This is a genomic window from Pseudomonas grimontii (assembly GCF_007858185.1).
GTDB lineage: Bacteria > Pseudomonadota > Gammaproteobacteria > Pseudomonadales > Pseudomonadaceae > Aquipseudomonas > Aquipseudomonas grimontii.
Map to the genome: position 1 here is coordinate 1 of NZ_VFES01000027.1, position 56,558 is coordinate 56,558.

Here is a 56,558-nt window from a genome sequence, read left to right on the forward strand (position 1 = left end):
CTCGTTAGCGGGAGGCGAATTCTACAGCGTTACACGCTGCTGTCAACACCTCTTTTTCTGCGCTTTCGACCGAGAAGATCGAATCGTTAATAGCGTCAAACAACACGACCCCATCAACTTCTTCTGGACTTCGATGAACTGAAGCAAATCGCTGTCTAATTCTGCATAACTCTTTGTTTACCAAGGAGTTTTACGTTTCGACTGCGCCGGAAGTGGGGCGAATTATAGACTTCCAGAATCTGCCGTCAACCATTAATTTGGTTTTCCTATCAATCCAGTGAAGCTGATTAAAAAACCACCAAAAGATACCCCTCTATATAGAAGAAATCTCCTAGATAACTCCCGCCTCTTTTAAAGCTTTCACATTCGCCGAGCCCAACCCCAACACATCCTGCAGTACCTGGGCCGTATGCTGCCCCAATAAAGGGGGTGCCGTACGGTACTCCACAGGCGTCTTGGATAACCTAATCGGACTGGCAACCAGCGGCACCCTACCTGCCAACGCATGCGGCAGGGATATCGCCAGCCCCCGCGCCCTCACCTGAGGGTCGGCAAACACCTGGGCCAGGTCATTGATCGGCCCACAAGGCACACCAACCAGCTCCAGTTGCGACACCCACTCAGCCGTCGTCTTGAAGACTGTAGCTTGGCGAATCAATGGAATCAGCTCAGTGCGGTTGGCAACCCGTACCTTATTAGTAGAGAACCGCGGATCATCCGCCCACTGCGGCTGTCCAGCCACTTCGGCAAACTTACGAAATTGCCCGTCATTACCCACCGTCAGGATGAAATCACCATCGGCCGTAGGGAAATCCTGATAAGGCACGATATTCGGATGAGCATTACCCAGTCGCTTTGGCGCCGCTCCCGTCGTCAGGTAGTTCATCGCCTGGTTAGCCAGACAGGCCACCTGCACATCAAGCAACGCCATATCGATATGCTGCCCACCCCCATCATGATCCCGATGCGCCAGCGCAGCCAGGATCGCCACCGTCGAGTAGAGCCCAGTGAGAATGTCAGTCAACGCAACCCCCACCTTCACCGGCCCGGCCCCCTCATCACCTTCCGGCCGGCCGGTAAGACTCATCAGCCCACCCAACCCCTGGATCATGAAGTCATACCCCGCGCGAGCGGCATACGGCCCCGTCTGACCGAAGCCAGTGATCGAGCAATAGATCAACTCCGGATTCACCTTCTTGAGCGACTCGTAGTCCAGCCCATACGCCGCCAGGCCGCCCACCTTGAAGTTCTCGATCAAGATGTCGGACTTAGCCGCCAGATCTCGCACCAGCTGCTGCCCCTCCGGGCGCGTAAAGTCGATAGTCACCGACTCTTTGTTGCGATTAGCCGACAAGTAGTACGCCGCCTCACTCGTGTTCTCGCCATCAGCGTCCTTAAGGAAGGGCGGCCCCCAGGCGCGCGTGTCGTCACCGCTACCAGGTCGCTCAACCTTGATCACCTCAGCCCCGAGGTCCGCAAGGATCTGCCCGGACCAGGGGCCCGCCAATACCCGTGACAAATCCAATACCCGCAGATGCGAAAGCGCGCCCATGCCGTTCTCCTATTAATAGAACGCCTGAAGACCGGTTTGCGCGCGCCCCAGAATCAAGGCGTGCACGTCGTGGGTACCTTCATAGGTGTTAACCACCTCCAGGTTTACCAAATGACGCGCCACTCCGAACTCATCAGAGATGCCATTGCCGCCCAACATGTCCCGCGCCATACGCGCAATGTCCAAAGACTTACCGCACGAGTTGCGCTTCATGATCGATGTGATCTCAACCGCGGCCGTTCCCTCATCTTTCATACGCCCCAGACGCAGGCAGCCTTGCAGCGCAAGCGTGATCTCTGTCTGCATATCGGCCAGCTTCTTCTGGATCAATTGAGTTGCCGCCAATGGACGGCCGAACTGATGGCGATCCAGGGTGTACTGGCGTGCGGTGTGCCAACAGAACTCGGCAGCCCCCAAAGCCCCCCAGGAGATGCCATAACGCGCCGAGTTAAGGCAGGTGAAAGGGCCCTTCAAGCCGCGCACATCCGGAAAAATGTTCTCTTCCGGCACAAACACGTTATCCATCACGATCTCACCGGTGATTGAGGCGCGCAGGCCGACCTTGCCGTGAATCGCCGGCGCACTCAGGCCTTTCCAGCCTTTCTCCAGGACAAACCCACGAATATCGCCAGCGTCGTCCTTGCCCCACACCACAAACACGTCCGCAATCGGGCTATTGGTTATCCACATTTTTGCGCCCGTCAGGCTGTAGCCGCCATCCACTTTGCGTGCACGAGTGATCATCGCGCCAGGATCGGAGCCGTGGTTAGGCTCGGTCAAACCAAAACAACCAATCCATTCGCCCGAGGCCAATTTCGGCAAGTACTTCTGCTTTTGCGCTTCGGTGCCGAACTCGTTGATAGGCACCATCACCAGTGACGACTGCACACTCATCATCGAGCGATAACCGGAGTCGACGCGCTCAACCTCACGCGCAATCAGCCCGTAGCTGACGTAGTTCAAGCCACTGCCCCCGTACTGCTCAGGAATCATCGCCCCCAGCAAACCGGCCTCACCCATTTCACGGAAAATCGCCGGATCGGTCTTTTCATGGCGAAAGGCTTCGAGCACACGCGGCGCCAGTTTGCCCCGGGCGAATTGCTCAGCGCTATCACGCACCATGCGCTCTTCTTCGGTGAGCTGTTGATCCAGCAGCAGTGGATCGATCCAGTTGAAGCTTGCCTTGCCAGCCATGAATGAGTCCTCGCAAAGAAAAATCAGAAGTCGTGGATGGAGCCTAGGCCGGGCAGGCGGGGAGAGCAAACGAGGTTTCTGCATAGGCTTGTGCTAATTTCTCACTTCGTAACCCCAAGAAACGCCGCAGCTGCAATTTTTATGTGAGGACAAGGTACATGCGCAGAAAAATCCCCAGCACCACCGCCCTTGTCAGTTTTGAAGCGGCAGCCCGCCACGAGAGCTTTACCAAGGCGGCGCATGAGCTTTCCATCACCCAAGGCGCCATTTGCCGACAGATCGCCAGCCTGGAGGAGTTTTTAAGTGTCGAGCTGTTTCGGCGCTCACGACGCGGGGTAAAGCTGACGGAGGCGGGGCTTTCGTACAGCCGTCGCATCGCCACGCAGTTGGACGCCGTGGAGCGTGACACCCTGTCAGTGATGGGCCAACAGGGCGCAAATACCATTGAACTGGCCGTAGTACCCACTTTTGGTACGCAATGGTTGATCCCTCGCCTCAAGGACTTTCAACGACAACATCCGGAGGTGACGGTAAACCTGACTAACCGCACGCGCCCCTTTCTGTTTGCCGATACAGAATTCGACGCGGCAATCTACTTCGGCGACGCAGATTGGTCAGGCACCGAATCCCACAGGCTCATGGGAGAAAATCCTGTCCCCGTGTGCAGCCCGCGACTATTGGGCGAACTTGAGCGATTCACCCCCCACGAGATAGCGGAACTGCCATTGCTGCAGCAGACCACCCGCCCTTACGCCTGGCGCCAATGGTTCAACGCCCAACAACTAAACGTTCCCCGCGACATGACAGGCCCGCGTTACGAGCTATTCTCGATGTTGTCTCAGGCAGCCATGCACGACATGGGTATTGCACTGATCCCGCCGTTCCTTATCCAGCGAGAACTGGACGAGCATCGATTGGTGATCGCAAGCCCGCAAGCGCTGAGCAGCTCGAAGGCTTATTACCTGATGATTCCTGACAGAAAAGTCGAATCAGCCTCGCTGCATGCGTTCAGAGACTGGTTGATCGACCAATCACAGCGCTACAGCCCCAGCATTTAAAGGACAATCTTCATATGCTGACTTTGTAGTCAGTTAAACTCTGATCCTACAGATATACGTATATGTCGCATTTAAACAGACTGTACCTGTCAACCTCAAACAAGGCTTAAGGCCATGTTTATCGTGGCTTGTAGCGACGCTCATCGGCCAATGCCCGACTATTCACGCCAACGATGGCAAAACACACAAGGATCAGCTGGAGCCCTTTAAATACCTGTATTTAAAGAGATTATTTCAAAGTGTTGCGACAATCAGTCACAGGGTGACTTGTAGTTAATTTTTCGTCACCCGTCATAATCCCTTGAAGGCCGTAAAGTTCGCCTGCAAAATGCCGCGCCCCGCTGTCATTTCAGCGGGATCGTGCTGATCGGCCGCCCCAGATGCGCCACTCACGGTGCACTGGCCTTTTTACAAAAAGATCAAAAGCAAAAAGATCATGCAGGAGATTTGACGTGCACATTGGTGTTCCTCTCGAAACCCAGACCGGTGAAACGCGGGTGGCTGCCACCCCGGAAACCATCAAGAAGCTGATCGGCCAGGGCCATAAGGTCACTGTTCAAAGCGGAGCCGGTATCAAAGCCAGCATCGTCGACAGTGCCTATGAAACGGCAGGCGCAACCATTGGCAGTGCCAGCGATGCGTTTGGCGCCGAGCTGATCCTAAAGGTGGTCGCCCCCAGCGACAGCGAGCTGGCGCTGATCAAAAGCGGCACCGTGTTGGTGGGCATGCTCAATCCGTTCAGCAACGAAACCATTGCCAAGCTGGCCGAGCAGGGCATCACTGCCTTCGCGCTGGAAGCGGCTCCACGTACCTCGCGCGCCCAGAGCCTCGACGTGCTGTCTTCCCAGGCCAACATCGCCGGCTATAAAGCCGTGCTGCTGGCCGCCCACCACTACCCGCGCTTCATGCCGATGCTGATGACTGCCGCAGGCACCGTCAAAGCCGCGCGCGTGCTGATCCTCGGCGCCGGTGTGGCAGGCCTTCAAGCCATCGCCACGGCGAAACGCCTGGGCGCAGTGATCGAAGCATCCGACGTGCGCCCTGCGGTAAAAGAGCAGATCGAATCCCTCGGCGCCAAATTCGTCGACGTGCCATACGAAACTGACGAAGAACGCGAATGCGCCGTCGGTGTAGGCGGTTACGCCCGCCCGATGCCGACCAGCTGGATGCAACGCCAGGCCCTGGCCGTGCATGAGCGCGCCAAGCAAGCCGATATTGTCATCACTACCGCCCTGATCCCCGGCCGTAAAGCGCCGACCTTGCTCAGCGCCGACACTGTCGCGCAGATGAAGCCCGGCTCGGTGGTCATTGACCTCGCCGCTGCCCAGGGTGGCAACTGCCCGCTGACCGTCGCCGATCAGGTGGTGGTTGAGAACGGCGTGATCATCTGCGGCCCGACCAACCTGGCCGGCGCGGTCGCCGCCGATGCATCGGCCTTGTATGCGCGCAACCTGCTGGACTTCCTGAAGCTGGTCTTCAACAAGGAAGGGCAGTTTGAAATCAACCTCGAAGACGACATCGTCGCCGCGTGCCTGATGTGCCGCGACGGCCAAGTCATCCGCAAAAACGCCTAAGCAGGGATTCAGACGATGGAAGAGCTTATCTCCCCCGGTATCTACAACCTGATCATCTTTGTGCTGGCGATTTATGTCGGTTACCACGTGGTCTGGAACGTAACCCCCGCACTGCACACGCCGCTGATGGCAGTGACCAACGCCATTTCGGCGATTGTGATTGTCGGCGCCATGCTCGCGGCAGCGCTGACCGTGACCCCGCTGGGCAAGACCATGGGCACCCTGGCTGTGGCCCTCGCAGCAGTGAACGTGTTCGGCGGCTTCCTGGTGACTCGCAGGATGCTGGAGATGTTCAAGAAGAAAGCCCCGAAAGTAAAAGAAGAGGCGCCGAAGTAATGAGCATGAATCTGGTGACGACGCTGTACCTGATCGCGTCGATCTGCTTTATCCAGGCCCTTAAAGGGCTGTCACACCCAACCACGTCGCGGCGCGGCAACCTGTTCGGCATGCTCGGCATGGCGCTGGCGGTACTCACTACCGTGGGCCTCATCTATAAGCTCGGCGCTGAGCTGGCCACTGCCGGCATCGGCTACGTGATCGTCGGCCTGCTGGTCGGCGGCACCGCCGGTTCGATCATGGCCAAGCGCGTCGAAATGACCAAGATGCCGGAGCTGGTGGCATTCATGCACAGCATGATCGGCCTGGCTGCGGTATTTATCGCGATTGCCGCCGTGGTCGAGCCGCAGTCCCTGGGCATCGTCAAACACCTGGGCGACGCAATCCCGGCGGGCAACCGCCTGGAGCTGTTTCTCGGCGCAGCCATCGGTGCGATTACCTTCTCCGGTTCGGTGATCGCGTTCGGCAAGCTGTCGGGCAAGTACAAGTTCCGCCTGTTCCAAGGCGCACCGGTACAGTTCGGCGGCCAGCACAAGCTGAACCTGGTGCTCGGCCTGCTCACACTGGGCCTGGGCCTGGCTTTCATGTTCACCGGCAACCTCAGCGCGTTCGCACTGATGCTTGCCTTGGCGTTCGTGCTGGGCGTGCTGATCATCATCCCGATTGGCGGCGCTGATATGCCGGTCGTCGTTTCGATGCTCAACAGCTACTCCGGCTGGGCCGCAGCGGGGATCGGCTTCTCGCTGAACAACTCGATGCTGATCATCGCCGGCTCCCTGGTGGGCTCCAGCGGCGCGATCCTGTCGTACATCATGTGCAAGGCGATGAACCGTTCCTTCTTTAATGTACTGCTCGGTGGTTTCGGCAATGCGCCGGATGCCGGTGCTGCAGCGGGTTCTAAAGAAGCACGCCCGGTGAAGTCCGGTTCGGCCGACGACGCCACCTTCCTGCTGACCAACGCCGACACCGTGATCATCGTTCCAGGCTACGGCCTGGCGGTGGCACGGGCACAGCATGCGCTGAAGGAACTGACCGAGAAGCTGACCCACCGTGGCGTGACCGTGAAATACGCGATCCACCCGGTGGCCGGCCGTATGCCTGGGCATATGAACGTCCTACTGGCGGAGGCGGAAGTGCCTTACGACCAGGTGTTCGAGATGGAGGACATCAACTCTGAGTTCGGCCAGGCCGATGTGGTGCTGGTGCTGGGCGCGAACGACGTGGTCAACCCGGCCGCGAAGAACGACCCCAATTCGCCGATTGCCGGCATGCCGATCCTGGAAGCGTTCAAGGCGAAGACCATCATTGTCAACAAGCGCTCGATGGCCAGTGGTTATGCCGGGCTGGATAACGAGCTGTTCTATCTCGACAAGACCATGATGGTCTTTGGTGATGCGAAGAAGGTCATCGAAGACATGGTCAAGGCCGTCGAGTAACACTGCTTCAGCGCAATACTCCAAACCCCGGCCTCCTGTAGGCTGGGGTTTTTTATTACCCCATGAAACCCGACCAAAGGCTCTAAATCGCTGCCCCGCATTCGACCATGGTAGCGGGCCGAAATTTTTTGAAATCACTACACTGCCCACCTTGCTTCCGTAGCCTGAGATAACAATTCATGTACCGTGATCGTATCCGCTTGCCTTCGTTGTTGAACAAGGTCATGAGCGCGGCAGACGCCGCCGCACTGATCGAGGACGGCATGACCGTCGGCATGAGCGGCTTCACCCGAGCCGGTGAAGCCAAGGCCGTCCCCCACGCCCTGGCCGAGCGCGCCAAGACGTCCCCGCTGAAAATCACCCTGATGACCGGTGCCAGCCTGGGTAACGACCTGGACAAGCAACTGACCGAAGCCGGCGTGCTGTCCCGACGCATGCCGTTCCAGGTCGATAGCACCTTGCGCAAGGCAATCAACGCCGGCGAAGTGATGTTTATCGATCAGCACCTGTCGGAAACCGTCGAGCAACTGCGCAACAACCAGCTCAAGCTGCCGGACATTGCCGTCATCGAGGCCGTTGCGATCACCGAACAAGGCCATATCGTGCCCACCACGTCCGTGGGTAACTCCGCCAGCTTCGCGATTTTCGCCAAGCAAGTGATCGTCGAGATCAACCTGGCGCACAACCCGAACCTGGAAGGGCTGCACGACATCTATATCCCGACGTATCGGCCAACCCGTACGCCGATCCCGCTGGTAAAGGTCGACGACCGCATCGGCAGCACCGCGATCCCGATCCCGCCGGAGAAGATCGTCGCCATCGTGATCACCAATCAGGCCGACTCAGCCTCCACCGTGACGCCACCCGACAGCGACACCCAGGGCATCGCCAACCACTTGATCAACTTCCTCAAGCAGGAAGTGGACGCCGGGCGCATGACCAACAAGCTGGGCCCGCTGCAGGCCGGTATCGGCAACATTGCCAACGCAGTGATGTGCGGCCTGATCGATTCGCCGTTCGAAGACCTGACCATGTATTCGGAAGTGTTGCAGGACTCGACGTTCGACCTGATCGACGCCGGCAAGCTGAGCTTCGCCTCGGGCAGCTCGATCACTTTGTCGGAGCGGCGCAATACCGACGTGTTCGGTAACCTGGAGCACTACAAAGACAAGCTGGTGCTGCGCCCGCAGGAAATCTCCAATCACCCTGAAGTGGTGCGGCGCCTGGGCATTATCGGCATCAACACCGCGCTGGAGTTCGACATCTACGGCAACGTCAACTCCACCCACATCTGCGGCACGCGGATGATGAACGGGATTGGCGGTTCCGGCGACTTCGCCCGCAACGCGCACCTGGCGATCTTCGTCACCAAGTCGATTGCCAAGGGCGGCGCGATTTCCAGCGTGGTGCCAATGGTCAGCCATGTGGACCACACCGAGCATGACGTCGACATCCTGGTCACCGAAATAGGCCTCGCCGACCTGCGTGGCCTGGCGCCACGGGAGCGGGCCCGCGTGATCATCGACAACTGTGTGCATCCGGCGTACCGCGATGCGCTGAACAGTTACTTCAACGCGGCCTGCGCTATCGGCGGGCACACCCCACACATCCTGCGCGAAGCACTGAGTTGGCACATTAACCTGGAAGAAACCGGGCATATGCTCAAGGCTTGATTGATACAGATCCGAGCTGATGCAAACACAGTTTCGTCAGCTCGATTGCACAACCCTGGCTTCTTGAAAAAACTGTACTGCTGTACCGGTCATTTCCTACCGAAAACTCCCATGCCAGCATCATAAAATGCCAATTTCGCACCGTTTCAGTGCGGACAGGTACAGTTGCCCCATTTACGTACAGTACAGCACCTATAAACAGTTAACTGGCCCCTCACAATACAGGTGAACTGTATCTAGAGAGTGTTGCGTCGGAAGAGGATCATTGGCATCAGTTAAACCACTACCTAATCCCGCCACAAGCGGAAGGATGTCATCATGGAACGTACACTCAGTTCCGAACTGTTCTTCGAAGAAAAAGCTGTAAACACCCAGGCTTCCCTGCCTTTGCGCGTTCTCGCCAACCTGATGTTGTGGCAGCGCCGCATCTCCAGCCGCCACCAACTGGCTCGTCTGGATTCGCGTCTGCTGGCTGACGCTGGTATCAGCGAAGCTCAACGCTACGAAGAGCTGAGCAAGCCGTTCTGGCGCTAATTGGCGCCCGCTGGCCCTGACCCACCGGGTCCACTGCCAGCACTGATTTGTCAAAACAAAGCCCGCCCCGGGAGACCGGAGGCGGGCTTTGTTGTTTCCAGGGCTGCCTTTTTTCCAGGACAAACAGAAGCCGTTGATCCAGACAGGTACAGTTTAAAAAATATAACAGTTAAGCAGTACAATTAAGTATTGGTGTATCTGTAACGGTCAAAGCAACTCGCCCACCATGGTGTTCCAGGACCTCATGAAAGGCGCTCACCATGGATACCCAACCTCCTTCTCTATGTAAACGGCTGTTACGCCGGACAGTTTCCACACTGGTCAAATGGATACGCCACGCCTACGAACGACGCCAACTGGCGCAGCTTGATCTTCGAGAACTCTCCGATGTCGGTATCAGCACGGGAGACCGAATGGCCGAGCTGTCCAAGCCGTTCTGGCGAGACTAGACAGTCAAGAAGCTTTCCGAACGGATAAACAGCGGCTTAATATCCAGCCATAACGTGGCGAACCGTTTAGAACAGACGTCTGATCCCCAATGGTTGCCCCGCTCCACCTTATTCGTTCATCTAGAGGAGTCACCCCATGTCCCGTATTCGCCTGCTCAGCGCTGCAACCCTGTTGGCCCTGGCCACCAACGCCAGCGCGACCAGCTTCATCGTGACCACCGACTCCATCGTCGGCGCACTGAAGGCAACTTCCGACGCCACCTCCGATGCCACTTCGTCCCTGCGGGATAACAAAGTCGTGCGCGCCGCCCGTGACGACGCAGCCAGCTTCGTCGCCAGCGAAGGTGCCATCCGCGGTGTGAAGCTGGAAAGCGCGCTGGCCCAGATCCGCCAACAAGCGCCACAACTGCATACTGCCACTGACGCACAGCTGGCCCAGGCCATCCTGGCCATTTGAGCGCGCTGACACAAAGGGAGCGCCCGTCGCTCCCTGATGCCGTCGCGCTGGCTCTCGCCCGGGCATTACGCTAGCCTTGGCGCTCGCTTTCAGTTGTCGAGTCCCATGGCTTTTTCATACCGCCTGCTAATAGTCCCTGTGTTGTTTTGCGCCAGTTGGTCGCCACTGGCTTCGGCCTTTGACCTGACCATCCAAAGCACCGTCGCGAGTGCGTACGCCACCAGCAAGGTGACTTCCGCGCCTTTCGACCGGAAAGTAGTCGTGGCCGCCCAGGATGATGCCGCTGCATTTATCGCCACTGACGGCCAATGGCGGGGCGCACGGCTGGAATCCGCACTGGAATATCTGCGCCGCACCCAACCAAAACTTAACGCCAGTGACCTTGAACTGGCGCAAGCAATTCTCGTCCAATAATCATCTTTGTATTTCGGAGTCATTCCATGCGTAGCCCGCTGATCGCCGCCACCCTTGGCCTGCTGTTGTTGGCCGACGTTGCCCAGGCGCATACCTTGGTGGCCACCAGTAACATCATTGTTCGCGCCTCTGGCCGCACCATTGATTTCACCTCGGACACCACCACCTCCATCCGCGACTCCAAAGTCGTGCGCGAAGCCCACGATGACGCGGCCAGTTTCGTCGCCACCAACGGCGAGATTCGTGGCGCACAGTTGGAAGCGGCCTTCGACACCTTGCGCACCCGCCTGCCGGAAGCGCGCGATGCCAGTGACCAGACCCTCGCCGAAGCTATTCTCGCTCTGTGAGGCGCCTTGTCGCCTGGCTCCTGGCCGGGACTGTGCTGCTGTGTGCCAGCGCAGCTCAGGCTAGCCTGCAACTGCGGCTCAAGCCAGAAGGCTTGAGCCCGGCCGAACAGCAGGCTAGCCAGGCATTGCTTGATGAAGCGATGCGCGCATTGCCACCGCGCTTTATCGAGCAGTTGGACCGGCGCATCGATGTCGGCTGGACCGACAAGATGCCCGAAAACGCTTACGGCCAGGCCTCCCTGGTGTCGGAACTGGACCTCAACCGCAACCTCCTGGCCAGCCTGACCGACGGCAGCGCCGCCACCCAGAAAACCAATCGCCCCCACGGCACCGTGCGCCGGGAAATGCTCGCCACCGTGCTGCATGAACTGACCCACATCTATGACCGTGCACGCCTCTGGTCCAAAGACGAACGCGCACTGATCCAGCGTTGCAGCCGCCAGAACAACATCACTGGCCTGATCGGCCTGCCCGATCAATGCCGTGGCCAGAATGACCGGCGCTTCACCCTCAGCGATGACCCGCGCCTGCTGGACCTGGCGGGCTGGCCGCAATATGTCGGCCGTCGCGGTGAACGCGAACAACACAACCGTCAGGTCGCGCGCAGCCCGGACATCTACGAAACCACCAGTCCGCTGGAATTCGTAGCCGTCAATATGGAGTATTTCCTCCTCGACCCAAGCTATGCCTGCCGGCGCCCCGCGCTGTTTCGCTATTACAAGGAACACTTCGGCTGGGCCCCGCCCGAACAAGACACTTGCGCCAAGACCTACGCGTTTCTCAACGCCGGCAATGATTTTGCCAAGACACCGTTGGGTCACGTCGACCCGGAGCGGGTCTACGAGATCGACTACCTGCTGGCCGAAGCCAACCAGAACCTGGTAAGCCGCTGGGGCCACAGTATGCTGCGCCTGGTGATCTGCGCGCCGGGCCGACCCCGTGGGCCGGACTGCCGGCTCGACCTGGACCAGCACCTCGTGCTGTCCTACCGGGCGTTCGTCGGTGACGTGCAGTTGTCCAGCTGGGATGGACTGGTGGGCAAGTACCCGTCACGGCTGTTCGTGTTGCCATTGGCTCAGGTGATCGACGAATACACCAAGACCGAACTACGCGGCCTGGCGTCCGTGCCCTTGAAACTGTCGCGCCAAGAGATCAACAACACCGTCGAGCACGCCGCTGAAATGCACTGGAGCTATGACGGCAACTATTACTTCCTGTCCAACAACTGCGCGGTCGAAAGCCTGAAGCTGCTGCGCAGCGGCAGCGCCAACCCGCAACTGACCGGCCTGGACAACATCACCCCCAACGGCCTGCTGGAAGTGCTGCAAGCCCGTGGCCTGGCGGATACCAGCGTACTCAACGACAAACGCGAGGCCATGCGCCTGGGGTATCACTTTGACTCCTTCCGCGAACGCTACCAGGCGATGTTCGACGTGCTGCGCAAACACTTGCCGATCAAACAGACCCAGGTTGAAGACTGGCTGTCTCTCAGTGCCGAACAGCGCCGCCAGTGGTTTGACCAGGCCGACCTGCGCACCAGCGCCGCACTGCTGCTGCTGGAGCAAGCGAGCTTTCGCAAACAGCTGATGCTGGCCCAGGACGAAGTCAAACAACGTTACCTCGGTGCACGCGAGCTGAAAAACGGCGGCATGGAGAAAGCCAACGCCACACTGCAGCAGATCCTCGCCAACAGTGGCTTCCTCAGCCGCCCGGCGGAATTGCTCGGCAGCGGCGGCTACGGTCTGCCGCAACCTTCGGAAGCCAAGCGCCTGGAATCGGAAAGCGCCGAGCGCCAGAAGCAGTTGCAATCGCTCACCGGCGAGCTGGATAAAGAGGTGAGGGCACTGCTGGAACCGTCCCGCGCGGCTGAGATTGCGGCGTGCGAAGCCAACCTGAAGCAGGTCGGTGAACACCTGCGCAAACTGCACAAAGCAGCGGGCGGCCTTGAGCTGCCCTGACGTACCCGGGATAAACACATTTGAAATGTGTACGTCTGAAGACCGTGCATCTTCCCACCACCAACTGTTTTGCCAACGAAAGCTGGCTGAAAGCTTACGCGTCTAGGATCGCCTCCAACTGCCGGCAACAGACCGGCTGTACACAACAACAATGGTGATCCCCGATGTCCGTCCGTACCCGCCTGTTCGTCCCAACTCCACCCGTACGCCTCGTGCCTTTCGTTCTGCGCTGACCCACCCCGGTTCGCCATTCCCTAGCCGCGCTACGCCTGGAGTATTCCTATGCTGACTTTCCTTGGCTTTGCCATGGTCATCACGTTCATGTTCCTGATCATGACCAAGCGCCTGTCCGCGCTGATCGCCCTGATCATCGTGCCTATCCTTTTCGCGCTGTTCGGCGGTTTCGCACCGAAGATCGGCCCGATGATGCTCGAAGGCATCACCAAGCTCGCGCCCACCGGCGTGATGCTGATGTTCGCCATCCTCTACTTTGCCCTGATGATCGACTCCGGCCTGTTCGACCCGGCCGTGCGCAAGATCCTCAAGATGGTCAAGGGCGATCCGCTGAAGGTATCGGTCGGCACCGCCGTGCTGGCCCTGGTGGTGTCCCTCGACGGTGACGGCGCCACCACTTACATGATCTGCGTGGCCGCCATGCTGCCGCTGTACCAGCGCATCGGCATGAGCCCGCGAATCATGGCCGGCCTGATCATCCTCGCTGGTGGCGTGATGAACATGACGCCCTGGGGTGGCCCGACCGCCCGCGCCGCCAGTGCGCTGCACGTGGACCCCTCGGATATTTTCGTACCGATGATCCCGGCGATGGCCGCCGGTGTGGTCGCGATCCTGGTGATTGCCTACATGTACGGCAAGCGCGAACGTGCGCGCCTGGGTGAACTGCACCTGCAAGTCGACGAGATCGACCACAGCGAAATCAGCGTGTCGCAATACCCGGATGCCCGCCGTCCGAAGCTGATCTGGTTCAACGGCGCCCTGACCCTGGCCCTGATGTGCACGCTGATCGCCGGCTTGTTGCCGCTGCCGGTGCTGTTCATGGTGGCATTCAGTATTGCCATGATCGTCAACTACCCGTGCCTGCAACAGCAGAAAGACCGCGTCGCCGCCCACGCCGGCAGCGTATTGGCCGTGGTGGGGTTGATCTTCGCCGCAGGGATCTTCACCGGCATCCTGTCGGGCACCGGCATGGTCGATGCCATGTCCAAGAGCCTGCTGGCCGTCATTCCGGAAGCCATGGGCCCTTACCTGGCGGTGATCACCGCGCTGGTGAGCATGCCGTTCACCTTCTTCATGTCCAACGATGCGTTCTACTACGGCGTACTGCCAGTACTGGCTGAAGCCGCCAGCCACTACGGCATCACCGCCGTGGAAATGGCCCGCGCGTCCATCGTTGGTCAGCCCGTGCACTTGCTCAGCCCGCTGGTACCGTCGACCTACCTGCTGGTGGCCCTGGCCGGTATCGAATTTGGCGATCACCAGCGCTTCACCCTGAAGTGGGCAGTGCTGGTGTGCCTGTGCATAATGTTCGCCGCATTGCTGATGGGGATTTTTCCTCTATTCAGCACTCTATAATCGTACAACCCACTGCGCCGGCCTATCTGCCGGCGCGGTTTAACACTTGCTCAAAGGAATACACATGGAATGGCTGACCAATCCGGAAATCTGGATTGCCTTCTTCACCCTGACGGCCCTCGAGATCGTCCTGGGCATCGATAACATCATCATGATTTCGATCCTGGTCAGCCGCATGCCCAAGCATATGCAGGCACGCACCCGGATCTTCGGCCTGGCCCTGGCCATGGTCACGCGCATCCTGTTGCTGTTGTCGATCACCTGGGTCATGCGCCTGACCGACGATCTGTTCGTGGTCTTCGGCCAAGGCATTTCCGGCCGCGACCTGATCCTGTTCTTCGGTGGCCTGTTCCTGCTGTGGAAAAGCTCCCAGGAGATGTACCACGCTCTGGAAGGCGAAGACGAAACCCACGACGAACCCAAGGGCGCCGGTGGCAAGTTCATCTACACCATCATCCAGATCGCGATCATCGACATCGTGTTCTCCCTGGACTCGGTGATCACCGCCGTGGGCATGGTCTCCCATGTACCCGTCATGGTTGCCGCGATCATCGTTGCGGTACTGGTGATGATGCTGGCTGCCGGCACCATCAGCGACTTCATCGACAAGCACCCGTCGTTGAAGATGCTGGCGCTGTCGTTCCTGCTGGTGGTGGGTACCGTGCTGATCGCCGAATCCTTCGATGTGCACGTGCCAAAAGGCTACGTCTACTTCGCCATGGCGTTCTCGCTGGCGGTGGAAGCGGTCAACATCAAGATGCGTACCGCCATCGCGAAAAAGAAGAAACAGCAGGACCCTGTGAAACTGCGCAAGGATATTCCGGGTCAATAAACCCGAGCCAGACAAAAAAGGGGCTTTTATAAGCCCCTTTTTTTCATCCGCAAAAAGTTGATTTCATGACAGTTTTGTTTCAATCCCCACTTTAGCTATGCGATGCTGGCGCCGAGCCCATTCGCCAACTACAGCTTAACTACAAGACGTAGAACGGCACGCGGCAACTTTCCTTCGCTCCTGTTGGAGCGCACCCACACGGGGGGCCGAGCATGCTGACCTTGCTCAATCTGCTTTCCGCCGTGACCCTGCTTATCTGGGGCACGCACATCGTCCGTACCGGCATCCTGCGGGTCTACGGTTCCAACCTGCGTCAGGTCATCGGGCAGAACATGTCCAAACGCTGGCTGGCATTTGTCGCCGGAATCCTGGTGACCGCCATGGTGCAGAGCAGCAACGCCACGGCGATGCTGGTGACGTCCTTTGTCGGCCAGGGCCTGATGGGGCTGATGCCCGCCCTGGCGACCATGCTCGGCGCCGACGTCGGTACCGCGCTGATGGCGCGGGTGCTGACGTTCGACCTGTCCTGGCTGTCGCCGTTGCTGATCTTTCTTGGGGTGATCTTCTTCCTGTCGCGCAAACAGACGCGGGCAGGGCAGTTGGGCAGGGTCGGGATCGGCCTCGGGCTGATCATTCTCGCGCTGCAATTGATCGTCGAAGCCGCCGGCCCGATTACCCACGCCCAAGGTGTGAAAGTACTGTTCGCCTCGCTGACCGGCGACATTTTGCTCGATGCCCTGGTCGGCGCCTTGTTCGCGATGATTTCCTACTCCAGCCTCGCCGCCGTCCTACTGACCGCCACCCTGGCCGGCGCCGGGGTGATCGGCTTGCACGTGGCCATCGGCCTGGTGATCGGCGCCAACATTGGCAGCGGTGTGCTGGCCTTCCTAAGCACCAGCATGCAGAACGCCGCCGGTCGCCAGGTCGCGCTGGGCAGCCTGCTGTACAAACTGATCGGCCTGCTGCTGATCATTCCGGTGCTTGACCCGCTGGTGCTGTGGATGGACGGCCTGGACTACAGCGCACAAGGCATGGTCATCACCTTTCACCTGCTCTACAACGTCAGCCGCTGCCTGATCCTGCTGCCCACTATCAGTCCGATGGCCAAGCTGTGCGCCTGGTTGCTGCCGGAGCGGGATGAGGTCAACGGCAAGGCCAAACCACGCCACCTGGACCTCACAGCCCTGACCACGCCGAGCCTGGCGCTGGCCAACGCCGCACGGGAAACCCTGCGCCTGGGTGATCTGATCGACAACATGCTCACCGCCATGCAGGAAGTGCTGCGCGGCAAACAAACCGCCATCACCCAGGAAATGCGCAGCCTCAGCGATGACGTCGAGGCACTCTACAGCGCGATCAAACTCTACCTGGCGCAAATGCCCCGCGAAGACCTCAGCGAACAGGACAGCCGCCGCTGGGCGGAAATCATCGAGCTGTCGATAAACCTGAAACTGGCCGGTGACCTGATCGAGCGCATGCTGCGCAAAGTCCAGCAGCAGAAAACCTCGCAGCGTCGCCAATTCTCCGAAGTCGGCCTGGAAGAACTCACCGGCCTGCACAGCCAGTTGATCGCCAACCTGCGCCTGGGGCTGTCGGTATTCCTCAGTGCCGACCCGGAAAGCGCCCGCCAATTGCTGCGTGAAAAGCGCCGCTTCCGCGCCCAGGAGCGCCGCCTGGCCCACGCTCACGTCAGCCGCCTGCAACGCAAGATCGTGCAGAGCCTGGAGACCAGCTCGCTGCATTTGGAGCTGATTGCCGATATGAAACGCTTGAACTCGTTGTTTTGCAGCAGTGCTTATGTAGTCTTGGAAACGTCCGACACCGGCGCACTCTCCGCCGAAGATATTGCCGACATCACACATTCGCCCTGAACGTACGATGGCCCGTGAAGTCAGTTAAAGCTGACCTCACTCGCCAGGAAGCTAGTTATGCGTCGCCTGTTGTTCGCTTGCCTGCTCATGGGTTCTGCCCACGTCTTCGCCTTTGACCGCCTGCAGGTCGAGGGCTACACCTTGCCCAACGGCCTGCAATTGTTGCTTAAACCGGGCACCGAACGTGGCCATGTGGCGATTCGCCTGGTTGTCGGCGTAGGCCTGGACGACTTCAGTTGCGAAGACAAGGAACTGCCGCACCTGCTCGAACACTTGCTGTTCAGCGGCCTAGACGGCGGCGGCGAAGGCGAGCTGGAAGACCGCATGCAGGCCCTGGGTGGTGAATGGAACGCCTACACCAGCAACGCCGACACCACCTTTGTGATCGAGGCGCCCGCGCAAAACCAGCGCAAGGTGCTGGACCTGCTGCTGGCGATCATCACTCGCACCGAGTTGACCGACGCCAATATCAACGCGGCCAAGCGGGTGGTCGAACGCGAAGACGGCGGTCATTACTCTCACCTGCAACGCCTGCTCGACCGCCAGGACCTGGGCCACACCGCCAGTAATCAGTTGGCGGTGGAGCTGGGGCTCAAATGCGCCGAACGCGCCGAGGTCGATCACTTGACCCGCGATCAACTGGAGGCGCTACGCAAAAATTGGTACGCCCCCAACAACATGACCCTGATCATCGTCGGCGACCTCGACAAACTGCTGCCCGCCTACCTGGAACGCACCTACGGCCAACTGGACCCGATCGAACCCAGCGAGCATCCGGCGCTGCCGCAAATCCAGCACGCCGCCGCCAGCCACCGCGACCTGATCCACGGCTGGGTGGGTGACAGTGCCAAACTGCACTGGCTGTTCCCCGAGCCGGTGCTGGACGACCAGCATGATGAAACCTACGACCTGCTCAAGGATTACCTGGACTGGGCGTTGTACCGCCAACTACGCCTCAAGCATGGCTTGTCCTACGGCCCCTGGAGCGAGCGCGAAGTGCTCGGCGGCGTTGGCTTCCTCAGCCTGAATGCCGACCTCGAGCGGGACAACCTCGCCGAAGCCGAGCAGGTGTTGCAAGACCTCAAGGCGCAACTGCTCAAGGACGGCCTTGACCCAACGGTATTTGCCCGCCTGAAACAGGCCGCCATCGCCCGCCAGGCCTGGGCCGTGCAGGGCAACAGCGCGCTGGCCGATTATTACTGGAGCGCCTCAGGCGATTATGACAACGGCCACTTCAGCGACCCGGTCAAACGCATCAAGGCCGTGAGCCTGGAGCAGACCGGCCAGGCCATGCGCGAGTTACTAAAGCAACCGGGTTACTGGCGCATCGAGAAACCGCTGTTGAGTTACGACATGCTCAGCTGGATCGGCGCCGGCGTGCTCGGGCTGATTGCGATCGCGTTGATCGGCGTGCGCAGTTATCGCAAACGGATCGCGTAATGAGGCACCGAACCCTGGGCTAAGACGTTATTCTGTCTGGGATTTTTTCCTATAAAGACTGCGAACCGCCGAATGCAAAACCTGACCCGCTTAATCACCCGCATCCTTGAACTGATGAAGCGCTACCCAGGGGTGATAGCACTCGGCGGTTTTATCTCGGGTGTGTGCAGCTTCATCCTGGTGGATCGCCAGCAGGGCATGGCCAGTTGGATCGCAGTGATCATGCTGGTGAGCTGGCTGTGGCTGATGCTGGAAAACAGCTTTACCCAGCTGTTCACCAAAGTCTTCAAGCGGGAGATACCCGAACCCCTGCTGCGCTACGCGACCCAGATGATCCACCAGGAAAGTCTGTTCTTCGTACTGCCGTTCTTTTTCGTCACCACTGCCTGGAACAGCGGCCAATCCGTGTTCACCGGCCTACTCGGCGCGGCCGCGCTGGTGTCGATCGTCGACCCGCTGTACTACAAATGGCTGGCACCCAAGCGCTCGCTGTTCCTCGCGTTGCACACCCTGACCTTGTTCGCCGCGCTGCTCACTGCGTTGCCAATCATCCTGCACCTGACTACGGCCGAAAGTTACAAACTCGCCCTCGGCGTGGCCATGGCCTTGTCGATTCCAAGCCTGGCAGTGAGCCTACCGCTGCGCAGCCTCAAAGGCTGGGCGATGTTGCTCGGGGTGACGGCCGCCATTGGTTGTGCGGGGTGGTTCCTGCGCAGTTGGGTACCGCCAGCCACCTTGTGGATGACCGAAGTGGCGATCAGCACCCAGTTGCAGGACCGCACCCCAGGCGACGATCTCAAGGAGGTCAACGCCAGCCAACTGCGCAGCACCGGGCTCTACGCCTACACCGCGATCAACGCGCCGCGCGGCCTGGACGAGCGCATCTACCACGTGTGGAAATTCAACGGCAAAGAGGTCGACCGCATCGCTCTGGACATCCACGGCGGGCGCAAGGAAGGCTACCGCGCCTGGACCCACAAGCAGAACTTCCCGCCCGAAGCGGTAGGGCGCTGGCAAGTCCAGGTGTTGACGGAGGACGGCCAGGTGATCGGCGTGCTGCGTTTTAAAGTGACGGACACAGCACAAACCGACAACCCAAAGTAGGCAGGATCGTGCTATTACGTAGGAATTGTGGATAGCCAGACAAGCTCGGAGCTTATGACCAGTAGTACCACGGCCGGCGCAGCCCACCTCGATACGTCCACCGCTCCCCCGTTACTGCGGATTACAGGGGACTGGACGCTTGCCCACTACGCAAACCTGAAGAAGCTGTCGGACAAGCTCGACGGCCAATACGACGCCGGTGCGCGCATCGACCTCAATGGCCTCGGCGCCCTGGATACCGCCGGTGCCTCACTGCTGGTGGAGCTGCTGGGGCCCACCCGTATCGAACAATCCGCCGAGCAGACCGACTGCAGCCTGTCCGCCGCCGACCGCGCGCTGCTCAAGACCGTCTACCGCTCCCTCAACGATTTTTGCGTGCCGGACAAAGCACCGGAAGAAGCCACCGGCATTCAGGTGCTGGCGCGTATCGGCGGGGCCGTGGACAAGGTCTGGCAAGACAGCAAGCAATTGCTGGGCTTTATCGGCCTGATCCTAGAAACCTTCGCCCGGGGCATTTTCCGGCCCAAGCGCTGGCGCGTGACGCCGATGGTCGCTCACCTTGAGCAGGTCGGCCTCGACGCCGCGCCCATCGTCGCCTTGCTGACCTTTCTGGTGGGCGCCGTGGTGGCGTTCCTCGGCGCTACGGTGCTCAAGAGTTTTGGCGCGACTATTTTCACCGTCGACCTGGTGGCGTTCTCCTTCCTACGGGAATTCGGCGTATTGCTCACCGCCATCCTGATCGCCGGCCGTACCGCCAGCGCCTTTACCGCGCAAATCGGCTCGATGAAAGCCAATGAAGAAATCGACGCCATCCGCACCCTGGGCCTGGACCCGATGGAATTGCTGGTGTTGCCGCGCGTGCTGGCGTTGCTGGTGGCGCTGCCGATGCTGACGTTTATGGCGATGCTGGCGGGGATCGTTGGCGGCGGCGTGGTCTGCGCCGTGGCCCTGGACATCTCGCCGGCGATGTTCCTCTCGCTGCTGCAATCGGACATTGGCGTGCAGCACTTCCTGGTCGGCATGGTAAAAGCCCCCTTCTTCGCCTTCCTGATCGCCGCCATCGGCTGTCTGGAAGGCTTCAAGGTCAGCGGCAGCGCCGAATCGGTCGGCGCCCACACCACCTCCAGCGTGGTGCAATCGATCTTTGTGGTGATCGTGCTGGATGCGGTTGCCGCGCTGTTCTTCATGGAGATGGGCTGGTGAGTCGGCTACACCGTGCGCCCACCGAGGCGGTGATTGAAGTGCGTGGCCTGTGCAATCGCTTTGGCAGCCAGCGCGTGCACGAGAATCTCGACCTGGATTTGTACAAGGGCGAGATCCTTGCGGTGGTCGGTGGCTCCGGCAGCGGTAAATCGGTGCTGCTGCGCAGCATCGTCGGCCTGCGCCGGCCCAGTGAGGGCGAAGTGCGGGTGTTCGGTAAGAACCTGCCGAGCTTGCCGGAACATGAGCGCTCGCTGGTGGAACGGCGCTTTGGCGTACTGTTCCAGAAGGGCGCGCTGTTTTCCTCGCTGACGGTGACCGAGAACGTGGCGCTGCCGCTGATCGAACATGCAGGGCTCAGCCGCCGTGATGCCGAGCACCTGGCTGCGGTAAAGCTGGCGTTGGCCGGGCTGCCGCTGTCAGCGGCCGACAAATACCCCGCGTCATTGTCCGGCGGCATGATCAAGCGCGCAGCCCTGGCACGCGCGCTGGCGCTAGACCCGGACATCCTGTTTCTCGACGAACCCACCGCCGGCCTCGACCCGATTGGTGCGGCGCAATTCGATCAACTGATCCTGACCCTGCGTGACGCGCTGGGCTTGAGCGTGTTCCTGGTCACCCATGACCTGGACACGCTCTACACCATCACCGACCGTGTGGCGGTGCTGGCGCAGAAGAAGGTGCTGGTGGCCGATGCCATCGATGTCGTCTCGGAAACGAACGACGCCTGGATTCACGAATATTTCCACGGCCCCCGAGGCCGCGCGGCATTGGATGCCGCTCAACCGCTCAACGAGGTATGACATGGAAACCCGAGCCCATCATGTGATGATCGGTCTGTTCAGCGTGATCGTGGTGGTCGGCGCGATGCTGTTTGGCCTGTGGCTGGCCAAATCCAGCGTCGACAGCGCCTTCCAGGATTACGAAGTGATCTTCAACGAGGCGGTCAGTGGCCTGTCCCAGGGCAGCTCGGTGCAGTACAGCGGGATCAAGGTGGGCGATGTCATCAGCCTGCGCCTGGACCCCAAGGACCCGCGCCGCGTACTCGCGCGCATCCGCCTGGCCGGCCAGACCCCGATCAAGGAAGACACCCAGGCCAAACTCGCGCTGACCGGCATCACCGGCACGTCGATCATCCAACTCAGCGGCGGCACCCCGCAAAGTCCGGAGCTCAAGGGCAAGGACGGCAACCTGCCGGAGATCATCGCCTCGCCATCGCCTATCGCGCGGTTGCTGAATAACAGCAACGACCTGATGACCAGCATCAACCTGCTGCTGCACAACGCCAATGACATGTTCTCTGCGGAAAACGTCGACCGCATCAGTAAAACCCTGGACAACCTGCAGCAAACCACCGGTGCCATTGCCGATCAGCGCGGCGACATCAAGGTGGTGATGCAGCAACTGATGCAGGTGAGCAAACAGGCCAGCGCCGCCCTGGAGCAGACCACGGTGCTGATGCGTAATGCCAACGGTTTGCTCAACGATCAAGGCAAACAGGCCTTTGGCAGCGCCGAACAGGCGATGAAATCCCTTGAGCAAAGCACCGCCACCATCAATACCTTGCTGACCAACAACAAGGACTCGGTGAACAGCGGCATGCAGGGCCTCAACGAACTGGCGCCGGCGGTGCGTGAACTGCGCGAAACCCTCGGCTCACTGCGCGCCATCTCCCGCCGCCTGGAAGCCAACCCCAGCGGTTACCTGCTGGGCAGCGACAAGAACAAGGAGTTCACGCCATGAAGCGTGCTTACCAAATGATCGCCCCTGTGGCCCTGGCGCTGATCAGCGCATGCTCGATCCTGCCCAAGGCGGATCCGTCGGACGTGTACCGACTGCCCTCGGCCCAGGCCGTCAACCAGCAGGGAGCGCCGGTCAACTGGTCGCTGCGTCTGGCCAAGCCGCAGACCAGTGAGTTTCTCGACAGCGCGCGCATCGCCGTGGTGCCCAACGGCGATTTGATCAGCAGCTATGCGAACTCACGCTGGAGCGACCCGGCGCCGGTGCTGTTGCGTAATCGCCTGATGGACGGTTTCCAAGGTGATGGGCGCGTGACGCTGTTGAGCACCGACGACACCAACCTGCAGGCCGACTATGAGCTGGGCGGGCAGTTGCAGGCGTTTCAGAGTGAGTACCGCGGCAGTGCGGTAGAGGTGGTGATCCGCCTCGACGCACGCCTGGTGCGTGGGAGTGATCAGCGGATTATTGCCAGCCGGCGGTTTGAAGTGCACCAGCCGGTGACTGACACCAAAGTGCCGGCGGTGGTGGCCGGGTTTGGGTTGGCGGGAGATCAGTTGAACAGGCAGGTGGTGGAGTGGGTTGTTCAGCAGGGCAACGGGGCGGGGAAACGCTGAGGGCCTCATCGGGGGCAAGCCCCCTCCCACATTTTGAGTGTATTCACAGATCAACATGTGGGAGGGGGCTTGCTCCCGATAGCAATCCAAGCCTCAGCCAAAGAACCAGTAGCACACCGCAATCGCCGCCACCACACCGGCAAATTCAGCCAGCAACGCGCACCCTACGGCATGCCGCGCCCGCTGGATGCCCACCGAGCCGAAGTACACCGCCAACACATAAAAGGTGGTTTCCGTACTGCCCTGAATCGTCGCCGCCACCAACGCCGGGAAGCTGTCCACACCCTGGGTCTGCATGGTCTCGATCAACATCGCCCGGGCCGCGCTGCCGGAGAATGGCTTGACCATTGCGGTCGGCAGGGCGTCGACAAAACGCGTGTCCATGCCGGTCCAGGCCACCACATGGCGAATACCTTCGAGGCCCAGATCCAGCGCGCCGGAGGCACGTAATACGCCCACCGCACACAACATCGCCACCAGGTACGGCAACAGGTTCTTGGCGACATCGAAACCTTCCTTGGCCCCTTCGACAAACGCCTCGTACACCTTCACCTTGCGCAATGCACCGATCAGCAGGAACAGCATGATCAGGCCGAACAACGTCAGGTTGCCGAGGATCGACGACAGCCCGGCCAATGCGGTGGCCGAGAGGGTCGCCAGCAGGGCCATGAACCCACCCAGTACCAATGCGCCGGGAATCAGGTAGGCGAGCACCACCGGGTCCCACAGCCGCAGGCGCTGCATCACCGCCACCGACAGCAGGCCCACCAATGTGGACGCACTGGTGGCCAGCAGGATCGGCAGGAATACCAGCGTCGGATCGGGCGCACCTTGCTGGGCGCGATACATGAAGATCGTCACCGGCAACAGGGTCAGGGAGGATGCATTGAGCACCAGGAACAGGATCTGCGCGTTAGTCGCCGTGTTCGGGATGGGATTGAGTTCTTGCAGTGCCTTCATGGCCTTCAGGCCGATAGGTGTTGCTGCGTTATCCAGGCCCAAGCCGTTGGCGGCAAAGTTAAGGGTGATCAGGCCGATAGCGGGGTGACCGGCCGGCACTTCCGGCATCAAGCGCAAGAACAGCGGGCCAAGGGCCTTGGCCAGCCATTCGACAATCCCGGCTTTTTCGGCGATACGCAAAAAGCCCAGCCATAACGTCAGGGTGCCGAACAGCAGCACCATCACTTCCACCGACAATTTGGCCATGGCGAAAATGCTTTCAACCATCGCCGCAAAAATCCCGGCGTTACCGCCGACCAGCCATTGCGCCAGTGCTGACACCATTGCCACGACAAAGAAGCCAAGCCACAGGCCATTGAGCATCAGTTGAATCCCCCGAAAGATGGGGCGAATGATAGCGGGGCTGACAGAAACGACAAACCCCGGATTTCCCGGGGTTTGTTTTGTTCAGCCGTTATCAGCCGCGGCTGACTTCACCGGCCGGCAGCGCCTGCTTGGTGCGCCAGTGCGGCAGGGAGTTCCAGTAGCGCTCGCCCTTGGCGTCGTCGTACATGCCTTCCCAACGGGAGATGACCAGCACGGCCAAGGCGTTGCCGATCACATTCAGTGCGGTACGGGCCATGTCCATGATGCGGTCGACACCGGCGATGAACGCCAAGCCTTCCAGCGGGATGCCGACGCTGCCCAGGGTGGCCAGCAGCACCACGAAGGACACGCCCGGCACACCGGCGATGCCTTTGGAAGTGACCATCAGGGTCAATACCAGCATCAGTTGCTGGCCGATCGACAAGTCGATGCCATACAGCTGGGCGATAAAGATCGCCGCGATGCTCTGGTACAGGGTCGAACCGTCGAGATTGAACGAGTAGCCGGTCGGTACCACGAAGCTGCAGATGGCCTTTGGCGCGCCGTAGGCTTCCATCTTCTCGATCACACGCGGCAGAACAGTCTCGGAACTGGCGGTGGAGTAGGCCAGCACCAGCTCGTCCTTGAAGATGCGCATCAGCTTGAGGATCGAGAAGCCAAACAGGCGGGCGATCAGGCCCAGCACCGCAAAGGCGAAGAACAGGATGGCGACGTAAACCAGGATAACCAGCTTGGCCAGCGGCAGCAGCGAGGCGAAGCCGAAGTTGGCCACGGTCACCGCAATCAGCGCGAATACGCCGATGGGGGCGTACTTCATGATCATGTGGGTGACTTTGAACATGCTCTCGGACACGCCCTGGAACATGGTCACCAGCGGCTCGCGCAGCTCCGGCTTGAGGCTCGACAAGCCCAGGCCGAACAGCACCGAGAAGAAGATGATCGGCAGCATCTCGCCACGGGCTACAGCGGCGAAGATGTTAGACGGGATCAGGTTGAGGATGGTCTGGATGAACGCATGCTCATGCTGCACCTCGGCGGCGGTCGCCTGGTACTTGGAAATATCGACGGTACCCAGGGTACTCATGTCGATGCCTGCGCCCGGATGGAACAGGTTGGCCAGCAGTAGCCCGACCACGATAGCGATGGTGGTGACCACTTCGAAGTAAAGGATGGTTTTGACGCCGATACGCCCGAGCTTTTTCGCGTCACCAACACCGGCAATGCCGACGATCAGTGAGGAAATCACAATCGGGATCACGATCATCTTGATCAGGCGGATAAAGATATCGCCCGCTGGCTGCAACACATTGCTGATCCACCAGGCCTTTTCAGCGCTGAAATGGTTGAGCACTGCACCGATTGCAATCCCCAGCACCAAACCGATGAGGATCTGCCAGGCGAGGCTTAGCTTTGCCTTCTTCATGTCATTACCCTTACTTCAAGTGAACTTAAGGCAAATGCGCCAGCTGGAACGCTCGAAAGCGAAAAAGTGTGTGCATCTGCCTCCATGAAAGGTCACCGCAGCGTGGCCGAAATGGCTTACTGGCAGGCGAAAAAAGGCGCAACTATTCCCATGCAAGGGGACGACGTCTAATGCCGTAAACGCCTACCCCATGCCGAATCGGCATGACTTTTTTTCATAATAACTGTCCGAACGGTCAGTTCAAATGTGACATTTTGTCCTGTGAATATGCCGTGAACCGGCCAGTTCAGGCTCGCGCAGAGATTCTGAACGTCTTGGGGAGGATGGCAGAAATACCCGAGAGCTCTGCCGTCGAGCGTCGGAAACGTCCTATAGCGCGAGCAAAACTTTCTCGATAGATGGTCGCCCTGACACACCAAGTAATGGTTGGTAACAGGCGAAAGGGGAATTTGCAGCTATGGGCGGCATACGAGGCGGGAATGAGAGTGATAAGCCCGCCGCAAGTTCAGCAAGCCGTGGGCTTGTGAACCTGCGTCGCAGCTTTTCACCTGACCTGGCCCTTGCGCAGGCACTCCCTGTGCCCGTAGGTCACGCCGATCTCAATTGATCAGAACAACCCGGCCCCCTGGTCACGCATCCCCCTTGGCGGGGGATGCAGACAGAAAGAAGCGAGGGGCTTCTTTCTATGGACGCTGATCGCGCAGACGACAGACCCGTCAGACGCAACCTAGTACCAATTCGGATCTTTCTTCAGCTGCTCCATCAGCAGCTTCTGCATGCCTTCGTCCGGCTTACCGATAAACCGGTAATCGGCATGCCGCGTCGGAGACTTGTCCGCCGGCAAACCGGCAGGGACTTCCACCAACATGGCGTAGGCATCTTCCTTGTCGAGGCTGAAGGCCACGATCAGGCGCTTGTTAAGGCACGTATCCGCAGTTTCGCAGAGCGGCCCCACCAAGTACTTATCGCCATCTTCTTCCACGGCATTCATCTGCTCGGCCGTGCCCGACAGGTTCAAGACCCATTCCGGCAGGCGCTCTTCTTTCTTCACCACGCCTTGCCAGGTCTCGCGGTACTGCGGATCCGCGCTGAGCAGTTCGTTGGCCCGCGACTGACCGTCATTGGCGGCCATCGCGAAGCCGCTGCCGCCCAAGAGCACAGCGGCAGCAATCGCTTTGAGGGACAAAGTGGTCATTTTCAGCCTCGGCCGCGACGACCAAAGAAGAACGAAGCAATGAACATCACCAGGAAGACCACAAACAGAATCTTGGCGATACCCGTGGCGGTGCCCGCGATACCACCGAAGCCCAGGACTGCGGCCACAATGGCGATGATCAGAAATGTGATTGCCCAACTCAACATGGTGATTCTCCTTACGCTTCTATAAAAGGTAACAGCGGTGATGCCGTTCAGGCGCTCAACACAAGCGTCCGACGTTTTTGCCTAGAACACCCAACGCTCTTGGGTTGGCAGCTCGCCCAGGGTGGAGTCCTGATCGGCCACTCTCAATTGCTTGGCGGTCACATCGGCAGAAACGCTCCCGACGGCACGGCTCTCAATGGAACTGAAATGGGTCTGGGTCATTACCGGACGTTCGAATTGCGGGGCTTGGGGCTGACTCTGCTGCCAATGTTGCATCTGCTGGCCTGCAATCAGCGTGACCATCAGGGCCAGGCTGGCAAACAGCCCCTGTTGCATACGCAGTGGCGATACACGCAGTTGGCTGAGGTGTTGGCGAGTCATGCTGCTTTTCTCCCGCATTCTGATTATTCGTTCATGACGCTCTTGAGAGAGGTATTGCAGAGCGCATGCCAGCTTTTTCACAAAATAAAAACCATTAAAATCAATAGCTTATAAATTAAGGCTCAACTGGCGGCGCAGCATCCTGCACGATCCACCGCTACAGGCCGTGCGAAATGCACGATGGCCAGCGGTCGGGTCAAAGGATCGAATGCGCGGGTTGAGTTGCCGAAGTGGCAAGACGGCATGAAAACGCCATCAGACGGGGCTTTGTAGGAAGACTTGCAGATAGCTGCACGACGTTGCTTTTTATCGATCAGAATAAACCATGCAACTTGCCCGATTATTCCGGGACTAAACACCATCATTCATAGTTAAGGAGCGCGGGACAGATGGAATCAGCCAAGGAACTTCAAGGCCGCATTCTTTTAGTGGATGACGAGTCCGCGATCCTCCGCACCTTCCGTTATTGCCTGGAAGATGAAGGCTACACCGTCGCCACCGCCAACAGCGCCGCCCAGGCCGATGCCCTGATGCAACGCCAGGTGTTCGACCTGTGCTTCCTGGACCTGCGCCTGGGTGAAGACAATGGCCTGGATGTATTGGCCCAGATGCGGATCCAGGCGCCGTGGATGCGTGTGGTGATCGTCACCGCCCATTCCGCCGTCGATACCGCCGTGGACGCGATCCAGGCGGGTGCCGCCGACTACCTGGTCAAGCCTTGCAGCCCCGACCAACTTCGCCTGGCCACCGCCAAACAGCTGGAAGTGCGCCAGCTTTCCGCACGCCTGGAAGCATTGGAGGGCGCCGTCCGCCAGCAGAAGGACGGCCTCGATTCCCATAGCCCGTCGATGATGGTTGTGCTGGAAACCGCACGCCAAGTGGCGGGCACCGATGCCAATATCCTGATCCTCGGCGAATCCGGCACGGGTAAAGGCGAATTGGCCCGGGCCATTCACGGCTGGAGCAAGCGCTCGAAGAAATCCTGCGTGACCATCAACTGTCCGTCGCTGACGGCAGAACTGATGGAAAGCGAGCTGTTCGGCCATAGCCGTGGCGCCTTTACCGGTGCCAGTGAGAGCACGTTGGGCCGGGTCAACCAGGCGGACGGCGGTACGCTGTTTCTCGACGAGATCGGCGACTTTCCCCTCACACTGCAACCCAAGTTGCTGCGATTTATCCAGGATAAGGAATATGAGCGCGTGGGCGACCCGGTCACCCGGCGTGCCGATGTACGTATCCTGGCCGCCACCAACCTGAACCTGGAAGACATGGTGCGCGATGGCCGCTTCCGTGAAGACCTGCTGTACCGCCTGAATGTCATCACCTTGCACCTGCCACCGCTGCGCGAGCGCAGTGAAGACATCCTCACCCTGGCAGACCGCTTCCTGGCGCGCTTCGTCAAGGAATACGCCCGCCCGGCGCGTGGCTTCAGTGATCAAGCACGCGAAGCCCTGCTCAACTATCGCTGGCCCGGCAATATCCGCGAACTGCGCAACGTGGTGGAACGCGCCAGCATCATCTGCCCACAGGAAAAGGTCGAAATCATCCACCTCGGCATGGCCGAGCAACCGACCAATAACGCCCCACGCATTGGCGCGGCGCTGAGCCTGGACGAGCTGGAGAAAGCCCATATCGGCGCCGTACTGGCCACCAGCGACACCCTGGACCAGGCGGCCCGCACGCTCGGCATCGACGCGTCGACCCTGTACCGCAAACGCAAACAGTACAACCTGTGAGCTGCACCTTATGAAACTCGCGATGAAACTGCGCACTCGGTTGTTCCTGAGTATCTCAGCGCTGATTACCGTCGCCCTGTTGGGTCTGATCCTGGGTCTGGTCAGCGTCATGCAAATGGCCAAGACCCAGGAGTCCCTGATTCGCAGCAACTTCGTCACGCTGGACCTGGGGCTCAAACTGCGCCAAAGCCTGGGCGACCAATTGCTCATGATGCTGGAACATCGCCCCGATCCGCAGGCATTGCAAAGCTCCAAGCAACGCTACTTCGACCTGCTTGACCAAGGCATCGCCCATGAGCAACGCGACGGTCATAGCCACGGTTTCAGCCAGGCGCGAACCCAATACCAGAACCTACTGGACGCATTCGAGCAATCCCAGCAAGCGTCGCCACCACCGGGCAGCAAGGAAAAACTCACCGAAGCCTTCAATGCGCTGCGCAACGGGCTGATTGCCGAACATAAGCAGGCCCTGGAAAACATCAGCAACAGCGAGCATAAATCCCGCGCGCGCGCCTTGCTGATCGCCGGCTTGCTGGGGTTGGTGGGCCTTGCAGTGCTGATCATCGGATTTGTCACGGCCCATGGCATCGCCCGGCGATTTGGCGGGCCGATCGAAGCGCTGGCAAAAGCCGCGGACAAGATCGGCCAGGGTGATTTTGAAGTGACGCTACCGATCTCTTCGGCAGCGGAAATGAACCTGTTGACCCGTCGCTTCGGGCTTATGGCGGAGGCGGTGCGCCAGCATCAGGCAACCAATGTTGACGAACTGCTGGCCGGCCAGCAGCGCCTGCAAGCCGTGCTCGACAGCATCGACGATGGCCTGCTGATGATTGACCGCCAAGGCCGCCTGGAGCATCTCAACCCCGTTGCGCAACGCCAATTGGGCTGGGACGAGGAGCGCCTCGGCCAAGGCCTTGGCGAAGCGCTGGTGCGCCCGGAGCTGGATGAACAACTGCAACTGGTGTTGCGCGGCGGCAATCTGGAGCGCGCACCGGAAGACCTGGAAGTCGAAGTAGAGGGCGAGCTGCGCCTGCTGACCTACAGCCTCACACCCGTCAGCCATACCCAGGGACATATCCTTGGGGCGGTGATGGTGCTGCACGATGTCACCGAACAGCGCGCCTTCGAACGGGTACGCAGCGAATTCGTCTTGCGCGCCTCCCATGAACTGCGCACGCCGGTGACCGGCATGCATATGGCGTTCGGCCTGTTCCGTGAACGCGCGAAGTTCCCGCCGGAATCCCGTGAAGCGGACCTGCTGGATACGGTCAATGAAGAAATGCAGCGTCTGATGCAGTTGATCAACGACCTGCTCAACTTCTCGCGTTACCAGAATGGCCTGCAGAAACTCACCTTGGGCCCCTGCGACGTGACCGATCTGCTCGAACACGCCCGTGCGCGCTTTGTGGAGCCCGCCAATGCGCAACACATCGAACTGTTGGTAGAAGTCCAATCCGACCTGCCACGGCTGTATGCCGACCAGGCGCAATTGGAACGGGTACTCGACAACCTGTTGGGCAATGCCCTGCGGCATACCGCCGACGGTGGGCAAATTCGCCTGCAGGCGCGACGTCATGGCGAACGGGTGATTATCAGCGTCGAAGACAACGGCGAAGGTATCGCTTATGGCCAACAGGGACGCATCTTCGAACCCTTTGTCCAGGTTGGCCGCAAGAAGGGCGGCGCCGGCCTGGGGCTGGCGCTGTGCAAGGAGATCGTGCAGTTGCATGGCGGCCGCATGGGGGTGTATTCACGGCCGGGGCAGGGCACCCAGTTCTATATGGCGCTGCCCTTGTAGGAACGAGCTTAACGCCGGTTCAGGGCACGCAAGATGGCAGCACTTTCGGCATCCGGCATGCCATCAAACAGCGATGGCCGGAACCGCATCTGGAACGCCGCGATCACATGGCGCGTGGCGACATCCAACTCACCCGTCTGAGGTGTCGGGTAACCAAGGAGCGCCAACTCTTCCTGGAACCAGGTAATGCTCGGCAATTCAGCGGCGTACTGCACCTGGAAGCGGGCCACGGCCTGGGCATCCGGCCACACACTCAGGCCTTCATCGGCAAGGCGCTTCCAGGGAAACAGCGGCCCCGGGTCGAGCTTGCGCAGGGGCGCAATATCGCTATGGCCGATGATGTTCCTGGGGTCGATGCCATTGCGCTTGCTGATGTCCTTGAGCAACACCACCAGCGATTTCACTTGGGCCTCGGAGTACGGGTACCACAAGCGGCCTGTGGGTGTGTCCTTGTAGCCGGGGTTTACGATCTCGATGCCGATGGAGCTGGAATTGAGCCAGGTACGCCCCATCCACTCGCTTTCGCCGGCATGCCAGGCACGCTGGCCTTCATCCACCAGCTTGTAGATGGTGGCGCCGGCGTCGTCACCGATCAGGTAATGCGCGCTGACCTGGCCGTGGGTCAACAGGGCCAGGGAACGTTCGAGATTGGTCGAGGTGTAGTGGACGACCACGAACTGCACGCGGTTGTCGTGGTTCGCCGAGGGGTGGCTGGTGTCCAGGCGCGGACCACTGGCGCAGCCGGCGAGCAGAAGAAATACAAAGGCGAAGTACAAGGATTTCATGACGGAAGACAGTACGCTGAGGACGATAATGCAACAGTGTAACGTACCGTTTGTGGCCCAGCGGGCAAATTACACAATCGAACATCTTTTACGCCGCCTGCACCTGATTACGCCCAGCCGCCTTTGCCCGATACAACGCCTCGTCGGCCCGCTTGAGTGCCAGCTCGCTGCGCTCACTCGGCTGCAACTGCGCCACGCCCATGGACACGGTAATGGTCACCGGTTCGCCCTTGAAGTGGAATGGGCAGGCCGCAATCGCGGCACGCAGTACTTCACCCACTGCCAGGGCATCCGACAGGGATGAGTCGGGCATCAGTAACACAAACTCCTCACCGCCAAACCGCGCGATAAAGTCGTTTGGGCGCAGGCGCTTGCGCAGTACGTTGGCGATGATTTTCAGCACCTTGTCACCCGCCAGATGACCATAGCCATCGTTGATGCGCTTGAAGTGATCCAGGTCCAACATCGCGAGCGACAGGCTATTGCCACGCTGGTGCCAGCTATTGACCTCATGATCCAGGCGCTCGCTCCAGGCCGCGCGGTTAGGCAAGCCGGTGAGCGGATCGATCAGGGCCTTCTGGCGTTGCACCTCCAGGTGCTCACGGTAGCCCTGGGCTTCCTGCTCCATATTGGCGACCCGCTCGGCCAGGCCTTTCAAGCGCGCCGCCACTTCCTGCTCGCGCCGGTCACGTTGTTGCTGGTGCTCGTCCATGGTCCCGAGCAAACCTTCCAGATGGCTTTCGAGCACCTGCTTGAGGCTGTCCAGGTCCGCCGCTTCCTGGACGCTGCTTTGCAGACCGTCGACCTGTTCGCGAATCTGCGTGTCCAGCTCCCTGGCCGCAGAGCGGCTGTCGGCATGGCCGTCGCTGGCCACTTGCAGATGACCCTGGAAGGCTTCGAGGCGTTCGTTGAGCTGTTTGAGGTAAGCCTCGAACTCGTGGTGGCCACTGTCGGTGATCGCCAGCATCAGCACCGCCAGGTCATCGAGGATCGGCAGCAATTCGTACCAATTCAACCCGTGGGCCAAGCGCTCGCGCATGGCTTCGGCCTGAGGCCGATGGCGCTCGGGCAAAGCCAGCTCTTCCAGCAGGCCGATCAGGGTGTCTTCGATGTGCTTGGCCACGGAGCTGTACGACGGCTCCGGTGAATCCGGCAAGGAATAGGGGCCATCCGATTGAAGTTCGTCGGGGTCCAGTTCTTCGGCGTCGAGAACCGGTGGGAGCGAGAGGCTGCCGATCACCGTCTCCTCCGGCGCCTCGACGGCAACCTGCGGCGTTTCGATAAAGGCGGCGAGAGCGCTTTCGGAGGTGGGCTCTTCCACCTGCGGCTCGGGCTCCCTGGGCTCGACAGGTGCCGAAGATACGTCGACAGGCGCAGCCACTGCGACCTTTTGAGCAGGCGCCTCGTACACAAACTTTTCACTGGCGACATCGGCAACCTTGGCGGGCGCTGCAGCTCCAGGCTGCGCGGCGACCGGCTCATCAGGCGGCGGTGAAAATGCCCGCAGCGCTTGCGTCAACTCGTCGGACTGTTCGGGCTCCTGAGGCTCGGCGGCAGGCTTGGGCGCGACAGGCGCAACAGGTGCCGGGGGCGGGCTGGGGACGGGCTCGCTGGTCGCGGCCTCGCTCGAAACGTCCTTGGCACCAAACAGGCGTTGCAACAAACCCGGCCCTGGGCGCACAGCTTCACCTTCCGGCTCCAGGTTATTCAGCGCCTGCCCTTGCAGGCTGCTCAACTCGCTAAGCAACAACGGGATCTCACGGGCCTGGCTGACGCGGCCATCCAACTGCTTGGCAAAGGTCTTTAGCGGACGAGCTACCTCACGAGGCAGCGGCAGCTTTTGCAACTGCGTAACCAGGGACGTCAGTGCGCTGCTCATCTGGTCGATCCGGGTTTCGCGGCGCTGCTCCGAATCCAGTACCGCCTTCTCCAGGCGCGGCAGCAAGGCGGCGAGGGCGGCGTCCATGTCGTCGGTACGCACAACGTCGCGCATTTCCTTCATGCATTGGTCAACCGCGCGGTCGGTCCCTTCCGCCGCCAGCGTACTGCGCACCAGCCCACGGCGCAGCAGGTCGAGGCGGGCAGCCCAACGGCGTTCGAGCTTTTCTTGTTGCTCGATACTTAACAGGTATTTTTCTTTCCAGCGCTGGGCGTCGTCGCTCATGCAAGGGGTCCGCGAGGGCCGGGGCTCAACGCGGGTAATGCATCAGCCGTGAGCGAACCCGGCAGACGAATCTCTACCGCGACCGGCAGGTGATCGGAGATGGGCTGCGCCAGCACCTGCACACTCTCAAGCGTGAGGGTCGGACTGAGCAGGATATGGTCTAGACAGCGTTGCGGGCGCCAGCTGGGGAACGTGGCTTCGACTTGCGGCGCCAGTAACCCGAGGTCACGCAACGGGGAATTCAGCAGGAGGTCGTTCGCGTGGGTGTTCATGTCACCCATCAACACCTGATGCTTGTAGTTGCCAATCAGGTCGCGCACGTAGGCCAGCTGCAGGTTGCGCGTACGCCCTCCGAGCGCCAGGTGCATCATCACCACCACCAAGGCTTCAGGCCCTTCGCCAAAACGCACGAGAATCGCCCCGCGCCCCTTGGGGCCCGGCAACGGGTGATCTTCGATGGCCGTTGGCTTCAAGCGGCTGAGCACACCATTACTGTGCTGCGCCAGGCGCCCGAGGTTGCGATTGAGCTGCTGATACCAATAGGGGAAGGCCCCCAGATGCGCCAGGTGTTCGACCTGATTGATATAGCCGGAACGCATGCTGCCGCCGTCTGCTTCCTGCAGGGCGACCAAGTCGAAATCACTCAACAGGTCGCCGATCTTCTGCAGGTTACCGGCACGGCCGTTGTGGGGCAGCAAGTGCTGCCAGCCACGGGTGACGTAGTGCCGGTACTTCTCGGTACTGATGCCCACTTGGATATTGAAGCTGAGCAGGCGCAGACGGCTGTCCGCCGGCAAGCCTGTGGACTCCAGGTGATGTTCGTTAACCTGCGGTTCATGCAGGCCAACGACACGTTCGGTACCCCAGCGGCGCATGAGGAGCCCCTTACTTGGCTGCGCGTTCTTTGGCGATCAGCTGGTCGGCAACATTGAGGGTCGCTTCAGGACCACCGGTGGTGCCCAGGTCGAAACGGTACTTGCCGTTGACAATCATGGTCGGTACGCCTTGCACGCCGTACTTCTGCGCCAGTTCCTTAGCCTGTTTGATCTGGCCCTGGATGGCGAAGGAGTTGAAGGTGGCCAGGAACTTGTCCTTGTCGACGCCCTGGGTGGCAATGAAGTCAGCCATTTCGTCCGGCTTGGTCAGGCGCTTGCCTTGTTTCTGGATGGCGTCGAATACGGCGTTGTGGACCTTGTGCTCCACACCCATGGCTTCGAGGGTCAGGAACAGTTGGCCGTGGGCATCCCATGGGCCGCCGAACATGGCGGGGATGCGCTTGAAGTTCACGTCTTTAGGCAGCTTCTCGACCCAAGGGTTGATGACCGGCTCAAAAGCGTAGCAATGCGGGCAGCCGTACCAGAACAGCTCCACCACTTCGATCTTGCCCGGTACCGAAACCGGCACTGGGTTGGCCAATTCAACGTAGGTCTTACCGGCTTCAAGCGGCACATCGGCAGCTTGCGCGGTCATGCCGAAGAGGCTGGCAGTGACGAGAGCGGCGCTGAGGATCAGATTACGCATGCTTTACTCCTGGACAAATAAAGTCGCCTCACGCGACCTTTGTTGTGACAGGTCTACGCGGGCATGAGTTCGTTAGTGTAACGGCAGCGGCCACAAAAAAGGGCAGCCTAAGCCACCCTTTTTATGCTTGCATCGATGGATTAATCGAGCGTTAACGTTGCGTGCACCTTAGTGCAGGCCCTGGATGTAGCTGGAGACGGCTGCAATGTCCTCGTCACTCAGCTTGCGAGCGATGGTACGCATGATCATCGCATCACCATCGTTGGCCCGGCCGGCTTCTTCTTTACGGAAATCGGTCAACTGCTTGGCAACGTATTGGGCATGCTGGCCACCCAGGTGCGGGAAGCCCGCTGCAGCAATCCCTGCGCCATTTGGCGAGTGGCAGCCAATGCAGGCTGGGAGGCCCTTATCGAGGTCACCGCCGCGGAACAGTTTTTCGCCACGGGCCACCAGCTTCGGATCAGCAGCTCCCACACTGCCTTTCTGGCTGGCAAAATACGCCGCGATATCCGCCAGGTCCTGATCACTGAGGTTGGTCAGCAAGCCGGTCATTTCCAGGACCGTGCGCTTGCCATCCTTGATGTCGTGCATCTGCTTGGTCAGGTAACGTTCACCCTGGCCGGCCAGTTTGGGGAAGTTCGGCGCCGGGCTGTTACCATCCGGCCCATGGCAAGCACCACATACGGCGGCTTTCGCTTGGCCGGCAGTGGCAACACCTTTAGGGGGGCCCTCTGCAGCAAAGGCAACACCGGTGATGCCCAAGGTCAACAGCAGACTCACGATCAGTTTGTTCATCAGCTAATCCAACTACGGCTAAGGGTTTAAGAGTTATCTACCGGGTTTACTCACCATCAACTCAATGATGGCCTGGTAATCCTCGGTACTGCAGTCCATGCACAAACCACGCGGCGGCATTGCCTTGAAACCCTGGGTCACGTGTTGCACCAGCGTGTCCATGCCCTGCGCCAGTCTTGGCGCCCAGGCTGCCTGGTCACCCCGCTTCGGGGCATTCGGCAGTTGGCCAGCATGGCAAGCCACGCAAACTCGGTTGTACAGCGCTTCCGGATCCTGTGTAGCCTGAGCACCATAAAGCGGAATCAGGACACCGATAGCGAGCAACCATCTGGTCATACATCGACCTTTTCAGGGTTTGAGAGCGTTTTGCGTTCTAATGCGCAATAAAGGTCTATCGCTCCCGTGAACTTCATCCTTCGCTGGGACAAAGCACACACAAAATCTGCGGCATTATATACTGGCGCTACTGAAACGGAAACGACACCGCTTGCCGCACCCTTTTTCGGCACCGCCCACATCGGAAATCTCATGCAACTCAAGAACCCCATCCTCGGCCTGTGCCAACAGTCCACCTTCATGCTCAGCGCCGCCAAAGTTGACCAATGCCCCGATGACGAAGGCTTTGAAGTCGCCTTCGCCGGCCGCTCCAACGCCGGTAAATCCAGCGCACTGAACACCCTGACCCACGCCAGCCTGGCGCGCACCTCGAAAACCCCGGGTCGCACACAGTTACTCAACTTCTTCAAGCTAGACGATGATCGGCGTCTGGTCGACCTGCCAGGCTACGGTTATGCAAAAGTACCTATCCCGCTGAAGCTGCACTGGCAGCGTCACCTGGAGGCTTATCTGGGTGGCCGCGAGAGTTTGAAGGGGTTGATCCTGATGATGGACATCCGTCATCCAATGACCGACTTCGACCTGCTGATGCTCGATTGGGCTGTCGCCAGCGGCATGCCGATGCATATCCTGCTGACCAAGGCCGACAAGCTCACCTACGGCGCAGCCAAGAACACCCTTCTCAAAGTGCAGTCCGAAATCCGTAAGGGTTGGGGTGACACCATTACCATCCAGCTGTTCTCGGCGCCCAAGCGCATGGGCCTGGAAGATGCCTATACCGTGTTGGCCGGCTGGATGGAATTGGCTGACAAAGGTGCGGAACTCGCGGAATAACTTTTCTGCGGGCAAAAAAAACCCCGGACTTCGTATGGGGAGGGGAAGTTCGGGGTTCAAGTTCCGGACCGCTAGGGCGGGGTCCAGATATCTGCCAACACTTAACACAACATAGGAGCATTGAAGGGCTTCACCACCCATTCAGTAACTCTGAGTAGCAGTTCACAGGTTAAGTTCCGGCAGGTTCAAAAAACTATTGGAAATAACCGACGGCCGTTTCCGATCTAAAGCACTCCGCCACCCTGCGCGGTGGCGGTGAGGCCGCGAAATCAGTGCGCTTCGTCCCAGTTGTTGCCTACGCCAACGTCCACCACCAACGGCACATCCAACTGCGCGGCCGCACTCATGTGCTCGCGAATCTTCTCGCTGACCTCTGCCACCAGATCCTCACGCACTTCCAGCACCAATTCATCGTGCACCTGCAGGATCACCTTGGCATCCAGGCCCGACTCGGTCAGCCAGTTATCCACCAATACCATGGCTTTCTTGATGATATCCGCCGCCGTGCCCTGCATCGGCGCGTTGATCGCCGTGCGTTCTGCGGCCGCACGCTCCTGGGGCTTGTTGGAGTTGATATCCGGCAAATACAGCCGACGCCCGAAAAAGGTTTCCACGTAGCCTTGATCGGCAGCCTGGGCGCGGGTGCGCTCCATGTACTCGCGAACTCCTGGGTAGCGGGCGAAGTACACATCGATATAAGCCTTTGCGGTCTTGGTATCGACACCGATGTCCTTGCCGAGCTTCTGCGCCCCCATGCCGTAGATCAGGCCAAAGTTGATCGCCTTGGCACTGCGACGCTGATCGGACGTGACCTCAGCCAATTCAACCTTGAATACCTCGGCCGCCGTGGCGGTATGCACGTCCAGGTCATTGCGAAACGCATTCATCAGCCCCTCGTCCTTGGACAGGTGCGCCATGATCCGCAGTTCGATCTGCGAATAGTCCGCCGCCAGCAGTTTGTAGCCCTTAGGCGCCACAAATGCCTGGCGAATGCGCCGCCCTTCAGCGGTACGCACCGGGATGTTCTGCAAGTTCGGGTCGCTGGAAGACAGCCGCCCGGTCGCCGCCACCGCCTGATGGTAAGAGGTGTGAACACGTCCGGTACGCGGGTTGATCTGCTCCGGCAAGCGGTCGGTGTAAGTGCTTTTGAGCTTGCTCATGCTGCGGTACTGCATCAGTACCTTGGGCAGCGGATAGTCATCTTCGGCCAGTTTGGCCAGCACTTCTTCAGCCGTGGACGCTTGCCCCTTGCCAGTCTTCTTCAGTACCGGCATCCCCAATTTCTCGTAGAGAATCGCCCCGAGCTGCTTGGGCGAACCCAGATTGAATTCTTCGCCGGCGATCTCGAACGCCTGGCGCTCCAGTTCAACCATCTTGTTACCCAACTCGATGCTCTGGACACCGAGCAGCTGCGCATCCACCAGGGCGCCTTGGCGCTCGATACGCGCCAGCACCGGTACCAGGGGGATTTCGATGTCTGTCAGCACACTCGCCAGGCTCGGTATGGCCGCAAGCTGTGCGTGCAATGCCTGATGCAGGCGCAACGTCACGTCTGCATCTTCGGCGGCATAAGGGCCAGCCTGTTCGAGCGGGATCTGGTCGAACGTCAGCTGCTTGGCGCCTTTGCCGGCGATGTCCTGAAAGCTGACGGTGTCGTAGTCCAGGTACTTCTTGGCCAGGCTGTCCATGTCATGGCGGGTCGCGGTGGAATTCAACACGTAGGATTCAAGCATGGTGTCGAAAGCAATGCCGCGCACGCTGATGCCATTCGCCGGGTCGCCGCCGATGGCGCAGTTGGCCAGGATATTCATGTCGAACTTGGCGTGCTGGCCGACCTTGAGCTTGCTCGGATCTTCCAGCAATGGCTTCAGGGCCAGCAACACGGTATCGCGATCCAACTGCTGCGGCGCACCGATGTAGGAATGGGTCAGCGGGATGTAGGCCGCTTCATGGGGCTGCACGGCGAAGGACACCCCCACCAGTTGCGCCTGTTGAGCGTCGATCCCGGTGGTTTCGGTGTCGAAGGCGAACAACGTCGCGTCATTGAGCTTCTTCAGCCAGGCATCGAATGTGGCTTGGTCGAGGATGGTGGTATAGGTTGTCTCTGCCGGTGCAGCCTCAACAATCTCTTCGGCAACAGGCGCGGCCTTGAGCTCCACCCGCTTGGCATCGCGCTGAATCTCATCGAACCAGCTCTTGAACTCCAGCAGGGTGTAAAGCTCCAGCAACTTTTCGCGATCCGGTTCAATCAGGTGCAAATCGTCCAGACCAATGTCCAGCGGCACATCGATCTTGATCGTCGCCAACTGATAGGAAAGGAATGCCATCTCCTTATGCTCTTCCAGCTTCGCCGGCAGCGTCTTGGCGCCCCGGATCGGCAGGGTCGGCACAATGTCCAACTGCTCATAAAGCTCTTTGAGGCCGCCATTCACGCCCACCAGCAAGCCGGAAGCGGTCTTCGGACCAATACCCGGAACGCCCGGGATGTTGTCGGACGAATCGCCCATCAACGCCAGATAGTCGATGATCTGCTCCGGAGCGACACCAAATTTCTCCTTTACGCCCTCAATGTCCATCGAGCTACCGGTCATGGTGTTGACCAGGGTAATGTGCCCGTCGACCAACTGCGCCATGTCCTTATCGCCGGTGGAGATCACCACCGGACGGTCAGCGGCCGCGCTGCTACGGGCCAGGGTGCCGATCACGTCATCGGCCTCGACGCCTTCGACGCATAGCAATGGGAAGCCCAAGGCGATCACGCTTTGGTGCAGGGGTTCGATTTGCACGCGCATGTCATCGGGCATGCTTGGGCGGTTGGCCTTATATCCGGCGTACATGTCATCGCGAAACGTCCCACCCTTGGCGTCGAACACCACCGCGAACGGGCTGTCCGGGTACTGCTTGCGCAGGCTTTTGAGCATGTTCAACACGCCCTTGACCGCACCGGTCGGCAGGCCTTTGGAGGTGGTCAGCGGTGGCAGCGCATGGAACGCGCGGTACAGGTAAGACGAACCGTCCACCAGGACGAGGGGTGCTTGGCTCATGAGCAGGATCAACCTTTTCGGCGGGTCAGGCGCTAGAATAGCCGGACCAATGAAAACAAAGGGACAAGGTTATCATGCGTACATTCAATCGCCTGCTGTTGACCGGCCTGATTGCACTCGCTCCGATGGTTGCCATCGCAGCAGACAGTGCCCCTTCGGGTGATCCGGAAGTTACCATTCGCACGGAAGGCGACCGGACAATCCAGGAGTACCGTCAAAACGGCTTCCTGTATGCAATCAAGGTGACCGTAAAAGGCGCGCCACCGTATTTCCTGGTGCGCGCGGACGGAACAGACGCGAACTTCATCCGCTCTGACCAGCCGGATATGCTGATCCCGTCATGGAAGATCTTCGAATGGAAATGATTTCTTAACTTCAATTGGCGCCGCCCACTGCGGCGCCCGTACTGGCAGTTTTAACCATGTCTGTGTTCACCCCCCTGGCTCGGCCCGAGCTGGAAACCTTTCTCGCCCCCTACGGGCTCGGCCGCCTGCTTGACTTCCAGGGGATTGCCGCTGGTAGCGAAAACACCAATTTCTTTATCAGCCTGGAACAGGGCGAGTACGTCCTGACCCTGGTTGAACGCGGCCCCGTGCAGGAAATGCCATTCTTCATCGAACTGCTCGACGTGCTCCACGACGCCGACCTGCCGGTGCCCTACGCGCTGCGCACCACCGATGGCGTGGCCCTGCGCGAATTGGCCGGCAAACCAGCACTGCTGCAACCACGCCTGGCCGGCAAGCACATCAAGGACGCCAACGCACAGCATTGCGCCCAGGTCGGCGACCTGCTCGGCCATCTGCACTTGGCGACGCAAGGCGAGAAAGTGCTGGAGCGCAAGACCGATCGCGGGCTGGACTGGATGCTCAGCGAAGGTGCGCAGCTGATTTCGCACTTGAACGATGCACAGCAAAGCCTGCTGCACGCTGCATTGACTGAAATCGACGCCCATAAGGCCGAGATCCTCGCCCTGCCGCGCGCCAACGTGCATGCCGACCTGTTCCGCGACAATGCAATGTTCGAAGGCACCCACCTGACCGGCCTGATCGACTTCTACAACGCCTGCTCCGGCCCGATGCTGTACGACGTGGCGATCGCCCTGAATGACTGGTGTTCGGACGCCGATGGCGTGATTGATGGGCCGCGCGCCCGAGCACTGCTGGGGGCCTACGCCGGCCTGCGGCCGTTCACGGCCAAGGAGGCCGAGCTATGGCCGACCATGTTGCGGGTGGCGTGCGTGCGGTTCTGGCTGTCGCGCCTGATCGCTGCAGAGTCGTTTGCCGGGCAGGATGTGTTGATCCACGATCCCGCCGAGTTCGAGCATCGCTTGGTACAGCGCCAGCAGGTCACAATCCAACTGCCGTTCGCGCTCTAAAAATGTGGGAGGCGGCAAGCCCCCTCCCACATTTGATCCCCGATCTGCTTAGAGCGACTCCAGGCACCCGGCCAGGTCGTTGCCTAATTTCTCCAGCACCTGCTCGTAACCTTGGGCTGTCGCCGGGGTATAGCCGCCCAATGCATCCAGTTCCGCCAACTTCACCGGCAGTCCGGCCACCAGCGTCTCGGCCAGGCGCGGGCGCAACGGCGGTTCACTGAACACGCAGGTCTTGCCGACTTCCTGCAAACGCGTACGCATCGCCGCCACGTGCTGGGCGCCAGGCTGCACTTCGGCAGCAACGCTGAACACGCCGGTGTGCTTGAGCCCGTAAGCAGCTTCGAAGTAATCAAAGGCTTCGTGGAACACGAAGTAAGGTTTGTCACCGATGCTCGCCATACGTTTTTTCAGGCGCGCATCCAGCGCATCCAGGCGCTCGTCGAAAGCCCTCGCGTTGCTCTGGTAACGCGCGGCATTGCTCGGGTCGGCAGCGCTAAGGTCAGACGCCATGCGCGTGGCGATCACGCGAGCGTTGACCGTCGACAACCACAAGTGTGCATCCAGGCTGCCTGGGCGGTGATCGTGATCATGTTCGTCGGCATCATCGGCGTGGGAATGGCTATCTTCGGCGAAACGGCGCAGTTTCATCCCCGCAAGGTCTTGAACCGCTATCGTCGGAGCCGTACGACCTTTGAGCACGCGAGGCAGGAAGCCCTCCATGTCCGGCCCGATCCAATACAGCAGATCGACCGACTGCACGCGCCGTACGTCGGACGGACGCAACGCGAAGTTATGCGGCGATGCACCCGGCGGCAGCAATACCTCCGGAACCGCCACACCGTCCTGCACGGCGGCGGCAATCAACTGCAATGGCTTGATGCTCGTGAGCACCTTGACCTCGGCCTGAGCGGCGCCAGCGATGAACAAACTGGTGACAAATACGACAAAAACGGGAAAAAGTCGGGACACGATGACCACTCAATGACGTAGGAACGGGTAACATAATAACGTCTCTATCAAATATCTGTCGCCGCTCATGCCTATAACACCACTTGCCAGCCGTCCACACGACCACTCTCACTGCGTGCATACCGCGCTGTCGGAGGCCGACACCCTGTGCGCACAGAAGGGCTTGCGCCTGACTGCTCTGCGCCGCCGGGTGCTGGAACTGGTCTGGCAGAGCCACAAGCCGCTGGGCGCCTACGACATCCTGGGTGTGCTCAGCGAGCAGGACGGCCGCCGCGCCGCGCCGCCGACCGTGTATCGCGCGCTGGATTTCCTGCTGGAAAACGGCCTGGTGCACCGCATTGCCTCGCTCAACGCCTTTGTCGGCTGCAACCACCCGGAACACGCGCATCAGGGCCAGTTCCTGATCTGCCGCGAGTGCCACGCCGCCATCGAACTTGAACAAAAAAGCATCAGCGACGCCATCATCAAGAGCGCCGCCGACGTGGGCTTCCGGGTCGAAGGGCAAACGGTCGAAGTGGTCGGCCTGTGCTCGGGCTGCCAGGGGGCTTGATGAGCAACGCGTTAATCCGCCTGGAGCAGGTCGGCGTCACGTTTGCCGGGCAAAACGTGCTGGATAACATCGCCTTGAGCGTCGAGCCGGGACAGATCGTCACCCTGATCGGCCCCAATGGCGCGGGCAAGACCACCCTGGTGCGTGCCGTACTCGGCCTGCTCAAGCCCGACACCGGCAGCGTGTGGCGCAAGCCCAAGCTGCGCGTGGGCTACATGCCACAAAAGCTGCATGTTGATCCGACCTTGCCCTTATCGGTGCTGCGTTTTTTGCGCCTGGTGCCTGGTGTGGACCGCGCCCGCGCACAGGCCGCCCTCAAGGAAGTCGGTGCCGAACAGGTCATCGACAGCCCGGTGCAAAGCATCTCCGGCGGCGAAATGCAGCGCGTGCTGCTGGCCCGCGCCCTGCTGCGCGAGCCCGAGTTGCTGGTGCTGGATGAACCCGTGCAGGGCGTCGACGTCGCCGGCCAGGCCGAGCTGTACAGCCTGATCACCCGCCTGCGCGACCGCCATGGCTGCGGCGTGCTGATGGTCTCCCATGATTTGCACCTGGTGATGAGCACCACCGACCAAGTGGTATGCCTCAACCGCCACGTGTGCTGCTCCGGCCACCCGGAACAAGTCAGCAACGACCCCGCGTTCGTCGAACTGTTCGGCAAGAACGCCCAGAGCCTGGCGATCTATCACCACCATCACGACCACGCCCATGACCTGCATGGCGCTGTCGTTGACGATCCCGCGACGCCCCACACCCACAAGCATGGAGATAACTGCAAGCATGGCTGATTTTCTGCTTTACGCCCTGCTGGCAGGCTTGGCTCTGGCGCTGGTGGCGGGCCCACTGGGCTCGTTCGTGGTCTGGCGGCGCATGGCGTACTTTGGCGACACCTTGTCCCACGCCGCGCTGCTGGGCGTGGCCATGGGCTTCCTGCTGGATGTGAGCCCGACCATCGCCGTGACCGTGGGCTGTCTGCTGCTGGCGGTGCTGCTGGTGACCCTGCAACAGCGCCAGCCACTGGCCTCGGATACCCTGCTGGGCATCCTGGCGCCGAGCACGCTGTCCCTGGGCCTGGTGGTGCTGAGCTTTATGCATGAAGTGCGCATCGACCTGATGGCCTATCTGTTCGGCGATCTGCTGGCGATCAGCCCCACCGACCTTGCCTGGATTCTCGGCGGCAGCGCTGCAGTATTGGTGCTGCTGGTAGCCCTGTGGCGTCCGCTGCTGGCAATCACGGTGCATGAAGAACTGGCCAGGGTCGAAGGTTTGCCCGTACCAGCGTTGCGCATGGCCCTGATGCTGCTGATTGCCGTGGTGATCGCTGTCGCGATGAAGATTGTCGGCGTATTGTTGATCACGTCGCTGCTGATCATTCCCGCTGCCGCCGCCCAGCGCCACGCCCGCTCACCGGAGCAGATGGCGATCGGTGCCAGCCTGTTGGGGATGCTGGCAGTGTGCGGGGGCCTGGCGTTGTCGTGGTTCAAGGACACCCCGGCCGGACCGTCGATTGTAGTCACGGCGGCCGCCCTGTTTCTGCTGAGTTTTGTCCTGCCCCGTCGAGGGGTGTAGACTTGCTCGCTTTTTGCGCAAATAGAGAGTCGCAGGAATGAAGCTGTTCACCTCCCGTTATCTGCTCCTTGCCGCGTTTTCCCTGCTGCTGGGCGCCTGTCAAAGCACACCGCCCGCCGCCCCAGAGGCCCCGGATCCGCGTGCTGCGGCCATCGCGCAGCTGGAGCAAAACCTGGCCAGCAGTGAGCTGGCCACCGCCGAAGACCAACTTGCCGCGCTGCAGGCCCAGTCGCCCAATGACCCGACGCTGGAACCCTACCAACGTCAATTGGCCGAGGCTTACCTGCAGCGCAGCCAGATCGTGCTGCAAAAAGGCGACGTAAACGCCGCTGCCACCGCCCTGAGCCGAGCCCGCGCACTGATGCCCAAGGCGCCAGCGCTGACCGGTGGCGTGAACAGCGCCATCACCCACGCCCGCAAGGCGGAATTGGATAAGGCCGAAGAGGCCCTCAAAGCCGCCGAAGCCAAGCCCGCAGCCAAGGTCATCGACCCGGCGGCGCCGAGCACGACCGTGGCGCTGAACCTCACCGACATCGAAGAACTGCGCCATCAACTGGATGCGATCGCCACCGACGTGGTGAATTACCAGTGTGATGTGACGATCCAGGCGCCGCGCACCCAGGACTACCCATGGCTGGCCACGTTGCTGACCAAACGGGTGAAGCGTATTGATTCGGGATATGACCTGAAGATTCACCGGCAGATTCTGAAGCATATTCCGGCGCAGGTTGTGCTGATTCCGCGCAAGGCGGAATAACGCATCGGGGGCTTGCCCCCCGATGGTGATCTAACCAACGACCAAAAAATCAGGCCGGAATCGCCTTAGCCTTCGGCTCACGATCCCAAACCCGATGCTGTGCAATCGCGGCAAAAAACGCCTTGAACGCTTTCGCATCCGAACCAACGATCAACCCCGCATCCGTCTCCAGCTTCAGCAGATCCAGCAGTGGCTTCACATCACTGGCAACTGCAATCGCCTTCAGGTGTTTGTAGGCTTCCAGAACGTAATGCAACGCCACGCCATCGCCGCTCAGTGCTTTCACCGACTCTTTTCCGCCCGGGATAAACACGGCGTCAAAGGCAATGGACGGCATGCCTTCCATCGACGCATCCACCGGCAGGCTCTTGCCATCCGCCGTCTTCACCGGCGCCGAGGTCGGCCCCAGCAACTTCGCATGGGCACCTTCTGCCTCCAGCGCTTTTTTCAGCGCATCGATCACCGCGCCATCGACACCGTTGGCCGCGAGAATCGCGACTTTACGCGTCTTGATATCACCCGACAGCAAGTTCACCTGGCTCAACGCTGGCGACTCTTTCAGCGAAGTCTCACGCGGCGGCACCGTGCCTTTGGTCGGCGCCGGCAAACCTAGGTTCTGCGCAACGCGCCTGGCCAGTTCCAGATCGATATTAGCCAGGATCTCGTTGACCTGACGCGCACGGATAAACTCGCGCTCCACCTTGCCCAACTCGAAGCTGTAGGCCGCGATGATGTGCTCTTTCTCGTGGTGGCTCATGCTGTGGAAAAACAGCGCGGCTTGCGAGAAATGGTCGCCAAACGACTCACTGCGCTCACGGACCTTGTTGGCGTCTACACGCTCGTAATAAGTTTCGAAACCGCCATCCTGGGCAGCCGGCGGCGTTTCTTTTGGCCAACCGCCATCAATCGAATTCGGCTCGTACGCAGCACGGCCCTTGTCGATCACCGTGCGATGCTGTGCGTCGCGCTGGCCATTGTGGAAAGGCGCTACAGGCCGGTTGATCGGCAGCTCATGGAAGTTCGGGCCGCCGAGACGGCTGATCTGTGTATCCGTGTAGGAAAACAGACGACCTTGCAGCAGAGGGTCGTTGGTGAAGTCGATGCCCGGCACGATATGGCCCGGGCAAAACGCGACCTGCTCGACTTCGGCAAAGAAGTTATCCGGGTTGCGGTTCAGCACCATCTTGCCCAGCGGCGTGATCGGTACCAGTTCCTCGGGGATGATCTTGGTGGGGTCGAGCAGGTCAAAGTCGAACTTATGCTCGTCTTCTTCCGCAACGATCTGCACACCCAATTCCCACTCAGGGTAGTCGCCGCTTTCAATCGCTTCCCACAGGTCACGACGGTGGTAATCGGTATCTTTACCGGCAAGCTTTTGCGCTTCGTCCCACACCAGGGAGCAGGTGCCGACCTTCGGGTGCCAATGAAACTTCACAAAGCTCGACTTACCTTCGGTATTGATCAAGCGGAAGGTGTGAATGCCAAAACCCTGCATGGCACGCAGGCTTTTTGGAATGGCACGGTCAGACATCGCCCAGATCACCATGTGCGCCGATTCTGGCTGCAACGAAACAAAATCCCAGAACGTATCGTGGGCCGAGCCGCCGGTAGGAATTTCGTTGTGCGGCTCAGGTTTTACCGCATGCACGAAATCGGGAAACTTGATCGCATCCTGAATGAAAAACACCGGCATGTTGTTGCCGACCAGATCGAAGTTGCCTTCGTCGGTGAAGAACTTCACCGCGAAACCGCGCACGTCACGCACCGTATCGCCGGAACCACGCGGGCCCTGCACAGTGGAAAATCGTACGAAGACTGGGGTTTTATGACCTGGATCGCGCAGGAAACCGGCCTTGCTCAGCGCGGAATGGTTTTCATAGGTCTGGAAATAGCCATGGGCGCCCGTGCCGCGGGCATGCACGATGCGCTCGGGGATACGCTCATGGTCAAAGTGCGTGATTTTTTCACGCATGATGAAGTCTTCCAGCAGCGAGGGGCCGCGCGCGCCGACTTTCAAGGTGTTCTGGTTGTCGGAAATCTTCACGCCTTGGTTGGTACGCAGGGCCTGGCCGGTCGCATCGGAACGGAATTCTTCCAGGGCCTGCAGCTTGGCGTTGGTGTTGCCACGGTCCAGGGTATCGGTGCCCGCGAGCTCACTCTTCGACGGGGTGGCTGGCTTCTTGGTACTCATCAGTCAAAACTCCTTATTCAAAGTGGCCAGAGCGGTCCCCGGCTCGTTTGAGCAAAACCCCAGGCACGGCACCTGGGAAATTGAGTTGCTTAAGTAGTGACTGACACCGTTTTGCACCGTTCCTTTTTTATGACCTTTGATCGCGTTATTGCCAAATCACTGGTTGAATGCGAAATAAATGCTAAGAAAGGCTATACGGACAGGCTAAAATGCGCGCCCGGCTAACCGCTGATCCCTTTTCCATGCGCCCCACAAGGTTCGCTACGTGATCGAGTTTCAAAACGTCCATAAAACCTACCGCGTCGCCGGTAAGGATATTCCCGCGCTGCACCCCACCAGCCTGCGTGTCGAAAACGGCCAGGTGTTTGGCCTGATTGGCCACTCAGGTGCAGGTAAAAGCACCCTGCTGCGCCTGATCAACCGCCTGGAAGAGCCCAGTGGCGGTCAGATCACGGTGGACGGCGAAGAAGTCACCTCCTTGGATGCCAACGGCCTGCGCCGTTTCCGTCAGCAGGTCGGGATGATCTTCCAGCACTTCAACCTGCTGGCGTCCAAGACCGTTGCCGACAATGTGGCGCTGCCACTGACCCTGGCCGGCGAATTGTCGCGCAAGGAGATCGATCAACGCGTCGCCGAGCTACTCGCCCGCGTCGGCCTGTCGGACCACGCCAGGAAGTACCCGGCGCAGTTGTCTGGCGGCCAGAAGCAACGCGTCGGCATCGCCCGCGCCCTGGCGACCAAGCCGAAAATCCTGCTGTGCGACGAAGCCACCAGCGCCCTCGACCCGCAAACCACCGCCTCGGTCCTGCAATTGCTGGCCGAGATCAATCGCGAGTTGAAACTGACCATCGTGCTGATCACCCATGAAATGGACGTGATTCGCCGCGTATGCGACCAGGTGGCGGTGATGGACGCCGGCGTGATCGTCGAGCAAGGCTCGGTAGCCGACGTGTTCCTGCATCCCAAGCACCCGACCACCAAACGCTTTGTACAAGAAGCCGAGCAGGTCGACGAAGGCGAACAGCACGACGATTTCGCCCATGTACCCGGTCGAATCGTGCGCCTGACGTTCCAAGGTGAAGCGACCTACGCGCCATTGCTGGGTACCGTCGCCCGCGAAACAGGAGTGGACTACAGCATCCTCGCCGGCCGCATCGACCGCATCAAAGACATCCCCTACGGGCAACTGACCCTGGCGGTCACCGGTGGTGACATGGAAGCGGCCTTTGCCCGCTTTACCGCCGCAGACGTCCACATGGAGGTGCTGCGCTAATGGAAGTGTTCCTGAGTTTCTTCGCCAATATCGACTGGTCCGAAATCTGGCTCGCCACCGGCGACACCATGATCATGCTGTTCGGTTCACTGTTCTTCACCGTGGTATTGGGCCTGCCCTTGGGCGTGCTGCTGTTCCTGACCAGCCCACGCCAGCTGTTCGAGCAAAAAGGCCTGTACGCACTGCTGTCGCTGGTCGTGAACATCCTGCGCTCGCTGCCGTTCATCATCCTGCTGATCGTGATGATCCCGTTCACCGTGCTGATCACCGGCACCTCGCTGGGCGTAGCGGGGGCGATCCCGCCGCTGGTCGTAGGTGCCACGCCATTCTTCGCGCGTCTGGTGGAAACCGCCTTGCGTGAAGTGGACCGCGGCATCATCGAAGCCACCCAGTCCATGGGCGCCAGCACCCGCCAGATCATCATTAACGCGCTGCTGCCCGAAGCACGCCCTGGCATCTTCGCGGCGATCACGGTGACGGCGATTACACTGGTGTCCTACACGGCAATGGCCGGTGTCGTCGGTGCCGGCGGCCTGGGTGACCTGGCGATCCGTTTCGGTTACCAGCGCTTCCAGACCGATGTGATGGTGGTCACTGTGGTGATGCTGTTGATCCTGGTGCAAATTCTGCAAACCGTCGGCGACAAGCTGGTGGTGCATTTTTCTCGAAAATAACGGCCATTGCCGGTCAAAAGCCGGCACATGCCCGAACAAGGAGCTTGTTGGATGAAAAAACTACTGGTTGCTTTCGCCGCCGTTGCCGCGTTTTCCGCCCACGCCGAGACCATCACGGTCGCCGCCTCGCCGGTGCCCCACGCGGAAATCCTGGAATTCGTGAAGCCTGCGCTCGCCAAAGAAGGCGTGGACCTGCAGGTCAAAGTGTTCACTGACTACGTACAGCCAAACGTGCAAGTGTCGGAAAAGCGCCTGGACGCCAACTTCTTCCAGCACCAGCCGTACCTGGATGAGTTCAACAAGGCCAAGGGCACTCACCTGGTGAGCGTCGGCGCGGTGCACCTGGAGCCCCTGGGCGCTTACTCCAGCAAGTACAAGAAGCTGGAGGAACTGCCAAGCGGCGCCAACGTGGTGATCCCGAACGACGCCACCAACGGCGGCCGTGCGCTGCTGCTGCTGGCCAAACACAACCTGATCACCCTGAAGGACCCGACCAACATCCTGTCGACCATCAAGGACATCACCGAAAACCCGAAAAACCTGAAATTCCGCGAACTCGAAGCCGCCACCCTGCCGCGCGTGCTGACCCAGGTCGACCTGGCGCTGATCAACACCAACTACGCGCTGGAAGCCAAACTGGACCCGTCCAAGGACGCCCTGGTGATCGAAGGCAATGACTCGCCTTACGTGAACATCCTGGTGAGCCGCGAAGACAACAAGGATTCGGACGCGATGAAGAAGCTGATTGCAGCCCTGCACACTCCTGAAGTGAAGCAATTCATCCAAGAGAAGTACAAAGGCGCGATCCTGCCGGCGTTCTGATCCGACTCGATCTCCAACACTCTGGAGATCAAAAAATGTGGGAGGGGGCTTGCCCCCGATTGCGGAGTAGCAGTCGCTGCATGAGCTGACTGATCTGCCGCCATCGGGGGCAAGCCCCCTCCCACATGTGTTGTGCGTTGCCTGTTACTTGCGCTGCAACAGCCCCGGCAGTTGCGCTACCAGCTTCTGATTGTTCAACGGCGCACGGATAAACCCGCGCTGGGTACCATCCGGGCCGATCAGCGCGAGGTTGCCGCTATGGTCGACGGTGTAGTTGGGCTTGCTGGTGTCTGCCGGGATGAACGGGATGCTCACGGCATTCGAGACCTTCTGCACATCCTCCACGTTCGCGCCGGTGAGGCCTTCGAATTGCGGGTCGAAATAGCCCAGGTACTGTTTGAGCTGGGTCGGCGTGTCGCGGTTCGGGTCGACGCTGACCAGGATCACTTGAAACTTGTCCACAGCCTCTTTAGGCAACTCGCTCTTGATCTGGCGCAGTTGGGCGAGGGTAGTCGGGCAGATGTCGGGGCAGAAGGTGTAGCCGAAGAACAGCAGGCTCCACTTGCCTTTCAACTCGTTGACCAGCACCGGCTGGCCGTCCTGGTTGGTCATGCTCACCGGTGGCAACTGACGGCTTTGCGGCAGCAGGATGATGCCGGCGTCGATCAACGCGGTAGGGTCGCCCTGGCCTTTGCCCGAGAGCACTTTGTTGACGGTCAGGCCCATGATCAACGCGACGATGGCCACCAGGATAAAGACGGTTTTTTGAGTTCGAGTCATAGGTTCAACAGTAAGTAGTGGTCTACGAGCAGGGCGATAAACAGCAGGAACAGGTACCAGATAGAGTACTTGAAGGTGTTGATCGCCGCGTGCGGCTGAGCGCCACGGTACAGCACCCAGGCCCATTGCAGAAAGCGTCCGCCCAAAACCAGCGCACACGCCAGGTAGAGCAGGCCGCTCATATGGATCACATAGGGCATGAGGCTCACCGCCAACAGGGCGAAGGTGTAGAGCAGGATATGCACCTTGGTGTAGTGCTCGCCATGGGTGACCGGCAGCATCGGGATGTCGGCCTTGGCGTATTCCTCCTTGCGGTGAATGGCCAGCGCCCAGAAGTGCGGCGGGGTCCAGGCGAAGATGATCAGCACCAATAACAAGGGTTCGGCGCTGACGTGGCCGGTGACGGCGACCCAGCCCAACAGCGGCGGCGCGGCACCGGCCAAGCCGCCAATAACAATATTTTGTGGCGTCGCGCGCTTGAGAAAGCCGGTGTAGATCACCGCATAACCCAACAGCGAAGCCAGCGTCAGCCATGCCGCCAGGGGATTGGTGAACGCCAGCAACAAGGCCAATCCTGCAACGGCTAGAAACAAAGCAAAGGCCAGCGCCGCCATCGGCGATACACGGCCCTGCGCCAACGGTCGCTTATGGGTGCGGGCCATCACCGCATCAATCCGCCGGTCCACTACATGGTTCACCGCCGCCGCGCCACCGGCACACAGGGCTATCCCCAGGTTGCCGAAAATCAGCACCGCCCACGGCACGCCGGCGCGGGTCGCGAGGAACATGCCGACCAAGGAGGTGATGAGCATCAACACCACCACTTTCGGCTTGGTCAGTTCCAGGTAATCGCGCCAGATCGCCTGGCTGTGGCGCGCGCCGATCAAGGTCGCCATGGCATCTCTCCTTTAAGGGTGATGAGGCCCGATACGTGTTTGCGCGGGCTGAAGCGCCAGCCGAAGGGCAGTTGGTGACGTACCCGGACCAGACTGGTGCGGGCGTGGTAATTGACCAGCACCAGGCTCAATAACAGCGCCGCGCCGCCGGCGTTATGGCCGACCGCAACCGGCAGCGGCAGGTGGAAATACACGTTGCTCAGGCCCAGGCTGATTTGGGCCGCCAGGGCAATCAACAGCAGACCCGCGAGCCGAGTCATACCGACCACGCGCAGCTGCCAGGCCAAGCCCGCAAGCACCACGGTGACCAGCACCGCACCGATGCGGTGGGTCAGGTGGATGGCGGTGCGCGCATCGCTGTCGAGTTGGCCGCCAAGGTAATTGGGCCCGATGTGCTGGGTCAGGTGAAAGCCGTTGGCGAAGTCCGCCGCAGGCCACCACTGGCCGTGGCAGGTGGGCAAATCGATACAGGCCACCGCCGCGTAGTTGGAACTGACCCAGCCGCCCAAGGCAATCTGGCCGATCACCAGCACCAGACCCGCCGTGGCCCAATATTGCAGGCGCTTGGGCACGATCAAGGCGGGCAGCACGCCGGACAAGCGCAGGGTCAGCAGGAACAACAGGCTCAAGGTCGCAAAGCCGCCCAACAAATGCCCCGTCACCACCTGGGGCCATAGCTTCAAGGTCACCGTCCACATGCCAAACGCCGCCTGGGCGAATACCACCATCAGCACAAACAACGGCAGTTTCACCGGCTGGCCCGGATCATGCCGATGGCTCCACGAACGCGCCGCCAACAGCACAATCAACAGGCCCAGGGTGCCGGCAAAGTAGCGATGGGTCATCTCGGCCCAGCCCTTGTCAGCCTCCACTGGCGTATCGGGAAAATGCAATTCGGCATGGGCCAACTGGGCCTCGCTTTGCGGCACGCTGATAAAGCCGTAGCAGCCCGGCCAGTCCGGGCAACCAAGGCCGGCATGGGTCAGGCGGGTGTAGGCGCCGAGCAGCACGACGATCAGCGCCAGCAGGGTGGCAAACAACGCGAGGCGAAATCCAGGTTTGGCCATGACGATGCCCTTATCCGATGTTCGACAGTTTCAGCAGGTGGCGCAGATCATTGAGCAAGTCCTTGCCCTTGACCTTGGCGTCGTAGCGCAGCACCAGATTGCCGTGGGGGTCGACGATCCACAGTTGCGCATCGCCCGGCGCGGCGGCGTTTTTGGTGAAGGTCGAAAGGTCCAGCGAGTAGCGCTGCAATTGCGGGTATTCGACCTTCAACTTGGCGTCATAGTCGGTACCGACCGGTTGCGCACTGGCCAGGGCATGGCTGGCGCGTGAGGCGTCGCGCCCCAGGCCGATCTGCAGTTGGCGCGCGAGGTACACCAGTTGCTGGCAATCGGCAGCGCAGGCAGCGGGCGCGGTGACCAGCAACTGCCAGCGCTGTTCATCGGCCTGCACGCCAATATCGGCGCGGGTCTGACCGTTACCGATCATTTCCCCGTGGTAGCTGCGACTGTCCGGCACCCAGAACTGCAGTTTGTACATGAAGGTGGCCAGCGCCATCGGGCCGATCACCATCAGCAGGATCAGCAACAGTTGCCAGCGGCCTTTGCGCCGATCAGGCACCTCAGACATGTTGGGTGGATTCATGGCCGTTCCCATGGGGCTTCTCCTTTGTGGTGTGCCATCCGAGGTAGAGGTAAAGCGCCAATAGCGCCAGCGACATGGCGAACCACTGCACCGCGTAGGCCAGGTGTTTTTCCGGGCCCATCGCAACGATGGGCCAAGTGGTTTCGTACGTACCGGGGCCGGCTTCAGTGCGCAGTTCGTAGGCAAAACCGCTGCGACCGAGCTCAGCCCATAACGCAGCGGGGTGCAGCGCGGTCAACAGGCGCGGCCATTGCGCGGTCGTGGGGTCTGCATGTAACTGGAATGTTTCGCCGGGCGCGACATACACCCAGGCGTCGAGATTCAAAGGCTGGTCTGGGGTGGTGAAGACGGGCGGGGTGCGCCGATCCGGCCACGGCAACCAACCGCGATTGAGCAACAGCCATAGGCCGCTGGCCTGATCGTGAAAGGGTTGCAGCAACTCGACGCCCGCCTTGCCGTCGCGCATGCGGTTATCCAGCAGTACGCTGTGCTCGGCATCGAATTGCCCGCGCAAATGCACGCGGCGAAAGGCCGGGTCCGCCATGTCACCGAGCTGCACACTGCTGATCGGCTCAGCCACGCGGCGTTCGGCATAGCTGTCCACCAGCAACTGCTTCTCATGGCCGCGTGACAGTTGCCAGAAACCCAGGCCCACCATCAACGGCAGCAGAATCATCACCACCAGGGTCGGTGCGATACCTGGACGAAAGCGTTTCATGGCGCTGGCTATACTTGTTTTCATTGCCCGCCCATCCCCTCAATGCCCACCAAAGCCAGGAACCAGACCATGCTCAAAGCAGCCATTGCCCTGATGCTGATCGCGACCGTCGTGAGCCTGTTCAGTGGCTTGTTCTTTCTGGTCAAGGACGAGGGCAACTCCAACCGCCTCGTCACTGCCTTGACCGTGCGTGTCGTACTGGCCGTGATCACCGTGGCCTTGATCGCCTGGGGCTTTTTCAGCGGCCAGCTGGTGTCTCACGCGCCTTGGTAAGTCGCCTCACAGCACATAGACGAAGAAAAACAGCCCAATCCACACCACATCCACGAAGTGCCAATACCAACTGGCCGCTTCGAAACCGAACTGATGCTCGGCATTGAAATGCCCGCGCAGGATGCGCATCAGCATCACAAACAAAATGATGGTGCCGATGGTCACGTGGGCGCCGTGAAAGCCCGTGAGCATGAAGAAGGTTGCGCCATACACGCCTGAGCCAAGGGTCAGGCCCAGCTCTTTGTAGGCGTGGATGTATTCCTCGGCCTGGAACCCGAGAAACGCCAGGCCAAGCAGCACGGTGATCGCCAGCCAGATCTTCAGCGCACCGCGATGGCCCTTGCGCAGGGCATGGTGGGCGATGGTGATGGTCACGCTCGAGCTCACCAGCAAAATGGTATTGACCAACGGCAGGCCCCAGGGGCTGATGGTGCCCTCGGGTGCGGGGTACAGCTTTGGATCAGGGTTGTTGAGCAACGGCCAGGCGAACTCGAAACTCGGCCACAGCATGTGCGCGATGCCCTTCGAGCCTTCACCGGCCAACCAGGGCGCAGACATATGCCGCACATAGAACAGCGCACCGAAGAACGCGATAAAGAACATCACCTCGGAAAAGATGAACCAGGTCATGCCCCAGCGAAACGAGCGGTCCATCTGCGCGCTGTACAAACCGGCACGGCTTTCCTTGATCACCGCGCCGAACCAGCCGAACAGCATGTAGGCCAGCAACAGCCCACCGACGAAAAAGATCCACGGCCCGTGGGATTCCGGGCGTGCCGCCTTCAGGTCGTTGAACCACACGGCCAGGCCATACACGGTGACCAGCATGCCAATCGTGGCAATTATCGGCCATTTGCTTTGCGCTGGTACGTAGTACGTATCATGAGTCGACATGTATTCGCTCTCCTGATTGAGCGGGCAAACAGTAGCTAGCCGCCGGTACGGACAGCCACCGGCGGTTGGCGCGCAGTGATATCAAACAGCGTGTACGCCAGGGTCAAATGCTTCACATCCTTGGGCATGTCGCGGTCGACAATAAAACGCACCGGCATCTCGATGCGCTGGCCTGGTTGCAGCACTTGCTGGGTGAAGCAAAAGCATTCGGTCTTGTGGAAGTACATCGCCGCCTCGGCCGGGGAAATGCTTGGCACCGCTTGGGCGGTCATCGGTTTGTCGGTAGGGTTGT

At 60.2% G+C, this 56,558-nt stretch carries 56 protein-coding genes (1 of these 56 running past the window's edge); 33 read left to right on the plus strand and 23 right to left on the minus strand.

Features of this window, described 5'->3' with window-relative positions; translation table 11 throughout:
- Window positions 1-331 precede the first annotated feature (331 nt).
- Together FIV39_RS28555 and FIV39_RS28560 are read right to left on the minus strand one after the other, a co-directional pair.
- Window positions 332-1,552 (minus strand): CaiB/BaiF CoA transferase family protein, encoded by a 1,221-nt coding sequence (locus tag FIV39_RS28555; RefSeq protein WP_090401234.1) that lies wholly within the window; start codon window positions 1,550-1,552, stop codon window positions 332-334.
- 12 nt (window positions 1,553-1,564) lie between these two features.
- Window positions 1,565-2,746 carry an acyl-CoA dehydrogenase gene (locus FIV39_RS28560; protein ID WP_090401235.1) on the minus strand — a complete coding sequence of 394 codons (1,182 nt, stop codon included), beginning with the start codon at window positions 2,744-2,746 and terminating at the stop codon, window positions 1,565-1,567.
- 158 nt (window positions 2,747-2,904) lie between these two features.
- On the opposite strand from FIV39_RS28560, the gene FIV39_RS28565 reads away from it, so the two are divergent.
- From FIV39_RS28565 to FIV39_RS28660, 20 genes are all read left to right on the plus strand, one after another.
- On the plus strand, window positions 2,905-3,804 hold the full coding sequence (locus FIV39_RS28565; RefSeq protein WP_167361094.1) for a LysR family transcriptional regulator: 900 nt from the start codon (window positions 2,905-2,907) through the stop codon (window positions 3,802-3,804).
- Between the two features lie 452 nt (window positions 3,805-4,256).
- A complete protein-coding gene (locus tag FIV39_RS28570) occupies window positions 4,257-5,378 on the plus strand; it encodes a Re/Si-specific NAD(P)(+) transhydrogenase subunit alpha (protein ID WP_090401237.1) in 1,122 nt (373 codons plus the stop codon).
- 15 nt (window positions 5,379-5,393) lie between these two features.
- Window positions 5,394-5,714 carry an NAD(P) transhydrogenase subunit alpha gene (locus FIV39_RS28575; protein WP_003187417.1) on the plus strand — a complete coding sequence of 107 codons (321 nt, stop codon included), beginning with the start codon at window positions 5,394-5,396 and terminating at the stop codon, window positions 5,712-5,714.
- On the plus strand, window positions 5,714-7,150 hold the full coding sequence (locus FIV39_RS28580; protein ID WP_090401238.1) for an NAD(P)(+) transhydrogenase (Re/Si-specific) subunit beta: 1,437 nt from the start codon (window positions 5,714-5,716) through the stop codon (window positions 7,148-7,150). The genes FIV39_RS28575 and FIV39_RS28580 overlap by 1 nt, the downstream gene beginning before the upstream one ends.
- A 179-nt stretch (window positions 7,151-7,329) precedes the next feature.
- On the plus strand, window positions 7,330-8,823 hold the full coding sequence (locus tag FIV39_RS28585; RefSeq protein ID WP_090401239.1) for an acetyl-CoA hydrolase/transferase family protein: 1,494 nt from the start codon (window positions 7,330-7,332) through the stop codon (window positions 8,821-8,823).
- Window positions 8,824-9,141: 318 nt separating this feature from the next.
- Window positions 9,142-9,357, plus strand: a complete 216-nt coding sequence (locus tag FIV39_RS28590; protein WP_003187413.1) for a DUF1127 domain-containing protein — start codon at window positions 9,142-9,144, stop codon at window positions 9,355-9,357.
- A 260-nt stretch (window positions 9,358-9,617) separates the two neighbouring features.
- Window positions 9,618-9,806 (plus strand): DUF1127 domain-containing protein, encoded by a 189-nt coding sequence (locus tag FIV39_RS28595; protein WP_090401240.1) that lies wholly within the window; start codon window positions 9,618-9,620, stop codon window positions 9,804-9,806.
- 136 nt (window positions 9,807-9,942) lie between these two features.
- The gene (locus FIV39_RS28600) at window positions 9,943-10,263 is read left to right on the plus strand and encodes a DUF2388 domain-containing protein (protein ID WP_090401241.1); all 321 of its coding nucleotides are present in this window, start codon (window positions 9,943-9,945) and stop codon (window positions 10,261-10,263) included.
- Window positions 10,264-10,368: 105 nt separating this feature from the next.
- On the plus strand, window positions 10,369-10,677 hold the full coding sequence (locus FIV39_RS28605) for a DUF2388 domain-containing protein (RefSeq protein WP_090401242.1): 309 nt from the start codon (window positions 10,369-10,371) through the stop codon (window positions 10,675-10,677).
- Window positions 10,678-10,703: 26 nt separating this feature from the next.
- On the plus strand, window positions 10,704-11,024 hold the full coding sequence (locus FIV39_RS28610; protein WP_027608008.1) for a DUF2388 domain-containing protein: 321 nt from the start codon (window positions 10,704-10,706) through the stop codon (window positions 11,022-11,024).
- Window positions 11,021-12,982, plus strand: a complete 1,962-nt coding sequence (locus FIV39_RS28615; RefSeq protein WP_090401243.1) for a DUF7844 domain-containing protein — start codon at window positions 11,021-11,023, stop codon at window positions 12,980-12,982. The genes FIV39_RS28610 and FIV39_RS28615 overlap by 4 nt, the downstream gene beginning before the upstream one ends.
- 282 nt (window positions 12,983-13,264) lie before the next feature.
- Entirely contained in the window at window positions 13,265-14,572 is a 1,308-nt protein-coding gene (locus tag FIV39_RS28620; protein ID WP_053127258.1) for a CitMHS family transporter, read from the plus strand.
- 64 nt (window positions 14,573-14,636) lie between these two features.
- Window positions 14,637-15,404 carry a TerC family protein gene (locus FIV39_RS28625; protein ID WP_027608010.1) on the plus strand — a complete coding sequence of 256 codons (768 nt, stop codon included), beginning with the start codon at window positions 14,637-14,639 and terminating at the stop codon, window positions 15,402-15,404.
- Window positions 15,405-15,616: 212 nt separating this feature from the next.
- Window positions 15,617-17,275, plus strand: coding sequence for a Na/Pi cotransporter family protein (locus FIV39_RS28630; protein ID WP_090401244.1), 1,659 nt, complete (start codon window positions 15,617-15,619; stop codon window positions 17,273-17,275).
- 57 nt (window positions 17,276-17,332) lie between these two features.
- A complete protein-coding gene (locus FIV39_RS28635) occupies window positions 17,333-18,715 on the plus strand; it encodes a M16 family metallopeptidase (RefSeq protein ID WP_090401245.1) in 1,383 nt (460 codons plus the stop codon).
- A 72-nt stretch (window positions 18,716-18,787) separates the two neighbouring features.
- On the plus strand, window positions 18,788-19,819 hold the full coding sequence (locus tag FIV39_RS28640) for a DUF5924 family protein (RefSeq protein WP_090401246.1): 1,032 nt from the start codon (window positions 18,788-18,790) through the stop codon (window positions 19,817-19,819).
- A 54-nt stretch (window positions 19,820-19,873) separates the two neighbouring features.
- Complete coding sequence (locus tag FIV39_RS28645) at window positions 19,874-21,022, plus strand: ABC transporter permease (RefSeq protein WP_090401247.1); 1,149 nt, start codon at window positions 19,874-19,876, stop codon at window positions 21,020-21,022.
- Window positions 21,019-21,822 (plus strand): ABC transporter ATP-binding protein, encoded by an 804-nt coding sequence (locus FIV39_RS28650; protein WP_090401248.1) that lies wholly within the window; start codon window positions 21,019-21,021, stop codon window positions 21,820-21,822. Before FIV39_RS28645 ends, FIV39_RS28650 begins: the two co-directional genes overlap by 4 nt.
- A 1-nt stretch (window position 21,823) precedes the next feature.
- Window positions 21,824-22,762, plus strand: a complete 939-nt coding sequence (locus FIV39_RS28655) for an MlaD family protein (RefSeq protein ID WP_090401249.1) — start codon at window positions 21,824-21,826, stop codon at window positions 22,760-22,762.
- Window positions 22,759-23,373 carry an ABC-type transport auxiliary lipoprotein family protein gene (locus tag FIV39_RS28660; RefSeq protein WP_090401250.1) on the plus strand — a complete coding sequence of 205 codons (615 nt, stop codon included), beginning with the start codon at window positions 22,759-22,761 and terminating at the stop codon, window positions 23,371-23,373. The genes FIV39_RS28655 and FIV39_RS28660 overlap by 4 nt, the downstream gene beginning before the upstream one ends.
- 93 nt (window positions 23,374-23,466) lie before the next feature.
- Here the strand turns inward: FIV39_RS28660 and FIV39_RS28665 are convergent, their stop codons facing one another.
- The 5 genes from FIV39_RS28665 to FIV39_RS28685 all read right to left on the minus strand — a co-directional run bounded on the left by FIV39_RS28665 (window position 23,467) and on the right by FIV39_RS28685 (window position 27,865).
- A complete protein-coding gene (locus tag FIV39_RS28665) occupies window positions 23,467-24,696 on the minus strand; it encodes a nucleoside recognition domain-containing protein (RefSeq protein ID WP_090401251.1) in 1,230 nt (409 codons plus the stop codon).
- Between the two features lie 94 nt (window positions 24,697-24,790).
- Window positions 24,791-26,122 (minus strand): glutamate/aspartate:proton symporter GltP, encoded by a 1,332-nt coding sequence (gltP, locus tag FIV39_RS28670; RefSeq protein WP_090401252.1) that lies wholly within the window; start codon window positions 26,120-26,122, stop codon window positions 24,791-24,793.
- 727 nt (window positions 26,123-26,849) lie between these two features.
- Window positions 26,850-27,317, minus strand: coding sequence for an inhibitor of vertebrate lysozyme family protein (locus tag FIV39_RS28675; protein WP_065946470.1), 468 nt, complete (start codon window positions 27,315-27,317; stop codon window positions 26,850-26,852).
- 2 nt (window positions 27,318-27,319) lie between these two features.
- Entirely contained in the window at window positions 27,320-27,484 is a 165-nt protein-coding gene (locus FIV39_RS28680) for a DUF1328 domain-containing protein (RefSeq protein ID WP_003170804.1), read from the minus strand.
- 81 nt (window positions 27,485-27,565) lie between these two features.
- On the minus strand, window positions 27,566-27,865 hold the full coding sequence (locus FIV39_RS28685; RefSeq protein WP_065926887.1) for a hypothetical protein: 300 nt from the start codon (window positions 27,863-27,865) through the stop codon (window positions 27,566-27,568).
- Between the two features lie 389 nt (window positions 27,866-28,254).
- On the opposite strand from FIV39_RS28685, the gene algB reads away from it, so the two are divergent.
- Window positions 28,255-29,601, plus strand: a complete 1,347-nt coding sequence (algB, locus tag FIV39_RS28690; protein ID WP_065926864.1) for a sigma-54-dependent response regulator transcription factor AlgB — start codon at window positions 28,255-28,257, stop codon at window positions 29,599-29,601.
- A 10-nt stretch (window positions 29,602-29,611) separates the two neighbouring features.
- Window positions 29,612-31,399 (plus strand): KinB sensor domain-containing domain, encoded by a 1,788-nt coding sequence (locus FIV39_RS28695; RefSeq protein WP_090401253.1) that lies wholly within the window; start codon window positions 29,612-29,614, stop codon window positions 31,397-31,399.
- A gap of 8 nt (window positions 31,400-31,407) precedes the next feature.
- Here the strand turns inward: FIV39_RS28695 and FIV39_RS28700 are convergent, their stop codons facing one another.
- The 6 genes from FIV39_RS28700 to FIV39_RS28725 form a co-directional block, all read right to left on the minus strand.
- Entirely contained in the window at window positions 31,408-32,184 is a 777-nt protein-coding gene (locus FIV39_RS28700) for an N-acetylmuramoyl-L-alanine amidase (RefSeq protein WP_090401254.1), read from the minus strand.
- An 88-nt stretch (window positions 32,185-32,272) separates the two neighbouring features.
- Entirely contained in the window at window positions 32,273-34,348 is a 2,076-nt protein-coding gene (locus tag FIV39_RS28705) for a GGDEF domain-containing protein (protein ID WP_090401255.1), read from the minus strand.
- A complete protein-coding gene (locus FIV39_RS28710) occupies window positions 34,345-35,223 on the minus strand; it encodes an endonuclease/exonuclease/phosphatase family protein (RefSeq protein WP_090401256.1) in 879 nt (292 codons plus the stop codon). Before FIV39_RS28710 ends, FIV39_RS28705 begins: the two co-directional genes overlap by 4 nt.
- A gap of 10 nt (window positions 35,224-35,233) precedes the next feature.
- The gene (gene dsbA, locus FIV39_RS28715) at window positions 35,234-35,869 is read right to left on the minus strand and encodes a thiol:disulfide interchange protein DsbA (protein ID WP_027608027.1); all 636 of its coding nucleotides are present in this window, start codon (window positions 35,867-35,869) and stop codon (window positions 35,234-35,236) included.
- Window positions 35,870-36,037: 168 nt separating this feature from the next.
- Complete coding sequence (locus FIV39_RS28720) at window positions 36,038-36,664, minus strand: c-type cytochrome (RefSeq protein ID WP_090401257.1); 627 nt, start codon at window positions 36,662-36,664, stop codon at window positions 36,038-36,040.
- A 33-nt stretch (window positions 36,665-36,697) separates the two neighbouring features.
- Window positions 36,698-37,000 carry a c-type cytochrome gene (locus tag FIV39_RS28725; protein WP_090401258.1) on the minus strand — a complete coding sequence of 101 codons (303 nt, stop codon included), beginning with the start codon at window positions 36,998-37,000 and terminating at the stop codon, window positions 36,698-36,700.
- Between the two features lie 192 nt (window positions 37,001-37,192).
- Here FIV39_RS28725 and yihA point away from each other — a divergent pair, with 192 nt between their 5' ends.
- A complete protein-coding gene (gene yihA / locus FIV39_RS28730; protein WP_027608030.1) occupies window positions 37,193-37,834 on the plus strand; it encodes a ribosome biogenesis GTP-binding protein YihA/YsxC in 642 nt (213 codons plus the stop codon).
- Window positions 37,835-38,103: 269 nt separating this feature from the next.
- Here yihA and polA read toward each other — a convergent pair whose 3' ends face one another.
- Window positions 38,104-40,878 (minus strand): DNA polymerase I, encoded by a 2,775-nt coding sequence (polA, locus tag FIV39_RS28735; RefSeq protein WP_090401259.1) that lies wholly within the window; start codon window positions 40,876-40,878, stop codon window positions 38,104-38,106.
- A gap of 74 nt (window positions 40,879-40,952) precedes the next feature.
- On the opposite strand from polA, the gene FIV39_RS28740 reads away from it, so the two are divergent.
- On the plus strand, window positions 40,953-41,243 hold the full coding sequence (locus FIV39_RS28740) for a DUF2782 domain-containing protein (protein ID WP_090401260.1): 291 nt from the start codon (window positions 40,953-40,955) through the stop codon (window positions 41,241-41,243).
- Between the two features lie 56 nt (window positions 41,244-41,299).
- Window positions 41,300-42,253: a homoserine kinase gene (locus FIV39_RS28745; RefSeq protein WP_090401261.1), complete on the plus strand. Its 954-nt coding sequence runs from the start codon at window positions 41,300-41,302 to the stop codon at window positions 42,251-42,253.
- A gap of 48 nt (window positions 42,254-42,301) precedes the next feature.
- On the opposite strand, the gene FIV39_RS28750 is transcribed toward FIV39_RS28745, so the two are convergent.
- Entirely contained in the window at window positions 42,302-43,231 is a 930-nt protein-coding gene (locus FIV39_RS28750; RefSeq protein ID WP_090401262.1) for a zinc ABC transporter substrate-binding protein, read from the minus strand.
- 58 nt (window positions 43,232-43,289) lie between these two features.
- On the opposite strand from FIV39_RS28750, the gene zur reads away from it, so the two are divergent.
- The 4 genes from zur to FIV39_RS28770 are packed head-to-tail and all read left to right on the plus strand — an operon-like array spanning window position 43,290 to window position 46,095.
- Window positions 43,290-43,772, plus strand: a complete 483-nt coding sequence (gene zur / locus FIV39_RS28755) for a zinc uptake transcriptional repressor Zur (RefSeq protein WP_090401263.1) — start codon at window positions 43,290-43,292, stop codon at window positions 43,770-43,772.
- Window positions 43,772-44,557, plus strand: coding sequence for a zinc ABC transporter ATP-binding protein ZnuC (gene znuC, locus FIV39_RS28760; protein WP_090401264.1), 786 nt, complete (start codon window positions 43,772-43,774; stop codon window positions 44,555-44,557). The genes zur and znuC overlap by 1 nt, the downstream gene beginning before the upstream one ends.
- Window positions 44,550-45,338 (plus strand): zinc ABC transporter permease subunit ZnuB, encoded by a 789-nt coding sequence (znuB, locus tag FIV39_RS28765; protein WP_027608036.1) that lies wholly within the window; start codon window positions 44,550-44,552, stop codon window positions 45,336-45,338. Before znuC ends, znuB begins: the two co-directional genes overlap by 8 nt.
- A gap of 37 nt (window positions 45,339-45,375) precedes the next feature.
- Window positions 45,376-46,095 carry a PA5502 family lipoprotein gene (locus tag FIV39_RS28770; protein ID WP_090401265.1) on the plus strand — a complete coding sequence of 240 codons (720 nt, stop codon included), beginning with the start codon at window positions 45,376-45,378 and terminating at the stop codon, window positions 46,093-46,095.
- A gap of 49 nt (window positions 46,096-46,144) precedes the next feature.
- On the opposite strand, the gene katE is transcribed toward FIV39_RS28770, so the two are convergent.
- Window positions 46,145-48,286: a catalase HPII gene (gene katE, locus FIV39_RS28775; protein ID WP_090401266.1), complete on the minus strand. Its 2,142-nt coding sequence runs from the start codon at window positions 48,284-48,286 to the stop codon at window positions 46,145-46,147.
- A gap of 265 nt (window positions 48,287-48,551) precedes the next feature.
- Here katE and FIV39_RS28780 point away from each other — a divergent pair, with 265 nt between their 5' ends.
- Genes FIV39_RS28780 through FIV39_RS28790 form a run of 3 tightly spaced genes read left to right on the plus strand, consistent with a single transcriptional unit; the run spans window position 48,552 to window position 51,055 of the window.
- Window positions 48,552-49,559, plus strand: a complete 1,008-nt coding sequence (locus FIV39_RS28780) for a methionine ABC transporter ATP-binding protein (RefSeq protein ID WP_090401267.1) — start codon at window positions 48,552-48,554, stop codon at window positions 49,557-49,559.
- Complete coding sequence (locus tag FIV39_RS28785; protein WP_090401268.1) at window positions 49,559-50,233, plus strand: methionine ABC transporter permease; 675 nt, start codon at window positions 49,559-49,561, stop codon at window positions 50,231-50,233. The genes FIV39_RS28780 and FIV39_RS28785 overlap by 1 nt, the downstream gene beginning before the upstream one ends.
- Before the next feature lie 51 nt (window positions 50,234-50,284).
- Window positions 50,285-51,055: a MetQ/NlpA family ABC transporter substrate-binding protein gene (locus tag FIV39_RS28790; RefSeq protein WP_090401269.1), complete on the plus strand. Its 771-nt coding sequence runs from the start codon at window positions 50,285-50,287 to the stop codon at window positions 51,053-51,055.
- A 144-nt stretch (window positions 51,056-51,199) separates the two neighbouring features.
- Here the strand turns inward: FIV39_RS28790 and FIV39_RS28795 are convergent, their stop codons facing one another.
- From FIV39_RS28795 to FIV39_RS28815, 5 genes are read right to left on the minus strand one after another with little or no spacing between them, the layout of a single operon-like run.
- A complete protein-coding gene (locus FIV39_RS28795; RefSeq protein ID WP_090401270.1) occupies window positions 51,200-51,835 on the minus strand; it encodes an SCO family protein in 636 nt (211 codons plus the stop codon).
- Complete coding sequence (gene cyoE / locus FIV39_RS28800) at window positions 51,832-52,731, minus strand: heme o synthase (protein WP_090401271.1); 900 nt, start codon at window positions 52,729-52,731, stop codon at window positions 51,832-51,834. Before cyoE ends, FIV39_RS28795 begins: the two co-directional genes overlap by 4 nt.
- Window positions 52,719-53,798 (minus strand): COX15/CtaA family protein, encoded by a 1,080-nt coding sequence (locus tag FIV39_RS28805; RefSeq protein WP_090401272.1) that lies wholly within the window; start codon window positions 53,796-53,798, stop codon window positions 52,719-52,721. The genes cyoE and FIV39_RS28805 overlap by 13 nt, the downstream gene beginning before the upstream one ends.
- Window positions 53,799-53,808: 10 nt before the next feature.
- Window positions 53,809-54,393, minus strand: coding sequence for a hypothetical protein (locus FIV39_RS28810; RefSeq protein ID WP_090401273.1), 585 nt, complete (start codon window positions 54,391-54,393; stop codon window positions 53,809-53,811).
- Window positions 54,359-55,123, minus strand: a complete 765-nt coding sequence (locus FIV39_RS28815; RefSeq protein WP_090401274.1) for an SURF1 family protein — start codon at window positions 55,121-55,123, stop codon at window positions 54,359-54,361. The genes FIV39_RS28810 and FIV39_RS28815 overlap by 35 nt, the downstream gene beginning before the upstream one ends.
- 45 nt (window positions 55,124-55,168) lie before the next feature.
- On the opposite strand from FIV39_RS28815, the gene FIV39_RS28820 reads away from it, so the two are divergent.
- Entirely contained in the window at window positions 55,169-55,372 is a 204-nt protein-coding gene (locus FIV39_RS28820) for a twin transmembrane helix small protein (RefSeq protein WP_016978774.1), read from the plus strand.
- Between the two features lie 6 nt (window positions 55,373-55,378).
- Here the strand turns inward: FIV39_RS28820 and FIV39_RS28825 are convergent, their stop codons facing one another.
- Together FIV39_RS28825 and FIV39_RS28830 are read right to left on the minus strand one after the other, a co-directional pair.
- Window positions 55,379-56,266: a cytochrome c oxidase subunit 3 gene (locus FIV39_RS28825; RefSeq protein WP_053127337.1), complete on the minus strand. Its 888-nt coding sequence runs from the start codon at window positions 56,264-56,266 to the stop codon at window positions 55,379-55,381.
- A 35-nt stretch (window positions 56,267-56,301) separates the two neighbouring features.
- Window positions 56,302-56,558, minus strand: partial view of a cytochrome c oxidase assembly protein gene (locus FIV39_RS28830; protein WP_090401275.1) — the end only. 295 nt of this gene lie beyond the right edge of the window; the window shows 257 of its 552 coding nt (coding positions 296-552); its start codon lies beyond the right edge, outside the window; its stop codon occupies window positions 56,302-56,304.

Bases quoted from the DNA above. Each gene is read 5' to 3' on its own strand.
- FIV39_RS28555 (WP_090401234.1), bottom strand. From the start codon at position 1,552: ATGGGCGCGCTTTCGCATCTGCGGGTATTGGATTTGTCACGGGTATTG.
- FIV39_RS28560 (WP_090401235.1), bottom strand. From the start codon at position 2,746: ATGGCTGGCAAGGCAAGCTTCAACTGGATCGATCCACTGCTGCTGGAT.
- FIV39_RS28565 (WP_167361094.1), top strand. From the start codon at position 2,905: ATGCGCAGAAAAATCCCCAGCACCACCGCCCTTGTCAGTTTTGAAGCG.
- FIV39_RS28575 (WP_003187417.1), top strand. From the start codon at position 5,394: ATGGAAGAGCTTATCTCCCCCGGTATCTACAACCTGATCATCTTTGTG.
- FIV39_RS28580 (WP_090401238.1), top strand. From the start codon at position 5,714: ATGAGCATGAATCTGGTGACGACGCTGTACCTGATCGCGTCGATCTGC.
- FIV39_RS28585 (WP_090401239.1), top strand. From the start codon at position 7,330: ATGTACCGTGATCGTATCCGCTTGCCTTCGTTGTTGAACAAGGTCATG.
- FIV39_RS28590 (WP_003187413.1), top strand. From the start codon at position 9,142: ATGGAACGTACACTCAGTTCCGAACTGTTCTTCGAAGAAAAAGCTGTA.
- FIV39_RS28595 (WP_090401240.1), top strand. From the start codon at position 9,618: ATGGATACCCAACCTCCTTCTCTATGTAAACGGCTGTTACGCCGGACA.
- FIV39_RS28600 (WP_090401241.1), top strand. From the start codon at position 9,943: ATGTCCCGTATTCGCCTGCTCAGCGCTGCAACCCTGTTGGCCCTGGCC.
- FIV39_RS28605 (WP_090401242.1), top strand. From the start codon at position 10,369: ATGGCTTTTTCATACCGCCTGCTAATAGTCCCTGTGTTGTTTTGCGCC.
- FIV39_RS28610 (WP_027608008.1), top strand. From the start codon at position 10,704: ATGCGTAGCCCGCTGATCGCCGCCACCCTTGGCCTGCTGTTGTTGGCC.
- FIV39_RS28620 (WP_053127258.1), top strand. From the start codon at position 13,265: ATGCTGACTTTCCTTGGCTTTGCCATGGTCATCACGTTCATGTTCCTG.
- FIV39_RS28625 (WP_027608010.1), top strand. From the start codon at position 14,637: ATGGAATGGCTGACCAATCCGGAAATCTGGATTGCCTTCTTCACCCTG.
- FIV39_RS28630 (WP_090401244.1), top strand. From the start codon at position 15,617: ATGCTGACCTTGCTCAATCTGCTTTCCGCCGTGACCCTGCTTATCTGG.
- FIV39_RS28635 (WP_090401245.1), top strand. From the start codon at position 17,333: ATGCGTCGCCTGTTGTTCGCTTGCCTGCTCATGGGTTCTGCCCACGTC.
- FIV39_RS28640 (WP_090401246.1), top strand. From the start codon at position 18,788: ATGCAAAACCTGACCCGCTTAATCACCCGCATCCTTGAACTGATGAAG.
- FIV39_RS28645 (WP_090401247.1), top strand. From the start codon at position 19,874: ATGACCAGTAGTACCACGGCCGGCGCAGCCCACCTCGATACGTCCACC.
- FIV39_RS28655 (WP_090401249.1), top strand. From the start codon at position 21,824: ATGGAAACCCGAGCCCATCATGTGATGATCGGTCTGTTCAGCGTGATC.
- FIV39_RS28660 (WP_090401250.1), top strand. From the start codon at position 22,759: ATGAAGCGTGCTTACCAAATGATCGCCCCTGTGGCCCTGGCGCTGATC.
- FIV39_RS28665 (WP_090401251.1), bottom strand. From the start codon at position 24,696: ATGCTCAATGGCCTGTGGCTTGGCTTCTTTGTCGTGGCAATGGTGTCA.
- gltP (WP_090401252.1), bottom strand. From the start codon at position 26,122: ATGAAGAAGGCAAAGCTAAGCCTCGCCTGGCAGATCCTCATCGGTTTG.
- FIV39_RS28675 (WP_065946470.1), bottom strand. From the start codon at position 27,317: ATGACCACTTTGTCCCTCAAAGCGATTGCTGCCGCTGTGCTCTTGGGC.
- FIV39_RS28680 (WP_003170804.1), bottom strand. From the start codon at position 27,484: ATGTTGAGTTGGGCAATCACATTTCTGATCATCGCCATTGTGGCCGCA.
- FIV39_RS28685 (WP_065926887.1), bottom strand. From the start codon at position 27,865: ATGACTCGCCAACACCTCAGCCAACTGCGTGTATCGCCACTGCGTATG.
- algB (WP_065926864.1), top strand. From the start codon at position 28,255: ATGGAATCAGCCAAGGAACTTCAAGGCCGCATTCTTTTAGTGGATGAC.
- FIV39_RS28695 (WP_090401253.1), top strand. From the start codon at position 29,612: ATGAAACTCGCGATGAAACTGCGCACTCGGTTGTTCCTGAGTATCTCA.
- FIV39_RS28700 (WP_090401254.1), bottom strand. From the start codon at position 32,184: ATGAAATCCTTGTACTTCGCCTTTGTATTTCTTCTGCTCGCCGGCTGC.
- FIV39_RS28705 (WP_090401255.1), bottom strand. From the start codon at position 34,348: ATGAGCGACGACGCCCAGCGCTGGAAAGAAAAATACCTGTTAAGTATC.
- FIV39_RS28710 (WP_090401256.1), bottom strand. From the start codon at position 35,223: ATGCGCCGCTGGGGTACCGAACGTGTCGTTGGCCTGCATGAACCGCAG.
- dsbA (WP_027608027.1), bottom strand. From the start codon at position 35,869: ATGCGTAATCTGATCCTCAGCGCCGCTCTCGTCACTGCCAGCCTCTTC.
- FIV39_RS28720 (WP_090401257.1), bottom strand. From the start codon at position 36,664: ATGAACAAACTGATCGTGAGTCTGCTGTTGACCTTGGGCATCACCGGT.
- FIV39_RS28725 (WP_090401258.1), bottom strand. From the start codon at position 37,000: ATGACCAGATGGTTGCTCGCTATCGGTGTCCTGATTCCGCTTTATGGT.
- yihA (WP_027608030.1), top strand. From the start codon at position 37,193: ATGCAACTCAAGAACCCCATCCTCGGCCTGTGCCAACAGTCCACCTTC.
- polA (WP_090401259.1), bottom strand. From the start codon at position 40,878: ATGAGCCAAGCACCCCTCGTCCTGGTGGACGGTTCGTCTTACCTGTAC.
- FIV39_RS28740 (WP_090401260.1), top strand. From the start codon at position 40,953: ATGCGTACATTCAATCGCCTGCTGTTGACCGGCCTGATTGCACTCGCT.
- FIV39_RS28745 (WP_090401261.1), top strand. From the start codon at position 41,300: ATGTCTGTGTTCACCCCCCTGGCTCGGCCCGAGCTGGAAACCTTTCTC.
- zur (WP_090401263.1), top strand. From the start codon at position 43,290: ATGCCTATAACACCACTTGCCAGCCGTCCACACGACCACTCTCACTGC.
- znuC (WP_090401264.1), top strand. From the start codon at position 43,772: ATGAGCAACGCGTTAATCCGCCTGGAGCAGGTCGGCGTCACGTTTGCC.
- znuB (WP_027608036.1), top strand. From the start codon at position 44,550: ATGGCTGATTTTCTGCTTTACGCCCTGCTGGCAGGCTTGGCTCTGGCG.
- FIV39_RS28770 (WP_090401265.1), top strand. From the start codon at position 45,376: ATGAAGCTGTTCACCTCCCGTTATCTGCTCCTTGCCGCGTTTTCCCTG.
- katE (WP_090401266.1), bottom strand. From the start codon at position 48,286: ATGAGTACCAAGAAGCCAGCCACCCCGTCGAAGAGTGAGCTCGCGGGC.
- FIV39_RS28785 (WP_090401268.1), top strand. From the start codon at position 49,559: ATGGAAGTGTTCCTGAGTTTCTTCGCCAATATCGACTGGTCCGAAATC.
- FIV39_RS28790 (WP_090401269.1), top strand. From the start codon at position 50,285: ATGAAAAAACTACTGGTTGCTTTCGCCGCCGTTGCCGCGTTTTCCGCC.
- FIV39_RS28795 (WP_090401270.1), bottom strand. From the start codon at position 51,835: ATGACTCGAACTCAAAAAACCGTCTTTATCCTGGTGGCCATCGTCGCG.
- cyoE (WP_090401271.1), bottom strand. From the start codon at position 52,731: ATGGCGACCTTGATCGGCGCGCGCCACAGCCAGGCGATCTGGCGCGAT.
- FIV39_RS28805 (WP_090401272.1), bottom strand. From the start codon at position 53,798: ATGGCCAAACCTGGATTTCGCCTCGCGTTGTTTGCCACCCTGCTGGCG.
- FIV39_RS28810 (WP_090401273.1), bottom strand. From the start codon at position 54,393: ATGGGAACGGCCATGAATCCACCCAACATGTCTGAGGTGCCTGATCGG.
- FIV39_RS28815 (WP_090401274.1), bottom strand. From the start codon at position 55,123: ATGAAAACAAGTATAGCCAGCGCCATGAAACGCTTTCGTCCAGGTATC.
- FIV39_RS28820 (WP_016978774.1), top strand. From the start codon at position 55,169: ATGCTCAAAGCAGCCATTGCCCTGATGCTGATCGCGACCGTCGTGAGC.
- FIV39_RS28825 (WP_053127337.1), bottom strand. From the start codon at position 56,266: ATGTCGACTCATGATACGTACTACGTACCAGCGCAAAGCAAATGGCCG.